At 62.0% G+C, this 56,628-nt stretch carries 54 protein-coding genes and 1 tRNA gene (2 of these 55 cut by a window edge); 31 read left to right on the forward strand and 24 right to left on the reverse strand.

The genetic code is table 11. The annotated features are described in order from the left end of the window. The 13 genes from mmsB to WNZ15_RS16480 form a co-directional block, all read left to right on the forward strand. Positions 1-314: the 3' portion of a 3-hydroxyisobutyrate dehydrogenase gene (gene mmsB, locus WNZ15_RS16420; protein ID WP_342894075.1), read on the forward strand. Its footprint begins 640 nt before the window's first position; the window shows 314 of its 954 coding nt (coding positions 641-954); the start codon falls outside the window, past its left edge; its stop codon occupies positions 312-314. 153 nt (positions 315-467) lie between these two features. Next, complete coding sequence (locus WNZ15_RS16425; protein ID WP_342894076.1) at positions 468-983, forward strand: winged helix DNA-binding protein; 516 nt, start codon at positions 468-470, stop codon at positions 981-983. 427 nt (positions 984-1,410) lie between these two features. Then, positions 1,411-2,658 (forward strand): L,D-transpeptidase family protein, encoded by a 1,248-nt coding sequence (locus WNZ15_RS16430; RefSeq protein ID WP_342894077.1) that lies wholly within the window; start codon positions 1,411-1,413, stop codon positions 2,656-2,658. 174 nt (positions 2,659-2,832) lie between these two features. Next, the gene (locus WNZ15_RS16435; protein ID WP_342894078.1) at positions 2,833-3,060 is read left to right on the forward strand and encodes a serine hydroxymethyltransferase; all 228 of its coding nucleotides are present in this window, start codon (positions 2,833-2,835) and stop codon (positions 3,058-3,060) included. Between the two features lie 265 nt (positions 3,061-3,325). Then, complete coding sequence (gene glyA, locus WNZ15_RS16440) at positions 3,326-4,627, forward strand: serine hydroxymethyltransferase (protein WP_342894370.1); 1,302 nt, start codon at positions 3,326-3,328, stop codon at positions 4,625-4,627. A gap of 28 nt (positions 4,628-4,655) precedes the next feature. Continuing rightward, positions 4,656-5,132, forward strand: a complete 477-nt coding sequence (gene nrdR, locus WNZ15_RS16445; RefSeq protein WP_342894079.1) for a transcriptional regulator NrdR — start codon at positions 4,656-4,658, stop codon at positions 5,130-5,132. A 13-nt stretch (positions 5,133-5,145) separates the two neighbouring features. Beyond that, entirely contained in the window at positions 5,146-6,270 is a 1,125-nt protein-coding gene (ribD, locus tag WNZ15_RS16450; RefSeq protein ID WP_342894080.1) for a bifunctional diaminohydroxyphosphoribosylaminopyrimidine deaminase/5-amino-6-(5-phosphoribosylamino)uracil reductase RibD, read from the forward strand. 1 nt (position 6,271) lies between these two features. Next, positions 6,272-6,883 carry a riboflavin synthase gene (locus WNZ15_RS16455; protein ID WP_342894081.1) on the forward strand — a complete coding sequence of 204 codons (612 nt, stop codon included), beginning with the start codon at positions 6,272-6,274 and terminating at the stop codon, positions 6,881-6,883. A gap of 330 nt (positions 6,884-7,213) precedes the next feature. Then, positions 7,214-7,663 (forward strand): 6,7-dimethyl-8-ribityllumazine synthase, encoded by a 450-nt coding sequence (ribH, locus tag WNZ15_RS16460; protein WP_342894082.1) that lies wholly within the window; start codon positions 7,214-7,216, stop codon positions 7,661-7,663. 6 nt (positions 7,664-7,669) lie between these two features. After that, positions 7,670-8,191: a transcription antitermination factor NusB gene (nusB, locus tag WNZ15_RS16465; RefSeq protein WP_342894083.1), complete on the forward strand. Its 522-nt coding sequence runs from the start codon at positions 7,670-7,672 to the stop codon at positions 8,189-8,191. 2 nt (positions 8,192-8,193) lie between these two features. Continuing rightward, positions 8,194-9,192 carry a thiamine-phosphate kinase gene (gene thiL / locus WNZ15_RS16470; protein ID WP_342894084.1) on the forward strand — a complete coding sequence of 333 codons (999 nt, stop codon included), beginning with the start codon at positions 8,194-8,196 and terminating at the stop codon, positions 9,190-9,192. A 120-nt stretch (positions 9,193-9,312) separates the two neighbouring features. Beyond that, positions 9,313-10,536, forward strand: a complete 1,224-nt coding sequence (locus WNZ15_RS16475) for an MFS transporter (protein ID WP_342894085.1) — start codon at positions 9,313-9,315, stop codon at positions 10,534-10,536. 217 nt (positions 10,537-10,753) lie between these two features. Beyond that, positions 10,754-12,889, forward strand: coding sequence for a sodium-translocating pyrophosphatase (locus WNZ15_RS16480; RefSeq protein ID WP_342894086.1), 2,136 nt, complete (start codon positions 10,754-10,756; stop codon positions 12,887-12,889). Between the two features lie 162 nt (positions 12,890-13,051). Here WNZ15_RS16480 and WNZ15_RS16485 read toward each other — a convergent pair whose 3' ends face one another. Then, positions 13,052-13,489, reverse strand: a complete 438-nt coding sequence (locus WNZ15_RS16485) for an outer membrane protein assembly factor BamE (RefSeq protein WP_342894087.1) — start codon at positions 13,487-13,489, stop codon at positions 13,052-13,054. A 131-nt stretch (positions 13,490-13,620) separates the two neighbouring features. Between WNZ15_RS16485 and WNZ15_RS16490 the strand changes: the two genes are divergently transcribed. From WNZ15_RS16490 to WNZ15_RS16515, 6 genes are all read left to right on the forward strand, one after another. Then, positions 13,621-14,169 carry a ubiquinol-cytochrome C chaperone family protein gene (locus WNZ15_RS16490; protein WP_342894088.1) on the forward strand — a complete coding sequence of 183 codons (549 nt, stop codon included), beginning with the start codon at positions 13,621-13,623 and terminating at the stop codon, positions 14,167-14,169. Positions 14,170-14,211: 42 nt separating this feature from the next. Further along, entirely contained in the window at positions 14,212-14,802 is a 591-nt protein-coding gene (locus WNZ15_RS16495) for a DUF177 domain-containing protein (protein WP_342894089.1), read from the forward strand. Between the two features lie 222 nt (positions 14,803-15,024). Then, complete coding sequence (gene plsX, locus WNZ15_RS16500) at positions 15,025-16,089, forward strand: phosphate acyltransferase PlsX (protein ID WP_342894090.1); 1,065 nt, start codon at positions 15,025-15,027, stop codon at positions 16,087-16,089. Then, positions 16,086-17,063, forward strand: coding sequence for a beta-ketoacyl-ACP synthase III (locus WNZ15_RS16505; RefSeq protein ID WP_342894091.1), 978 nt, complete (start codon positions 16,086-16,088; stop codon positions 17,061-17,063). The genes plsX and WNZ15_RS16505 overlap by 4 nt, the downstream gene beginning before the upstream one ends. Positions 17,064-17,207: 144 nt before the next feature. Continuing rightward, positions 17,208-17,522 carry an integration host factor subunit alpha gene (locus tag WNZ15_RS16510; protein WP_342894371.1) on the forward strand — a complete coding sequence of 105 codons (315 nt, stop codon included), beginning with the start codon at positions 17,208-17,210 and terminating at the stop codon, positions 17,520-17,522. A 9-nt stretch (positions 17,523-17,531) separates the two neighbouring features. After that, positions 17,532-18,143: a MerR family transcriptional regulator gene (locus WNZ15_RS16515; protein WP_342894092.1), complete on the forward strand. Its 612-nt coding sequence runs from the start codon at positions 17,532-17,534 to the stop codon at positions 18,141-18,143. A gap of 130 nt (positions 18,144-18,273) precedes the next feature. On the opposite strand, the gene WNZ15_RS16520 is transcribed toward WNZ15_RS16515, so the two are convergent. Both WNZ15_RS16520 and WNZ15_RS16525 read right to left on the reverse strand, forming a co-directional pair. Continuing rightward, positions 18,274-19,473 carry a glycerophosphodiester phosphodiesterase family protein gene (locus WNZ15_RS16520; protein WP_342894093.1) on the reverse strand — a complete coding sequence of 400 codons (1,200 nt, stop codon included), beginning with the start codon at positions 19,471-19,473 and terminating at the stop codon, positions 18,274-18,276. Between the two features lie 66 nt (positions 19,474-19,539). Further along, positions 19,540-20,775, reverse strand: coding sequence for a cytochrome P450 (locus WNZ15_RS16525; RefSeq protein ID WP_342894094.1), 1,236 nt, complete (start codon positions 20,773-20,775; stop codon positions 19,540-19,542). A gap of 271 nt (positions 20,776-21,046) precedes the next feature. Here WNZ15_RS16525 and WNZ15_RS16530 point away from each other — a divergent pair, with 271 nt between their 5' ends. Then, positions 21,047-21,235, forward strand: a complete 189-nt coding sequence (locus WNZ15_RS16530) for a hypothetical protein (protein ID WP_342894095.1) — start codon at positions 21,047-21,049, stop codon at positions 21,233-21,235. 529 nt (positions 21,236-21,764) lie between these two features. Here WNZ15_RS16530 and WNZ15_RS16535 read toward each other — a convergent pair. Further along, the gene (locus tag WNZ15_RS16535) at positions 21,765-22,133 is read right to left on the reverse strand and encodes a universal stress protein (RefSeq protein ID WP_342894096.1); all 369 of its coding nucleotides are present in this window, start codon (positions 22,131-22,133) and stop codon (positions 21,765-21,767) included. A 283-nt stretch (positions 22,134-22,416) separates the two neighbouring features. On the opposite strand from WNZ15_RS16535, the gene WNZ15_RS16540 reads away from it, so the two are divergent. The 5 genes from WNZ15_RS16540 to WNZ15_RS16560 all read left to right on the forward strand — a co-directional run bounded on the left by WNZ15_RS16540 (position 22,417) and on the right by WNZ15_RS16560 (position 29,603). Continuing rightward, the gene (locus WNZ15_RS16540; protein ID WP_342894097.1) at positions 22,417-22,905 is read left to right on the forward strand and encodes a universal stress protein; all 489 of its coding nucleotides are present in this window, start codon (positions 22,417-22,419) and stop codon (positions 22,903-22,905) included. A 414-nt stretch (positions 22,906-23,319) separates the two neighbouring features. Next, the gene (locus WNZ15_RS16545; RefSeq protein WP_342894372.1) at positions 23,320-24,174 is read left to right on the forward strand and encodes an ABC transporter substrate-binding protein; all 855 of its coding nucleotides are present in this window, start codon (positions 23,320-23,322) and stop codon (positions 24,172-24,174) included. An 80-nt stretch (positions 24,175-24,254) separates the two neighbouring features. After that, a complete protein-coding gene (locus tag WNZ15_RS16550) occupies positions 24,255-25,856 on the forward strand; it encodes an ABC transporter permease subunit (protein WP_342894098.1) in 1,602 nt (533 codons plus the stop codon). Positions 25,857-25,953: 97 nt separating this feature from the next. Next, a complete protein-coding gene (locus tag WNZ15_RS16555; protein WP_342894099.1) occupies positions 25,954-27,195 on the forward strand; it encodes an acetamidase/formamidase family protein in 1,242 nt (413 codons plus the stop codon). 86 nt (positions 27,196-27,281) lie between these two features. Beyond that, the gene (locus WNZ15_RS16560; protein WP_342894100.1) at positions 27,282-29,603 is read left to right on the forward strand and encodes an acetamidase/formamidase family protein; all 2,322 of its coding nucleotides are present in this window, start codon (positions 27,282-27,284) and stop codon (positions 29,601-29,603) included. Between the two features lie 196 nt (positions 29,604-29,799). Here the strand turns inward: WNZ15_RS16560 and WNZ15_RS16565 are convergent. The 5 genes from WNZ15_RS16565 to WNZ15_RS16585 form a co-directional block, all read right to left on the reverse strand. Further along, positions 29,800-29,876, reverse strand: a tRNA-Pro gene (locus tag WNZ15_RS16565). A 108-nt stretch (positions 29,877-29,984) separates the two neighbouring features. Then, entirely contained in the window at positions 29,985-31,250 is a 1,266-nt protein-coding gene (locus WNZ15_RS16570; protein ID WP_342894101.1) for an O-antigen ligase family protein, read from the reverse strand. Next, the gene (locus WNZ15_RS16575) at positions 31,247-32,854 is read right to left on the reverse strand and encodes an undecaprenyl-phosphate glucose phosphotransferase (protein WP_342894102.1); all 1,608 of its coding nucleotides are present in this window, start codon (positions 32,852-32,854) and stop codon (positions 31,247-31,249) included. The genes WNZ15_RS16570 and WNZ15_RS16575 overlap by 4 nt, the downstream gene beginning before the upstream one ends. Continuing rightward, the gene (locus WNZ15_RS16580) at positions 32,851-34,080 is read right to left on the reverse strand and encodes a glycosyltransferase family 4 protein (RefSeq protein ID WP_342894103.1); all 1,230 of its coding nucleotides are present in this window, start codon (positions 34,078-34,080) and stop codon (positions 32,851-32,853) included. The genes WNZ15_RS16575 and WNZ15_RS16580 overlap by 4 nt, the downstream gene beginning before the upstream one ends. A gap of 107 nt (positions 34,081-34,187) precedes the next feature. Beyond that, positions 34,188-34,745 (reverse strand): polysaccharide biosynthesis/export family protein, encoded by a 558-nt coding sequence (locus WNZ15_RS16585; protein ID WP_342894104.1) that lies wholly within the window; start codon positions 34,743-34,745, stop codon positions 34,188-34,190. A 197-nt stretch (positions 34,746-34,942) separates the two neighbouring features. On the opposite strand from WNZ15_RS16585, the gene WNZ15_RS16590 reads away from it, so the two are divergent. Then, positions 34,943-37,279, forward strand: coding sequence for a GNVR domain-containing protein (locus WNZ15_RS16590; RefSeq protein ID WP_342894105.1), 2,337 nt, complete (start codon positions 34,943-34,945; stop codon positions 37,277-37,279). On the opposite strand, the gene WNZ15_RS16595 is transcribed toward WNZ15_RS16590, so the two are convergent. Beyond that, the gene (locus tag WNZ15_RS16595) at positions 37,276-38,535 is read right to left on the reverse strand and encodes a GNAT family N-acetyltransferase (protein WP_342894106.1); all 1,260 of its coding nucleotides are present in this window, start codon (positions 38,533-38,535) and stop codon (positions 37,276-37,278) included. The two genes, WNZ15_RS16590 and WNZ15_RS16595, sit on opposite strands and share 4 nt — an antisense overlap. Before the next feature lie 328 nt (positions 38,536-38,863). On the opposite strand from WNZ15_RS16595, the gene WNZ15_RS16600 reads away from it, so the two are divergent. After that, the gene (locus WNZ15_RS16600; protein ID WP_342894107.1) at positions 38,864-39,862 is read left to right on the forward strand and encodes a polysaccharide deacetylase family protein; all 999 of its coding nucleotides are present in this window, start codon (positions 38,864-38,866) and stop codon (positions 39,860-39,862) included. Here WNZ15_RS16600 and WNZ15_RS16605 read toward each other — a convergent pair. Further along, positions 39,822-40,037, reverse strand: coding sequence for a DUF2842 domain-containing protein (locus WNZ15_RS16605; protein ID WP_342894108.1), 216 nt, complete (start codon positions 40,035-40,037; stop codon positions 39,822-39,824). The genes WNZ15_RS16600 and WNZ15_RS16605 overlap by 41 nt on opposite strands. A gap of 390 nt (positions 40,038-40,427) precedes the next feature. On the opposite strand from WNZ15_RS16605, the gene WNZ15_RS16610 reads away from it, so the two are divergent. Both WNZ15_RS16610 and WNZ15_RS16615 read left to right on the forward strand, forming a co-directional pair. Further along, positions 40,428-41,774, forward strand: a complete 1,347-nt coding sequence (locus WNZ15_RS16610) for a hypothetical protein (protein ID WP_342894109.1) — start codon at positions 40,428-40,430, stop codon at positions 41,772-41,774. Between the two features lie 229 nt (positions 41,775-42,003). Further along, positions 42,004-43,101 (forward strand): COX15/CtaA family protein, encoded by a 1,098-nt coding sequence (locus tag WNZ15_RS16615; RefSeq protein ID WP_342894110.1) that lies wholly within the window; start codon positions 42,004-42,006, stop codon positions 43,099-43,101. Between the two features lie 51 nt (positions 43,102-43,152). Here WNZ15_RS16615 and WNZ15_RS16620 read toward each other — a convergent pair whose 3' ends face one another. The 6 genes from WNZ15_RS16620 to WNZ15_RS16645 form a co-directional block, all read right to left on the reverse strand. Next, positions 43,153-44,433, reverse strand: coding sequence for an O-acetylhomoserine aminocarboxypropyltransferase (locus WNZ15_RS16620; RefSeq protein ID WP_342894111.1), 1,281 nt, complete (start codon positions 44,431-44,433; stop codon positions 43,153-43,155). 92 nt (positions 44,434-44,525) lie between these two features. After that, on the reverse strand, positions 44,526-44,705 hold the full coding sequence (locus WNZ15_RS16625; RefSeq protein WP_342894112.1) for a hypothetical protein: 180 nt from the start codon (positions 44,703-44,705) through the stop codon (positions 44,526-44,528). A 135-nt stretch (positions 44,706-44,840) separates the two neighbouring features. After that, positions 44,841-45,074, reverse strand: a complete 234-nt coding sequence (locus WNZ15_RS16630; protein ID WP_342894113.1) for a hypothetical protein — start codon at positions 45,072-45,074, stop codon at positions 44,841-44,843. A gap of 102 nt (positions 45,075-45,176) precedes the next feature. Beyond that, the gene (locus WNZ15_RS16635) at positions 45,177-45,698 is read right to left on the reverse strand and encodes a CoA-binding protein (RefSeq protein ID WP_342894114.1); all 522 of its coding nucleotides are present in this window, start codon (positions 45,696-45,698) and stop codon (positions 45,177-45,179) included. A gap of 142 nt (positions 45,699-45,840) precedes the next feature. Continuing rightward, positions 45,841-46,284 (reverse strand): hypothetical protein, encoded by a 444-nt coding sequence (locus tag WNZ15_RS16640; RefSeq protein ID WP_342894115.1) that lies wholly within the window; start codon positions 46,282-46,284, stop codon positions 45,841-45,843. A 58-nt stretch (positions 46,285-46,342) separates the two neighbouring features. Next, positions 46,343-47,164 (reverse strand): enoyl-CoA hydratase, encoded by an 822-nt coding sequence (locus WNZ15_RS16645; RefSeq protein ID WP_342894116.1) that lies wholly within the window; start codon positions 47,162-47,164, stop codon positions 46,343-46,345. A 158-nt stretch (positions 47,165-47,322) separates the two neighbouring features. On the opposite strand from WNZ15_RS16645, the gene WNZ15_RS16650 reads away from it, so the two are divergent. Next, positions 47,323-48,150 (forward strand): DUF1194 domain-containing protein, encoded by an 828-nt coding sequence (locus tag WNZ15_RS16650; protein WP_342894117.1) that lies wholly within the window; start codon positions 47,323-47,325, stop codon positions 48,148-48,150. 13 nt (positions 48,151-48,163) lie between these two features. Here WNZ15_RS16650 and WNZ15_RS16655 read toward each other — a convergent pair whose 3' ends face one another. From WNZ15_RS16655 to WNZ15_RS16685, 7 genes are all read right to left on the reverse strand, one after another. After that, positions 48,164-50,194: an ASKHA domain-containing protein gene (locus WNZ15_RS16655; protein ID WP_342894118.1), complete on the reverse strand. Its 2,031-nt coding sequence runs from the start codon at positions 50,192-50,194 to the stop codon at positions 48,164-48,166. A gap of 248 nt (positions 50,195-50,442) precedes the next feature. Further along, a complete protein-coding gene (locus WNZ15_RS16660) occupies positions 50,443-51,396 on the reverse strand; it encodes a methyltetrahydrofolate cobalamin methyltransferase (protein WP_342894119.1) in 954 nt (317 codons plus the stop codon). Continuing rightward, on the reverse strand, positions 51,397-52,287 hold the full coding sequence (locus WNZ15_RS16665) for a methylenetetrahydrofolate reductase (protein WP_342894120.1): 891 nt from the start codon (positions 52,285-52,287) through the stop codon (positions 51,397-51,399). It lies immediately after the preceding gene. Beyond that, complete coding sequence (locus tag WNZ15_RS16670; protein WP_342894121.1) at positions 52,280-52,582, reverse strand: virulence factor; 303 nt, start codon at positions 52,580-52,582, stop codon at positions 52,280-52,282. The genes WNZ15_RS16665 and WNZ15_RS16670 overlap by 8 nt, the downstream gene beginning before the upstream one ends. Before the next feature lie 125 nt (positions 52,583-52,707). Next, positions 52,708-53,391: a DUF1638 domain-containing protein gene (locus tag WNZ15_RS16675; RefSeq protein ID WP_342894122.1), complete on the reverse strand. Its 684-nt coding sequence runs from the start codon at positions 53,389-53,391 to the stop codon at positions 52,708-52,710. Positions 53,392-53,398: 7 nt separating this feature from the next. Continuing rightward, complete coding sequence (locus WNZ15_RS16680) at positions 53,399-54,103, reverse strand: B12-binding domain-containing protein (protein ID WP_342894123.1); 705 nt, start codon at positions 54,101-54,103, stop codon at positions 53,399-53,401. Between the two features lie 332 nt (positions 54,104-54,435). Beyond that, a complete protein-coding gene (locus WNZ15_RS16685) occupies positions 54,436-56,106 on the reverse strand; it encodes a formate--tetrahydrofolate ligase (RefSeq protein WP_342894124.1) in 1,671 nt (556 codons plus the stop codon). A 301-nt stretch (positions 56,107-56,407) separates the two neighbouring features. Between WNZ15_RS16685 and WNZ15_RS16690 the strand changes: the two genes are divergently transcribed. Then, positions 56,408-56,628, forward strand: the start of a protein-coding gene (locus WNZ15_RS16690) for an XRE family transcriptional regulator (protein ID WP_342894125.1). The gene runs 340 nt beyond the window's last position; the window shows 221 of its 561 coding nt (coding positions 1-221); the start codon lies at positions 56,408-56,410; its stop codon lies beyond the right edge, outside the window.

Raw genomic sequence — 56,628 nt, forward strand, 5'->3', positions numbered from 1 at the left:
AAAAACTCGGCCTGGATGCGCAGAAGCTGTTCGACATTTCCTCCACTGCATCCGGCCAGTGCTGGTCGCTGACATCCTATTGCCCGGTTCCGGGGCCGCTGCCGTCTTCGCCCGCAAACCGGGACTACCAGCCCGGTTTCGCCGCGGCAATGATGCTGAAGGACCTGAAGCTCGCCCAGGAGGCAGCCAATTCATCGGGCGCGGCAACGCCGCTCGGTGCGGAAGCCGCAGCGCTTTACGCGCTGTTCTGCAACACGGGTGGAGAACAGCAGGACTTCTCCGGGATCGTTAAATTCCTGCGCGGGACTTCATGAATGAAATCTTAATCAGGTGCCTCAAACACCCCTCAAAAGTTAACGGATGATTCAGCGTGTCTCTTAAGCGGATTTTAGAAACACTCGGTTAGATTGCGTATCAAGGCGGGAAAATATCCGTCGAACGACAGGTACAATTAGAGGCGCAATCACATGATCACCGCAAGTAGGGCAGTCGACGCTGTGGCACCGAGCGAAGGGGAAGAGGCGGAAATCAAGCCGCTCTACCTCGAAGCTCTGACACTTGTTGAGCGACTGCATCGTCGTCTTCTCGACGTCATCAAGGACGAATTCGACCGTATGGGCCGGTCCGATGTCAACAGCGTGCAGGCTCTGCTGCTGTTCAACATCGGCGACAGCGAGCTCACTGCAGGAGAGCTGCGCACCCGCGGCTATTACCTGGGGTCGAATGTCTCCTACAACCTGAAGAAGCTGGTCGAGACCGGCTACATTCACCACCAGCGCTCCCGCATGGACCGCAGGTCCGTCCGGGTAAGCCTGACCGACAAGGGCCAGGAAGTGGCGCAGATCGTCAACGATCTCTATGAGCGTCACATTCTGTCCGTCGAACAGGTTGGCGAAATCGGGCCGAAGGACTTCGTTGTCCTCAACAAGTCCCTGCGCCGGCTGGAGCGTTTCTGGACCGACCAGATTCTCTACCGCCTTTAAGTTTTTCGCGGTACATCCAGATGACAAGGCACCGCCCAGTGGGCGGTGCTTTCTTTTGTGCATCCGTATTTGCTCACCCGTGTTTGCTCACGCAGAATTGCTCGATACGGACAGGTCTGGGGCGGCAATTGGAGTTATTATGACCATGCGGCGCGTCTTCCTGCGGCAACCGACATCTTGTGGTCACAATGGAATGGCTCATAACGGTGTTTCGGACGCCTGAATGGTTAAAAGATCTTGCGATTTGTTAACATTCGTTCTCTAGGGTTTGACGCTGACATGCGCGACACGGCCTTCGGGACGAGGACCGCGCCGCTGGTAATTTGAGAGAATTTGCGCATCTGACGCAGCAATTTTGGGGTCGGCTATGAACCTTTTATCCGGACCGGTCGGGTTTAAGCTTCGCAAAACTGGGACTACAGGACACATGCTCAAGCGTCTTCTCGCGTTCGGCTGCGCCATGCCTCTTCTGGCAGCGGGCCCGGCTCTGGCACAATCGGCTCTGCAGTCTCTTCAGCAGAACCGCCAGAAAGTCGAATGGGTGGACAATTTCGACATTGCCACCGAAAACATCACGGAAGTGAAGTCGTCCGCGCCGACCCTGTCTCCGCAGACGGCCGACTATATCGCAGCGGCCATCAACCGGTATCAGCGCATCGTTCAGGCCGGTGGCTGGGGAACCGTTTCCACCGGCGGCAAGGCCCTGCGCATCGGCATGAAGGACCCGCGTGTTGTCGAACTGCGCCGTCGCCTGATCGCATCGGGCGACCTGGAACAGCAGGCAGGCCTGTCCAACACGTTCGATTCCTACGTCGACGCCGCGCTCCGCCGGTTCCAGCTTCGCCACGGCCTGATCCACGATGGCGTGATGGGCGAGGGCACTGTGACCGCCCTGAACATTCCCGCGAATGTCCGTCTGCGCCAGCTCGAAACCAACATGATCCGCATGCGCTCCATGTCCGGCTTTCTGGGCGACCGCTACGTCATGGTCAACATCCCGGCAGCGGAGATCGAAGCGGTCGAGAACGGCATGGTGCGCTCCCGTCACACCGCCGTTGTCGGCAAGATCGACCGGCAGACGCCGATCCTCAACAGCAAGATCTACGAGTTGAACTTCAATCCGTACTGGACCGTTCCGGTGTCGATCATCCGCAAGGATCTGATTCCGAAGATGAAGGAAGATTCCGAATATCTTGCCAAGAACAATATTCGCATCTTCGACTGGAGCGGCAACGAGCTCAACAGGCAGCAGATCGACTGGAACACGGACGAGGCGACCCAGTATCGCTTCACCCAGGATCCCGGCTCCGACAACTCGCTGGGCTCCGTGCGCATCAATTTCCACAACAAGCACCAAGTCTACCTCCACGACACGCCCTCAAAGACCCTGTTCGGTGAAGCCAACCGGTTCCATTCCTCGGGCTGTGTCAGGGTGCAGAACGTACGGGAACTGGTCACCTGGATGTTGCAGTCGACCACGCCGGACTGGACACGCAGCCGGGTCGATTCCGTTATCCGCACCGGCGAACGCGAGGACGTGAAGCTCAAGGGCTCGATCCCGCTTTACCTGACCTATGTGACGGCCTGGGCGAATGCTGACGGTGTGGTCCACTTCCGCGACGACATCTACAATCGCGACGACCTTTACGGAACGGGGGCGCAGGCGCGTCTTTGAGGACGCTTCCTGCCTGACCGTTCCGGATCAATCGAAACGGCGAACGCCAGCCTTGGAACGCCAGCCTTGATCGGGCTGGCGTTTCGTGTTTCCAAGCGGCATGATTGCGCGCAATGCCCTCAGGCACGTTCTTGTTCCTGTCGGTTGGGTTAAGGCGTTTCACGGAGAACCTACATGAGCCGCGCGCCGCAGCACGGAGAGATCTATCTCGAGTTCCGCTCGATCGGGAAGCAGGTCAAGGTGATCGCGATGGATTCCCGGACCGGTATCGAGGTGTCGGTGTTCGGTCCCGCTTCGACCGCCCAGGAGGATCTGCGCCGGCTGGCCGTCCGCAAACTGATGCGGCGCCTGGAGCAGGAACAGGCAAGGAATACCGGGAAAACCGACCCGGCCCTTTACTGATCGCTTCGAATTGACTGCTGCCTAAATGACCGCGCCGGAACGGTCGCGCCCTGCGCTGGCAAGCGGGGGGAGGCAAATGCGGCGATTTCCACGTGGCGATGGTGTCGCATTCCGGTCCGGGCGCGTCGGTATGCCTCTTGGTTCTGTCCGGACGCTGTGCTAATTCCTCGCGTCATGTCGGCCCGGCGGCTGATGACCCTCAAGGGTGTGCGGGCGCCGGCGCCAAATTCTTCGACAAGAATACAAGGATGGTGCCATGTCTTTGATGGAAAACTCCGGTCAGTCCCTGCAGTCCGGTTTCTTCACGCGCGGTCTTTCCGAAGCCGATCCGGACATTTTCGGCACCATCGAAAACGAATTGGGCCGCCAGCGGCACGAGATCGAACTGATCGCGTCGGAAAACATCGTTTCCCGCGCCGTGCTGGAAGCGCAGGGCTCGATCTTCACCAACAAATACGCCGAGGGCTATCCGGGCAAACGCTATTACGGCGGTTGTGAATTCGCGGACGTCGCGGAAACCCTTGCGATCGAACGCGCAAAAGAGTTGTTCGGCGCGGGCTTCGCGAACGTTCAGCCGAACTCCGGCAGCCAGATGAACCAGGCGGTCTTCCTGGCGCTGCTGCAGCCCGGTGACACCTTCATGGGTCTGGACCTGAATTCCGGCGGCCACCTCACGCACGGATCTCCGGTCAACATGTCCGGCAAGTGGTTCAATGTCGTTTCCTACGGTGTGCGCCAGGAGGATCACCTGCTCGATCTGGACGAGGTCGAGCGGCTTGCCAAGGAGCACAAGCCGAAGCTGATCCTGGCGGGCGGCACCGCCTATTCCCGCGTCTGGGACTGGCAGAGATTCCGCGAGATCGCCGACAGTGTCGGTGCCTACCTGATGGTCGACATGGCCCATATCGCCGGCCTCGTCGCCGGCGGTGTGCACCCGTCGCCCGTGCCCCATGCCCATGTGGTCACGTCGACGACCCACAAGTCCCTGCGCGGCCCGCGTGGTGGCTTGATCCTGACAAACGACGAGGCCCTCGCCAAGAAGTTCAATTCGGCTGTCTTCCCTGGCTTGCAGGGCGGTCCGCTGATGCATGTCATCGCGGCCAAGGCGGTTGCCTTCAAGGAAGCCCTGCAGCCGGAATTCAAGGCCTATGCCCGCTCCGTCGTCGAGAATGCCAAGGTGCTGGCGGAAACCCTCAAGGAGCAGGGGCTCGACATCGTTTCGGGGGGAACCGACAACCACCTGATGCTGGTCGACCTGCGCCCGAAGAACGCCACCGGCAAGGTCGCCGAGAAGGCGCTCGGGCGGGCCAACATCACCTGCAACAAGAACGGCATCCCGTTCGACCCGGAAAAACCGTTCGTGACCTCCGGCATTCGTCTCGGCACTCCGGCGGCGACCACGCGCGGTTTCGGCGTGGCGGAATTCCGCGAGGTCGGCCTGCTGATCACGGAAGTATTGGACGGTTTGAAGGTCTCGAACAGCGAAGAAGGCAACGCGGCAGTTGAAGCCGCGGTCAAAGCCAAGGTAGAAGCACTGACGGCCCGCTTCCCGATCTACGGGGGATAACAGGCGGCTCGCCCAGGAGCTTTGAAAGATGAGATGTCCGTTTTGCGGCGGTGATGAGACCCAGGTCAAGGACAGCCGCCCGACCGAGGACAATACCGCTATCCGCCGCCGCAGGGTTTGCAACACCTGCGGCGGCCGGTTCACCACATTCGAACGGGTGCAGCTGCGCGAGCTGATGGTGCTGAAACGCTCCGGGCGCAGGGTTCCCTTCGACCGCGAAAAACTCATGCGCTCCGTTCAGATCGCCGTTCGCAAGCGGCCGGTGGATCCTGACAAGATCGAACGCATGGTCAGCGGCATCGTCCGCCAGCTTGAAAGCTCGGGCGAAAGTGAAATCACCGCGGAAACAATCGGCAATCACGTCATGGAAGGTCTGAAGGCGATCGATGACGTCGCCTATGTCCGCTTTGCGTCAGTCTACCGGAATTTCCGTGAGGCCAAGGATTTCGAGGCGCTGCTGGACGAACTCAGCGATCCGGACGGCCAGCCGTTGAAAAACTCCTGACGAGCCGGGTTTCATGACATCCATCAGCGAAATCGACATGCGTTTCATGGCGGCGACGGAACGTCTGGCCCGGCGCGGCTTCGGGCGTGTCTGGCCGAACCCTTCGGTTGCCGCCCTGATTGTTCGCCAGAAGGACGGCCATGCGGTCGTGGCGGGGCGCGGCGTGACCTCGCGCCCGGGCATGGCCCATGCGGAAGTCAATGCCCTGGCACAGGCCGGAGCGCTGGCACGCGGGGCAACCTGCTACGTCACGCTGGAGCCCTGTTCTCACTATGGCAGGACGCCACCTTGCGCCAACGCGCTGATCGAAGCCGGGATCGGCCGGGTGGTGATCGGCATGGCGGACCCGAATCCGCGGGTGTCGGGGCGCGGGATCGCCATGCTGCGCGAGGCGGGCGTCGAGGTCGTCGCGGGGGTTCGAGAACAGGCGTTTGAAGCCCTCTACCGGGGGTTCACGCTGCGCCAGTTGCAACAACGCCCGCAGGTGTTCCTGAAACTGGCAGTCTCGAGGGACGGGTTCATAGGCCGGACAGGTGAGGGCCAGGTAAAGATCTCGGGGCCGCTGTCCATGCGCAAGATGCACGGCTTTCGCGCCGAATGTGATGCGATCCTGGTCGGCGCGGGGACAGCGCTTGCGGACGACCCGCAACTGACCTGCCGCCTGCCGGGCATGGCCGACCGGTCGCCGGTCCGGGTCATCGTCGACCGCCGCGCCCGCCTGCCGCTGGAGTCCAGTCTGGTGGGCAGTTGCGCGGACGTGCCCGTGTGGCTCATCTGCGGCAATGATGCCGATCCGGACCGGGTCGGGCAACTGGCCTCCGCCGGCGTCAATGTCATTCGGGTTCCCGCCGGCGAAGACGGCGTCCGGCCATCCGTCATTCTCAGCGCTCTGGCGACCCGGGGCATAACGCGGCTGATGGTCGAAGGCGGCGCAAGGATGGCGGCCTCGTTCCTGAAGGCGGATCTGGTCGACGAACTGTGTGTCGTGACCGGAACGCTGGTGATCGGTGCCGGTGGCATACCGGCCCTGAACGGCCTTGCCCTTGCGGATGTCCTCAAAGACCCCAGATTCGGGCGGGTCAAGGCCGGCATGTTCGGCCCTGACAAATTCATCTACCTCAGACGGCGCGGAGCCTGACATGTTCACCGGTATAGTGACCGATCTCGGCGAGATCCTTTCGAGTGACGATATTCCGGCGGGAAAACGGACCCGGATCCGTACGGCCTACGACACGGACACGTTCGACATCGGCGCTTCCATATCCTGCGGGGGCGTCTGCCACACGGTCACCGCGAAACGGAACGGTCCCGACGGAAACTGGTTCGAGATTGAATCGGCCGCTGAAACGCTCGCCCTGACCAACGTGAAGGACTGGAAAGCGGGCCAGAGGATCAATCTGGAACGCTCGCTGACCATGGGAGCGGAACTGGGCGGGCATCTGGTCCTCGGACATGTCGACGGCCTTGCGAGGGTGACGGAACGCCAGGATCATCCGGATTCGGTCCTGTTTCGCTTCGAGGCGCCGCCGGAAGCCGCTCCGTTTATTGCGAAAAAGGGATCGGTCGCGCTCGACGGCACCTCGCTGACGGTCAATGACGTCGACGGGCTCCTGTTCTCCGTTTTCCTCATTCCGCATACGCTCGAGGTCACCACATGGTCCGCCAGACAGGTGGGTGACATGATCAATCTCGAGGTGGACATGATGGCCCGCTACGCGGGGCGTCTTGCGGAATTCAGCAGGAGCGGATAGGGACGGGGCGGAGCCCTTCGCATCTGGCGCCTGTAGGCTGTCGCCATCAGGAAAGTGCAATCGCCTTGACGGGCTCGGCCAGTGGTGCCCCAGGTGTCATTGGCGCGCACCTGGGGTGGAAGACACCATTGCGCCGGGAAGCGCGCGGACCGTCTTGCCCGGGACGGGACTGTCCCGGTCAAATGAAACGCTGTTGATGAGACACGCTCAGAACCGATCTCACAAGCTCGAGCGTGTTGGCCGCCCGGAATGGCCGGTCTGCACGAATGGCACTGGACAAACCGGGGCGGACGTGGTTCCTGTCGCGGCCTTACACAGGATTTGACAGCTATGAGTGCAGCACCGAAACTGCTGATCATCGAAGCCCGCTTCTATGCGGATCTGGCAGATGCGCTGGCCGACGGCGCGATCAAGACGCTTCAGGCCGCCGGCGCGACGTTTGACCGTATCGGGGTTCCCGGCGTTCTGGAAATTCCGGCCGCCCTGTCCATGGCGCTGACCGCGATGGAAGGCGACGGCGAATTATACGACGGTTTCGTTCTGCTCGGCGTCGTGATCCGCGGCGAGACCACGCATTACGACATTGTCGCCAATGAATCGAACCGTGTGATCATGGATCTGATCGTCGATGCGGATCTGGCGGTTGGAAATGGTATCCTGACCGTTGAAAACGATGAGCAGGCATGGGCCCGCGCGAAGGCCGACGACAAGGACAAGGGCGGTGCGGCAGCCCGCGCGGCCCTCGACATGATCGCCCTGCGTACCCGTCTTGGAGTATAAGAAGTAATGACCGGCAAGGCCGACCCGGAAAACCCGGCAGGAGCGACCGTTCGTCCCGCCAACAAGCGTGGCGTGGCACGGCTTGCCGCCGTCCAGGCGCTTTACCAGATGGATGTCGGCGGGGCACCGCTCACCAGTGTGATCAGTGAATTCACCGCCTTTCGCCTCGGCAAGGAAATCGATGGCGCCCAGTATCGTGATGCCGACGAACAGTGGTTCAAGCAGATCGTCGCGGGCGTGGTCGAGGACCAGAAGTTTCTCGACCCCTATATTCACACTGCGCTTGAGAAGGACTGGCCGCTGAAGCGGATCGACAGTCTGCTGCGCGCCATTCTGCGGTCCGGTTCCTATGAGCTGCTGCGCCGCAAGGATGTCCCGCCCAAGGTGATCATTTCCGAATATATCGACGTGGCCAAGGCCTTCTTCGAGGAGGACGAGCCCGGTCTCGTCAATGGTGTGCTCGATCGTCTCGCTCATGAGTTGCGCGGACCGGAATTCGAGACCCGCAACGCGGACGGCGCCTCCTGACCATGGGGGCGGACCGGCCAGGCGAGTTTGAACTGATCAGCCGGTTCTTCGCACCCTTGGCGCAGGATCCCGGCAGTCTTGGCCTGAGCGACGATGCGGCGGTGATCACACCGGCAGCCGGCCGTGACCTGGTGCTGACCAAGGACCTGCTTGCGGCGGATACCCACTTTTTCAGCGATGACGCGCCAGAGGCAATCGCCGCAAAGGCGCTTCGGGTCAATCTCTCCGATCTGGCCGCCAAAGGCGCGCGTCCACGCGGTTATCTCCTAGGGCTCGCTCTGCCCGATGACTGGACGACCGAATGGCTGGAGCGGTTCTGCAAGGGTCTCGCTGCGGACCAGGCGGCCTATGATTTTCCGCTGCTTGGCGGCGACACGATCCGCTCCGGCAATGGCCTTCAGGTTTCCATCACCGCAATCGGTGAAGTGACCAGGGGCAAGGCCGTCCGCCGCTCCGGTGCGCGGCCCTCGGACCTCATCTTCGTGACCGGAACGATCGGGGATGCGGCCGCCGGTCTTCAGGCGCGGCTCGATCCGGATTTCCGCAGGCGTCATGGCGTGAGCGCGGAACAGCAAGCCTTCATTCTGGACCGCTACCTGCTGCCGAGGCCGAGAACCCGGATCGCCGGTCTGCTCACCGAATGCGCCAGCGCGGCGCTGGACGTGTCCGACGGACTTGTCGCCGATTGTGGTCATCTGGCCGCGGCATCGGCGGTGGATGTCACGCTCGATCTCGGCAAGCTGCCCCTGTCTGATGCGCTGCGGCATCTGCGGGACAAGGCGCCGCCGGTCTTCAGCCGCTGTCTCAACGGCGGCGACGACTATGAGGTGCTGGTCAGCATCCCGGAGGAAAGAGCTGCCGCATTCGCACAGGACGCGGCGCGTCTCGGCTGCCCGATCACGCAGATCGGGCATGTCACGAGGGGAAACGGACAGGTCGTGCTGACGCGGGACGGGCAGGAACTGGCCGCGCAGGAAGACGACGGCTTCCGGCATTTCTGATTGTACCCTATACCGTCTTGAGTTTGCAGCAGGAGGCTCTGTTCCAGCGCCCGCTGCTGCCCATCACCCATGCGTTCCCTCCAGGCCGAACGCGCCGATAGCCGAGATCGAGATTTGCCGATGACCGCCCATCCGATGGACACCTTCGTTGACGACAAGATGGCCAGGCGCAATGCGCTTCTGCTCGCGTTTGCCCAGGCCCTTGGCGGGGCGTCTGCCTCCATCGTCATCGCGACGGGGCCTCTGGTTGGCTACATGATGCTGGATGAGGACAAGGCACTTGCGACGTTGCCAGTCTCAACCATGGTCCTCGGAACCGCCTTCGGCACCATCCCGGCGGGAATGATCATGCGCCGGTTCGGCCGCCGCGCCGGCTTCACCGGCGCCTCGCTGCTGGGCGCGGCGTCGGGTGTGCTCGCGTCCTTCGCTGTCTTTCAGGATCTCTTCTGGCTGTTCGCGCTTGCCTGCTGCCTGGGTGGCTTCGCCGGCGCGTTCGTGCAGCAATACCGGTTCGCCGCCGCGGACACGGCCAGCGACGCGTTCAAGCCGAAGGCCATTTCCTGGGTTCTGGCCGGTGGGGTGCTCGCGGGCGTGGTCGGGCCGCAGACGGTCATCTGGACCAAGGATCTGTTCGTGCCGATCCTGTTTGCAGGGACCTATCTGGCGCAGGCGGTCCTGGCGCTGATTGCATTCTGCCTGCTCATGTTCATCAAGATCCCCAGGCCGCCCCGCATCAGCCACGCCCAGGCGGGCGGACGGCCGCTGCGCGAGATCATGGCCCAGCGCCGGTTTATTGTCGCGGCCGCCTGCGGCATCTGTTCCTATGCTCTGATGAGCCTCGTGATGACGGCGACGCCGCTGGCCATGATCGGATGCGGCTTTTCGGAGACCGATGCCGCCCTCGGCATTCAGTGGCACGTCCTGGCCATGTTCGGACCAAGTTTCTTTACCGGCAACCTGATCGCCCGCTTCGGCAAGGAGCGCATCGTCTCGATCGGGCTCGCCCTTCTGGCAGGGTGTTCGATTGTCGCCCTAATGGGGGTCGAGCTTGCCCATTTCTGGACCGCGCTGGTCCTCCTCGGACTTGGCTGGAATTTCGGCTTCATCGGGGCGACCGCGATGCTGACCGATGCCTATCGGCCCGAGGAGCGGAACATGGTGCAGGCCGTCAACGACTTTCTGGTGTTCGGGTTCGTCGCGACCGCCTCGTTTTCCTCCGGCGCGCTGCTGAACACCTTCGGCTGGGCAACGATCAACATGCTGGTTTTTCCCTTTGTGGTCCTGAGCCTCGGATTGCTGGCATGGCTCGTTCTGGCAGAAAGAAAAGCAGGTACAATCAGTTAAAGTGTCTGTTGAATTCCATTTCGTCAGCGCAGCATATTTACTGCACTGCATCAAAAAATACCGCAGCGGAACTATGAAATTAAACAATGTGAGAGCTTGACGAAGCGCTCCGAATTGCTGCTATCGTGTGCTTCCTTCACGCCGGGGAATTGGGGTGGAGGCCAGTCAGGCGGAAAAACGACAAGAAAATCAGTCCGCCACACCTTTGGGAGGAAGCATGATCGAGCTTGTCGTCATCATTTGTGGCCTACTGTCTCTCGCCTATGGCGCGTGGGCCATCCAGTCCGTCATGGCGGCGGACGCCGGAAACGCGCGCATGCAGGAGATTGCCGAGGCAATCCAGGAAGGCGCCCGCGCCTATCTCAACCGTCAGTACACAACCATCGCCATCGTCGGCGCCGTTGTTTTCGTGATTGCCTGGCTGCTGCTGGGCGGGCCTGCGGCCATCGGCTTCGCGATCGGCGCGATCCTTTCGGGGGCCGCCGGCTATATCGGCATGATGGTTTCCGTCCGGGCCAATGTCCGCACCGCCCAGGCGGCCAGCCAAAGCCTTGGCGCAGGACTGGAAATCGCGTTCAAGTCGGGCGCGGTCACGGGCCTTCTGGTTGCCGGACTGGCGCTTCTCGGCGTGGCTGTCTACTACACGCTCCTGACCCGTATGATGGGCTTCGCCCCCACGGACCGGACGGTGATTGACGCGTTGGTTGCCCTGGGCTTCGGTGCCTCGCTCATTTCCATCTTCGCCCGCCTCGGCGGCGGTATCTTCACCAAGGGGGCCGATGTCGGCGGCGATCTCGTCGGCAAGGTGGAAGCCGGCATTCCGGAGGACGATCCGCGCAACCCGGCCACCATTGCCGACAACGTGGGCGACAATGTCGGCGACTGCGCCGGCATGGCGGCCGACCTGTTCGAAACCTATGCGGTGACGGTGGTCGCGACCATGGTTCTGGCGTCGATCTTCTTTACCGGATCGCAGGCCATCGACCTGATGATGCTGCCGCTCCTGATCGGGGCAAGCTGTGTGGTCACGTCCATTATCGGCACGTTCTTCGTCAAGCTGGGCAGCAACAACTCGATCATGGGCGCGCTCTACAAGGGCTTCATCGCAACGTCGGTCCTGTCCGCGGTCGCGCTGGGTGTGATCATATTCGGCTGGATCGGTGCCGATACCCAGTTCACCACATCCGGCAACGTCACGTTCACCGGCTTCGACCTGTTCGTCTGCGGCCTGGTTGGACTGGTGGTTACCGGTCTGATCATCTGGGTGACGGAGTATTACACCGGGACGGAATACCGTCCGGTGAGATCCATTGCCCAGGCTTCCGTGACCGGTCACGGCACCAACGTGATCCAGGGTCTGGCCGTGTCCCTGGAGGCAACGGCCCTGCCGGCGATCATCATCATCACCGGGATCCTGGTCACCCATGCCTTTGCCGGCCTGTTCGGCATTGCCATCGCCGTCACCACGATGCTGGCGCTGGCGGGCATGGTGGTCGCGCTCGATGCCTTCGGCCCGGTGACGGACAACGCCGGCGGCATTGCCGAAATGGCCGACCTGCCGGCCGAGGTGCGCAGCACCACGGACGCGCTGGACGCGGTCGGCAACACCACCAAGGCCGTGACCAAGGGCTACGCCATCGGTTCCGCGGGCCTTGGTGCCCTGGTGCTTTTCGCCGCCTACACGGAGGATCTGAAACACTTCTCCAGTACGGCGACGGAAGGCTCGATCTTCTTCGGCATCAATGTGGAGACCCTGTTCTCGCTGTCCAACCCCTACGTGGTGGCGGGCCTGCTGTTCGGCGGTCTTCTTCCCTATCTGTTCGGCGGCATCTCCATGACCGCGGTCGGCCGGGCCGCCGGGGCGGTGGTGGAGGAAGTCCGCCGCCAGTTCAAGGAGAAGCCCGGTATCATGGAGGGCACCGAGCGGCCGGATTACGGCCGGGCGGTGGACATGCTGACGAAGGCCGCGATTCGCGAGATGATCGTGCCGTCGCTGCTGCCGGTCCTGTCGCCGATCTTCGTGTTCTACGTGGTGCGCGCTGTCGCCACTCCGGCGGATGCGTTCGCGGCGCTCGGGGCGATGTTGCTCGGTGTGATCGTCACGGGACTGTTCGTGGCCATCTCCATGACCGCGGGCGGTGGTGCCTGGGACAACGCCAAGAAGTCCTTCGAGGACGGCTTCACCGACAAGGACGGTGTTGTTCACCATAAAGGCAGCGAGGCCCACAAGGCCTCGGTCACCGGTGACACGGTCGGAGATCCCTACAAGGACACGGCCGGTCCGGCGGTGAACCCGATGATCAAGATCACCAACATCGTCGCCCTGCTGCTGCTGGCGATCCTGGCGCATTGACGCGGACCAAAGGACCGGACCCGATCGACTGAGATCGGGCCGGTGCTCCGAAGCGACCCGGTAAAAAGAAACACCCCCGGACCATCAGGACCGGGGGTGTTTCAATTTGAGGTGCCGGCGCTGTGATGCAGTCTGCCGGGCACCGTATTGCGGGGATGGCTGTTAAAGGCCGAGGCTCGGGCTTGCCGCGCCTTTCAGGATCTGCGTCAGGAAACCGTAATCCGCACCGCCCGTCCGGGTCTTGCGGCTGACGATGTCCACGATCTTGCCGTCCTGCAGGGAATAGTTGCCCATGTCCTTGACGAACCCGTCATCGTCGAAATAGACCGCAACGACCCGTTGCTCGACGATGCTGGGTGCCATGAAGGCCGTGGTCGCCGTCTTCTGGGAGATGTAGTAATAGGCATCGCCCGCAAGGCTCGATGTCGTTGAGGGCGAGCCGAGGACCAGTTCCACCTGTTCCCGGCTGGAGCCCACCTGCACCTGGTTCAACATGTCACTGGTAATGACATGGCCATGAGTATAGGTAGAGGTAAAACAGCCGCCGAGCGGTAGCGTGACCAGAAGCGGAAGGATCAGGGCGCTTGCCTTGAAGTTCATCTAAGAATTCCCGTTACGCCAGACCGGACTGACTGCTTTTGCCGGACTGACTGCTTTTGAATGTCATTGCTTCGCAGAGTCACTATCGTGGGATAGGGCGCAAGGCAACACCTGACTTTGAAGGAGACGCCATGTTCTTTGGCCTGTTCCGCCGCCGGTCCCGCGATGCCGAGCACAAGATTTATTGTGAAATCGTGGCTCAAGCGCGGCAGCCTGTCTTTTACACGGACTTTCTTGTGCCCGACACCATCGATGGCAGGTTCGACCTGATCGTGCTCCATGCCGTGCTCTTTTTCCGCAGAATGCGCGGGGAGGGCGCGGAAGTCTCGGAGTTTTCGCAGGCCGTGTTCGATATCTTCTTCAATGACATGGACGGGTCCCTTCGTGAACTGGGCGTCAGCGACACGCGTGTTCCAAAGAAGGTCAAGGTCATGGGCGAAGCCTTTTATGGCCGCGCGGATGCCTACATTCCGGCAATCGAGGCCGGTGACGCCGCGCAACTCGCGGACGCCCTGGGACGCAACATCTACCCCGACACGCCCGAACCGGTCGCACAGATGCGCCTGGCGCACTATATGCTGAGCGCGGCGGCCAGACTGGGTGCACAATCGGTCGAGACCCTCATGGCAGGGCCGGTCGCCTGGCCCGACCCGGAGCTTTTCAAGGCGTTGGAAGTCTGATCTAGAATTGGCCGCAAAACGGCCCCAAGGACAACAAGAGCAATGACAGCAGACACGTTCCCCTATTCCTACAAGATCAATGCGGTCTCGGTCGTCGACAAGGATGGTCAGGTCACGGTCGCGCCCGATGCGGACGGTCGCAAGGCGATCGCCGACGCCTTCAATCTTGTCGGCGTCGACGATCTCGTGACCGATTTCCTCCTGAAGCCCTACAGGAAGGCCGGTCTCAGGGTTGTCGGACCGGTGACGGCCGACATCCGGCAGACCTGTGTCGTGACGCTCGAACCCTTCGAAAGCCGCCTGGAGATAGCTGTCGACCGGACGTTCGAACCGCATTCAAGCCGGCCGCGCAAGATCAGGGATCTCAATGACGACGGAGAGATCGAGATCGATCTGGAAACGCTCGATCCGCCTGATGTCATTCTCGACGGCGTTCTGGATCTGGGGGCGGTCATCTGCGAAGAACTGGCCCTTGCGCTCGACCCCTTTCCGCGCAAGCCGGGAGTGGCGTTCGAGGAAAGCGCTGGTGTCAGCGGCGGCACCCAGGGGGAGGCGGCCGAAACGCCGGAAGACAAGCCCTCGCCATTTGCCGCGCTGCAGGCCCTCAAGGAAAAACCCGTCAAAGGGAAATGAGATGTGCTGCGGGCCGTTTATCCCCGACACACGGGGCCGGGGAGCGGGTTTTCAACGTCAGAACCGTGTCCGTTCAGGAAAACGGTTGTCAGCCCTGCCAAAAGCGTTATGTTCGCGCCCGTTCTTGGCACTCCAGCCTGGGCTTGTGCTGAGCGGGCAGCACAATTTTGGAGGCTCCGATCGGTGCTGTTCCTGGTAGTCAAACCACAAAAGACATTCTAGATGGCGAAAACCATTCCGATTTCTCTGGATGCCATGGGCGGCGACAACGGGGCTGAGGTCGTCATTCCCGGGGCGGAAATCGCGCTTGTCCGCCATCCGGATATCCGCTTTCTTCTGTTCGGCAACGAGAACGTCATCAAGCCTCTTCTGGAGCAGTATCCGCGCGTCCGCGATGCCTCGACCTTCCATCATTGCGAAGTCTCCATTGCGATGGATACCAAGCCAAGCCAGGCCTTGCGCCAGGGCCGCTGGCGTTCGAGCATGTGGCGCTCGATCGAGGCGGTGAAGACGGGGGATGCATCCGTCGCCGTCTCGGCCGGCAACACCGGCGCGATGATGGCCATGTCGAAATTCTGCCTGCGCACCATGGCCAATATTGACCGGCCTGCCATCGCCGCCATCTGGCCGACCATGCGCGGCGAATCCGTCGTTCTGGACGTGGGCGCCACAATCGGCGCGGATGCGCAGCAACTGATCGATTTCGCCATTCTCGGTGGCGCCATGGCGCGCGCCCTGTTCGGCGTTCAGCGCCCGAGCGTCGGCCTGCTCAATATCGGTGTCGAGGAAGTCAAGGGACTGGAAGAGGTCCGCACGGCCGGCCGGCTTCTGCGCGAAACGCCGCTGCGCTCGCTTCGCTATGCCGGATTCGTGGAAGGCGACGACCTGGGCAAGGGCACGGTTGATGTGGTCGTGACCGAAGGTTTCGCCGGCAACATCGCCCTGAAGACCGCAGAGGGGACAGCCAAGCAGATCGGCAGTTACTTGCGTTCCGCGATGAATCGCACCTTTATGTCGAAAATCGGCTATCTCTTCGCCAAGGGGGCCTTCGATCTGCTGCGCGAGAAAATGGATCCGCGCAAGGTCAATGGCGGCGTGTTCCTGGGACTGAACGGCATTGTCATCAAGAGCCATGGCGGCACCGATGCCGAAGGCTATGCCTCGGCCATCGATCTTGCCTACGACATGGTCAAGAACGAACTGACCCACAAGATCGCCCAGGATCTTGTTCATTACCATCGTGGCCGCTTCGCTGAAGCCCCGCCGACATCGGAAGGTGATTTGTGAGCGTAATCCGTTCAACAGTGACTGGCTGCGGGAGCTATCTTCCGGAAAAAATCCTGACCAACGAAGACCTGGCGAAATCGGTCGACACGACCGACGAATGGATCGTCCAGCGCACCGGCATCACGCAGCGCCACGTCGCTGCCGACGGCGAGGTGACGTCCGATCTGGCTCTGGAGGCCGCTCGCAGGGCACTGGAAAGTGCCGGCCGGGACGCTCAGGACATCGACACGATCATTCTGGCAACGGCGACGCCCGACAACACCTTTCCGGCAACGGCGGTGACGGTGCAGTCGCGGCTGGGCATCTATCACGGTGCCGCCTTTGACGTGCATGCCGTGTGCTCGGGCTTCGTCTATGCACTGACTACAGCCGACGCCTATATCCGGGCCGGCCTGTCCAGGCGCTGCCTCGTGATCGGTGCGGAAACCTTTTCGCGTATTCTTGACTGGACCGATCGGACCACCTGCGTCCTGTTCGGCGACGGCGCCGGAGCCGTGGTGGTGGAAGCATCCGAAGGCGACGGCACCAATGCGGACCGGGGGGTGCTGACGTCGCACCTGCGCTCCGACGGCCGCCACAAGGACAAGCTCTATGTGGATGGCGGACCGTCCACGACGCAGACCGTCGGTCACCTGCGCATGGAAGGCCGCGAGGTCTTCAAGCATGCGGTCGGCATGATCACGGATGTCATCGAGGACGCCTACAAGGCCACGGGCCTGACATCGGACGACCTCGACTGGTTCATTCCGCACCAGGCGAACAAGCGCATCATCGATGCGAGCGCCAGGAAACTCGGCATCGCTCCGGAAAAGGTCGTGACCACGGTTCAGTGGCACGGCAACACCTCCGCAGCCTCCATTCCCCTGGCTCTGGATGTGGCCGTCAGGGACGGGCGCGTCAAGAGGAACGACCTCCTGATGCTCGAGGCCATGGGCGGAGGGTTTACCTGGGGCTCGATGCTTCTGCGCTGGTAAGGTTCCTTTCCGCCGGTGCACCACAATTCGTATGACGGCATCTAGTTCCGGTTGACCGACCCGCCTCAAGGCCGTACCGTGTGGTATTGCATTGGAGTTCTCTTGCAAAATCAGCCAGATCGCTGGCGTCCTCGAGGAGGGGTTATGGGCAATCGGACTATTACCCGGGCGGACCTGTGTGAAGCCGTCTATCAGAAGGTGGGCCTCTCGCGTACGGAATCGTCCGAATTGGTCGAACGTGTACTTTCTGAAATTTCCGACTGTCTTGTGACCGGAGAATCGGTAAAATTGTCAAGCTTCGGTTCATTTGTGGTCCGCTCCAAGGGGGAGCGTATCGGCCGCAATCCGAAGACCGGCGAGGAAGTGCCTATTTCACCGCGCCGGGTGATGGTGTTCAAGCCATCCAACGTTTTAAAGCAGCGGATCAATGATGCGCTGACGGGTCAGACCAGCAAATAACAAGACCGGATGAGCTCGCAGGACAAAAGCCCCGACGCCTTTCGCACCATAAGCGAAGTCGCTGAAGACCTGGACCTGCCGCAGCATGTTCTGCGCTTCTGGGAAACCAGATTTTCCCAGATCAAACCGCTCAAGCGGGGCGGAGGACGACGCTATTACCGGCCCGATGACGTCGAATTGCTCAAGGGAATTCGCCATCTTCTCTATGGCGAGGGCTACACCATCAAGGGCGTCCAGCGCATCCTGAAAGAGCAGGGGCCGCGCTTCGTCATGCAGATCCGGCACGAACCCGTCCCTTCGGTGCCGGCCGTCGCTTCCCGGACAGACCCTTCCGAAATGACTTCTGTTGCAGGCACGCGCGAGCAGGCCGCCGCGGCGCATCCGGTGTCGAACGGCCAGCAGGAAACGCTTCCGAGTGGTGTGCTGGCGGAGGAGACACTGGACGCGGCGGAACATGCCCAGCCAGGCAGTTTCAATATCCTCGGCCGGTTGCGCGGCGAAAAGCCGGCGCCGAACGGACCCGCGGCAGCGTCCACCGTCACGAAGGAAGATATCCGCCGCCTTCAGGCCACCCTGTTTGAATTGCTTGAGTGCAAGCGCGCACTTGATCAGGCACGCTGAAGCGGCATGCAGCCTTTGGCCGGACCCATTGTTCCGGTCATGTGTAGCAAGTCCCGGAACACATCACGGTTTTGGCCCTGGGTTTTGGCACAGCATCCGCGCAGCATCTTCAATGCCGGACCGGTGCATGTCACTCCAGACCCATGCAGGACGCATAGAAACTCGTCGTCGCCGGCCAGTCCGAGAATATGCCCCGGACACCGACGTCGCGGGCCAGAACGTCAACGACCTCCAGCATCCTGCCGTCGCCATCGATGGCCTCACTGATGCTCTGATAGTACCAGCCACCGCCGGATGTCAGCGGACCCGACCGCTCCAGCGTCCAGGTAATGATTTCGAGATCGGCGGCCTTTGCGGCGCGCGCATAGGCTGACGGAACGATCCGGCCGTCTTCAAGGGTGAGCAGAACGAACAGGGGCGGGGCGATATAGTTGACGCCCATCGTCTTCAGCTCTTCCATCGACGGGGAGAATGTCTCCGGGTCGGCCGGGTCCAGGTCGCGGCGTGCGTCGAGGAACACAGCCTGTCTGCCGAATTCCGGTTCGTTCCCGATCCAGTAAAGCACATCGTCGAGGCTGAAGGACTGCGGGTAGACGTCTTCCGGCGGAACGCCGGCGGCCTTGTAATCGTCGATCAGGGCCTGGGCATAATCGGCTTGAGAATAGCCCTCGAACGGCATCGCGACCTTCGGCGCTTTCAGTTCCGGCATGAACTTCACACCGAGCTTCCTGAACAGAGCAATCGACTCCGCATGGGTCATCAGCGTGCCCGTTCCGGCATAAAGCTCGGTACGCCACGGCGCGGTGCCGTGGAGATAGGCCTGTGCGGACTGAGCGGACGTGTCGGCGCCATCCATCTTGCCGCGCAATGACCTGAATTCCTTCAGGCTCAGGTCCGAGGTCCGGCACTCGGCGGAGGCCGGGGTGTCGCCCTTGGCCGGAGTAAAGCCCTGCGTGCATTTGCCGACCAGATCCGTCACCAGGATATCGGTCGTCGTGTGCAGGTCGTTCTGGGAATGCCTGCAGACCAGTTCCTTGTCCCTGGTGAAGGTGACGTCGCATTCCACGATGCCTGCGCCCATCAGGCTGGCCGCACGGTAGCCTTCCTCCGTGTGCTCGGGAAATTGCAGCGGCGCGCCCCGGTGGCTGATGGAAAACAGCGTGGGTCTGACCGGTTGGCCGATACAGGCCGCGAGCCGGTCCTTCAGCGGCCCGTCTTCCATCTGGCTGACCAGCCAGGCGGGCCGTGGGCCGGGATCGGCCGCTTGCGCAAAGCCTGCACAAACAGGTGCCAGGGCAAGGAAGGACGCGAATGCCAGGGTGAGGCGCATGATGATATCCGGACTGGAGAGACTTGAGACAGGAATACCGGTGCGCCGGGACCACGGCAAGCATGTTCAGGAGGCCTGCCAGCGAATTCGAAGCGCCTGCGGCCCACGGACCGAAAGTCCGCGTTTGTAGCGCACCTCCGGTTCCGCCAGCTCGATGGACCTGAACCGTTTCAGCAGCGTCGTGAAGATGATGTCCATGTCGAGCCGGGCAAGATGGTTGCCGAGGCAGAAATGGGCGCCGCGGCCGAAGGCAATGTGCCGGTTGGGCGTCCGGCCGGCATCGAAACGGTCGGCGCCGGGAAACTGCGCGGGGTCCCGGTTGGCGGCTCCGTAAAGAACGCCGAACTTGGTGCCGCGCTCGAAGGATTGCCCGCCGATCTCGACATTCTCGGTGCAGTAGCGGTGGAAAAAGGGCAGGGGCGCCTCGAAGCGGAACATCTCCTGCACCGCCGTCTTCATCAGGCCGGGGTCGTCGCGCAGGCGTTGCATCTCCCCTGGAAACATCAACAAGGCATGCAGGCCGCTGCCGAGCACGTCGATGGTCGAACCGTGTCCCGCCATCAGGATCAGCATGGCGGTGGAGATGAACTCGTCGTGGCTCATCTGACCTGTCCGTTCCGCCTCGATCATCAGCGACAGCAGGTCATCGCGCGGATCCACCGCGCGCGCCGCTTTCAGCTCCAGAAGATAGTGATAGAACTCGGTCGTGTTCTGCTCGGCCAGCGCCTTGCGCGCATCGGAGCGGTCGATGTCGAAATACTGGACGATGTTTTCCGACCAGACCCGCAGTTTCGGGCAGTCCTCGTCCGGCACCCCAAGCACACGGCCGATGATGTGACCGGGCACGTGGGCCGCCAGGTCCCCGGTGAAATCGATCTCCGTTCGCTCGGCCAGGCGATCGAACAGGCCGTCGACATAGGCCTGGATGCCGTCCCGGAGCCTGCCGACCATCACCGGCGTGAACAGCCTGAACACCTGCTTGCGCAACCGGTCATGGACCGGGCCGTCGCTGTCCAGCAGGGAGAATTGCACGAACCGGGAATGGTGCGGCATGTCGTTCCAGTTCTGGGCCCGTTTCTGAGCTGCGATCTCGTCCGCGTCGGCAATCTGGTCCATGGAGCGCACCATGCTGTCGTGCAGGACAATCTCCGACACATCGTCGTACCGGGCGGCCAGCCAGACATCGAATTCCTCGAACCATGTCAGCCCCTCCCGGTCACGCAGCGCTGCGTAATAGCGATAGGGGTCCTTGGCGAAGTCGTCTGAAAGCGGGGTGAAGGAAAGGTCTGTGGACGGGCTCATGAGGGACTCTTGGGGCGGTGCATCATCGGATAAACTTGTGATTCTTGGCAGGGTCAAGGATTTGACCTGCCGGTTGCAAGGCAAAAATCGGTTCCCGGCAACCGGTGTCTGCAATTATTCAAGGTTCCCCCGGCTTTGAGGACAGGGCCTGGGGATAGTGAGGAAATGGCAGAACTGACGATATCGCGCGGCGCGTGAAAACCTGACTGTTTCTGAAGGCGGTGCCGACTGTGCCCCGCTGGATGCGTGCCCCGAAGGACATGAGACCGCAATGCGTGTGCCGAAGGCATTTTCTGAAGAGTATCAGGTTTTTCTGTGCGAGACCGGATTCGACAATCCGGATCCGCAGGCGTTGCTGATGGAACTCGCCTCGCTCTCCATGGAAGTCTATCTGAAGGAAATTGCCTTCCTGTCGGATTTCGTCGGCCGGGTCCAGCGGGCGAAGCGCGAGGCAGCCTGAACGCCTCGGCGGACAGGGCGGCTGTCTCCGCAGTCCACTCTGCCACGCGGCCTTCTTCACCAAGACCCTCGATGTCTCGACGACCCGGGTCACACAGGTGCGCTGGTATCTGCATGTTGACGCCGATCAAAGCACCGGCGGTCTGGACGTGATCCCAACTCCACAACGAGCGACCCGGTTTGTGGAGACGAGAAATGGCGCAAGATACGAAAGATACGGGAAAAAGCCTGAAGAGCAACGACATGTCGAAGCAGGACCGGAAACATCAGGAAGACCTGCTCGACGAAGCCCTCGATGAATCGTTTCCAGCCAGCGATCCCCGGCAATGGTGGAGCCGACACCACATGCAAAGCCGAAAGACGCCTAGGGTTTTCCGGTCCCGGAACACAAAACAGCCGCCCGCCTGCTCGTCACGTCCTCCTTCCCGCCATTGGCGGTGAGGCCGCTAGAACAGCGGGGCCTTCCAGGTATCGGCGACCCCTCCAGCGCGGGGCGGCATAAAAACACGGCATCCCGCACGCCCGGCCTGTCAGCGCGACAGCAGCAGGGGAACGTCGCTGTTCTCGAGCATTTCCGACGTCGTGCCCCCCAGGATGTTCTGGCGGAGCCTGGAATGCCCGTAGGCGCCCATGACGATCAGGTCGCTCTTGAGATCCCGGGCCGTCCCGAGCAAAACCTCCGAAACCGGCTTTCCTTCGGAGGCGACGGTTCTGACGGTAAGCTTCAGTCCATGCCGGGACAGGATCAGTGCCATGTCGCTGCCCGGTTCCTGGCCGTGATCCTCCTCGCCGACCACCGGATCCACGACAAGGAGATCGATCTCCTGTGCCTTTTTCAGAAACGGCAGGGCATCGCTCACCGCACGGGCGGCTTCCCGGCGGGCGTTCCAGGCGATCATGATTCGCTGGCCGGTCGTCTCCGGGGCCGAAGCCTTGGGAACATAAAGGACGGGACGGCCGGAATCGAACAGGACGCGCAGTGCCGCCCGAAGGACTTCCAGGCTGGGCTTTGCCGGCGACCCTGGTCGACCGTCGGGCACAGCTCGGCGGATCGGGCGCTTGCTCAACCAGCGCCAACCGGCGTAAATTCCAGCCGGACTCAAGTCGCCGCTGGATATCGGTCGGTGGCAGGTCAATTGTCCCTCGTGTTATCCGTCAATTTCCAAGGTCACTCGACACAACATGCAGAAAATCCTGTTGCCGGTGGACGGTTCCATCCACTCGATGAAAGCCCTCAAGATTGCTTCGGATCTGACCGCGAAGTATCAGGGACGCCTGTATATTCTTCACTCCTTGCTGCGGGGCAAGGATGCCAGTGGCCTGATGGCGCTGGATATTTCCAGTCAGTTTGAAAAACCGTTGCAACAAGTCCTGAACAAGGCGATGTCCGCGAACATGGGTCCGGCTCCCGACAAGGTTCTGTACAAGATCGGCCAGATAATTCTCGATCACTTCGGGGACAAGGCCAGAGCCCAGGGAGTGGCGTTTGAATTGTTGCCGATCGTGAGCGGAAAGCCTGCGGATGAGATTCTCAAGATGCAGGAAGAGATCGAAGCCGGCACCATTGTCATGGGCGCCCGCGGTGTCACCCCGTCCGACAGCTCCACTTTCGGCAGTATTTCCCAGGAGGTGTTCAGTCGTGCCCAATGTACCTGCATATCGGTAAAATAGACCGGAGCCCTGTGGTCCTGTCACGGCTTGATTCCGCCCCGAGTTCTCATTTAAGCGGCCCTGGCTTCAAATGCCAATGGGCTTTGGACCTGTCACGGTTTGATGCTGTCCCAAGATCTCAAGGTTAAAGTGAATATCGAGTAGAGCTAAAAAACAATCATATGGCCATTTATTATGCATGAAATGTGTAATATTTGATCATTTATAGTAATTTCCTCAGTTTTCCGACAATATATTACAATAAAAAGTGCGGCTGCCGACAACGCAGATATTCAGAACTGTCTTTAAGCTCCGGTTGTCAATTCCAGACAACAGCTTTTCACCCAGCTAACGGAGCGATAAATGAAGATTACCGGGACAACACGCACACATTCGCTGGCCAGATCGAGTGCAGGCGCCTTCTTCGCGGTGACCATGATCGCAACCGCTTTCGCCGGTTCGATTCTGACCGCAACGGCTTCGGCGCAGGCCGAAACCGCGATCCCTGCCGCCTGCGCGGATCTGCAGGCCAAATATCCGGACCTGAAGGGTAAGACCCTGGTCAATGCGGTAAACCCGCATACACCAGGCTATGAGTCGATTGATCCGAACGATCCGACCAAATACATCGGCTTCGACATCGACCTGGGCGAAGCCATCGGCGATTGCCTCGGTTTCGATCTGACCTACAAGGCGGTCACCTTCGCGGCCCTGCTCACCACGCTGCAGGCCGGTCAGGCCGATATCGTGATCTCGGACATCTACGCCACGGTCGATCGGGCGAAGGCTGCCGACTTCATTACTTATCTGAAGGTCTTCGACGGCGTTCTGGTCGCCAAGGGCAACCCGAAGGGCATCGACGGTATCAACACCACCATGTGCGGCGCGATCGCAGCCGAAAACACCGGCTATGTGGAAGTGCCGCTCATCGAGGCGCTTGCGGCGGAATGCGAGAAACTCGGCAAGCCGGCTCCGGAAATCCAGCTTTACGAAAACAACGCCAACTGCATCCAGGCGATCCTGTCGGGACGCGCGGACACCTATGTGAACGACGTGAACACCGTTGACGGTGCCGTGAAGGCCTATCCGGACCAGCTTGAAAAGGCGACGGCGGTCACCCTGCCTTACTCCGTCGGCATCGCCGTTCCACGCAACGATGTCGAATTCCGCGATGCGGTGATGGCGGCCCTGACAGAAATCCAGAAATCCGGTCTCCAGGTCGAACTGATGAAGAAGTGGAACCTGCCGGAAGATCAGCTGGAAACGCCGAAGCTGGTGCTTGCCGAATAGGGTTCCAACTTCGCGAAAGAGCGGTCCGGGCGCAGCCTTTCCGGACCGCTCCGACAATCCGGAAACAGGCGCAGGCTTTTATGGATCTCTTCCTTCACTACCTCACCCAACCCTATCTGATGACCGGGATCGTCTACACGGTCCTGATCACTTTTTTCGGCTTGATCGGCGGCGGCTTCCTGGGGATCGCCCTGGCCGCGATGCAATTGAGCCGATTTCGGGCACTTTCCGTTTTCGCGCGTATTTATGCGGTGATCTTCCGGGGGACGCCGCTGATCCTTCAGATGATCTTCTGCTACAATGCGCTGCCGATGATTGGCATCAAGCTGACGGCTCTGGAAGCGGCAAGTCTTGCGCTGGCGCTCAACGAGGCGCCCTTCATCGCCGAGATCATCCGCGCGAACATCATTGCCGTGGAGCGCGGGCAGGCAAGCGCCGGCCAGGCTCTCGGCATGACGCCGATAGTTACCATGATCCGCATCGTCGCGCCCCAGGCGTTCCGCACCATGGTGCCCGCGCTCGGCAACGAGGCCGTCAGCGCGCTCAAGAACTCTTCACTCGCCTCGGTCGTCTCCGTTCAGGAACTGACCCTGCGCAGCACGCAGCTTGCTTCGGCGACCTTCGATTTCTTCTCGATCTTCTTCGCCTCCGGGCTGATGTATCTGGTTCTCGCGGGCAGCATCGCGATCATCCAGATTATCGTGGAGATCATGCTGGATCTGGATCACCCGGACCCAAAGGCGCGGTTCGCGCGGCTTCTGCCCTGGTATCGCGCACCGCTTCCAGTGGAGGCGGAGCCCGCCGGGGGCGCGGACACCGCAGCAGTGCCGCTGCCGCCCGCCTCGGGCAAGGCGATGGCGCCTCTCGACAGGCGCAAGCGTGCGCAGGCAATTTCGGCCAATCGGCCAGCTGTCGAAATCGAAAACCTGATCAAGAGCTACGACGGTCGCAAGGTGCTGGACGGTCTCGACCTGACCGTTCGCCTTGGCGAGGTCGTGGCGCTTCTCGGACCGAGCGGATCGGGCAAGAGCACGCTGCTGCGCTGCATCAACCGTCTGGAGTCCTGGGACAGCGGGACGATCCGCGTGCTCGGGCGTCAGCTTGGCGTCGACGAAAACGGACTGAAGCTCACACCGGCGGCCATCGCCAACGCCCGTGCCGCCGTCGGTGTGGGCATGGTGTTCCAGAACTTCAATCTCTTCGGTCATCTCAGTGCCCGCGAGAACATCGCCGGTCCCCTGCGCTGGGTGCAGAAAGCTTCGCCCAGGGAAGCCGGGCGCAGGGCGGACGAGCTTCTGGAACGGGTCGGACTGACCCACCGGGCGGATGCGCTGCCGCGGCACATGTCCGGCGGCCAGCAGCAGCGGGTGGCAATCGCCCGGGCGCTCGCGCCCAATCCGGCGGTGCTGCTGCTCGACGAGCCGACGTCGGCGCTTGACCCGGAACTCGTCAGCGAAGTGCTGGAGGTCATCCGGCGGTTGGCCGTCGAGGACGGGCTCACAATGCTCATTTCGACACACCAGATCAGCTTTGCGAAGGACGTTGCCGACCGGGCGATCTTCCTCGCGGACGGGGCGATCGTCGAACAGGGCCCCGCCGAAAAGATGCTCAGCGAGCCTTCCAATAGCCGCACCCGCCAGTTCCTGCAGATCATGAAGGAAGACCCGGAACTCGTTGGCTGAGACCAGAGCCGCCTGGTCGGCGGCGTCGACAGCACACCAGTCAGGCCGCGTCCGCGAAGCCTGTAAGAAAAACATACCCTGACGATCGGAGACCCTGATGACCCATCATACTCTACCTGCTACCGCTGACACCGTTCACTGGGGCTATTTCAGCAAAACACTCGAACCGCAACTGACCATCAAGTCCGGCGACCGGGTCACGATCGAAACGATCACCCATCATGCCAATGACGATCACGCCCGCATGATCGCAGGGGATACGGCGGCCGAAGAGATCTTTCTCTGGACTGCCGAGGAAAAGACGATCAAGCGCCGCGGGGCAGGCCCGGAAGACGGACCGTATCAGCACGGCTCCGGCGAAGGTCTCGGCGTCCATCTCCTCACCGGTCCTGTCGCGATCGAGGGCGCTGAACCCGGGGACGTGCTCGAGGTGCGCATCATAGATGCCTATCCACGTGCTAGCGCCAGCACGGCGTACAAGGGACGGTTCTTCGGTTCCAACCCGTCGGCCAACTGGGGGTTCCAGTACAACGACTACCTGGAGGAGCCAAAGCCGCGCGAGGTGGTGACGATCTATGAACTGGACATGAGCGAGCCGCCCACGGTCTCCGCGCTCTACTCCTATCTCTGGACGCCGCAGACGGATCCGGACGGTATCGTTCATCCGACCATCGATTATCCCGGCGTCAGGGTCGACCACAACACGATCACGAAGAAGGAAGGCATCCTCTCCGGTGTAAAAGTCCCGGCCAGGCTTCATTTCGGCACCATGGGTGTCGCCCCGGCGGAAGCCGATTTCGTCAGCACCATTCCACCGAGCTATACGGGCGGCAACATGGACGACTGGCGGATCGCGAAGGGCGCACGGATGTTCTATCCGGTTGCGGTGCAGGGCGCGCTCTTCTCGGTCGGCGATGCGCATGCCTCCCAGGGTGACAGCGAGCTCAGCGGCACGGCCATCGAGATTTCGTTGACCGGCGAATTCGAATTCATTCTTCACAAGAAGGCGGATCTGCCGGGTACCGTGATGGAAGGGCTCGATCACCCGCTTCTGGAAAATGACGACATCTGGTCCGTGTACGGTTTCAGCGTCACCAATTACCTTGCCGAACTCGGCCCTGATTCTCAGTCCGAAATTCTCAAGAGCTCGAGCCTGGACAACGCCATGCGCGATGCGTTCCGGAAATTGCGCCGGTTTCTGATGACGGTACATGGCCTTACCGAGGACGAGGCGATCTCTCTCATGTCGGTGGCGGCGGACTTCGGCATCACCCAAGTGGTCGATGCGAACTGGGGTGTTCACGGGAGCCTCCGGAAAAGCGTCTTTAAGTGCTATTGAGAAAGGGGCTGTTATTCCTTCCTTCGCAGGTGCAATATAAAATGGCTGGTTCCTCAGAGGTGCCGGCCGGCACCTTGGATCAGGGAATGAATATCAGGCAGTTCATCAGCGAATCCTATCCGCTCGATACGCGAGGCCATGCCTGGCAGGACGTGCTTGCCGCCCTCAGTCTTGGCTCGGACTCGCCAGAAGCGGACTTCGATCATTTCGCAGCTGCGCTCATTCTCGGGCAGGCGGACGGCGTGCTGCTCGGCAAGCTGACCGCAGCCGCGCAAATCCTGAAACCGATGTCGCGCAAGGGCCGGTTGCCTCTCGTCCTGATGTCGCTCGATGAAACTTTCGAAGTGACGGCGGAAACGGGCGGTTTTACGGTCGGGCCGGGTGAGGGCGTGATGCTTCCGGCCGACAGGGCCTGGGAAGTTGTCCTTGATCAGAACACAAACCTTGCCGTCTTCTCTCTTTCGGAGGCCGCGCTGCACGGCCAGCGTTTCGGCCTGTCTCCGCTTGTCTCACCGATGCCGGTCACCGCAAGAGGGGTCGGCAACGTTTTTCTTCAGTCTCTGCGGGCCGCGGCATCGGAACTCGAAAGGCTGAGCGACCTTGAATGGCAATCCGTTGAACAGGTGATTGCCGATCTGTACCTGACGGTTGTCATCTCGGCGTCCTCGTCGGCAGCCGATACAAGTGTGAATTCCAGCCAGGCCGCATTGTTCAGCAGGCTGACGCTCGCCATCGAACGCAGGTTCGCGGAGCCGGAACTCTCCGCCAGCAAGATCGCCCGGCAGGAAGGTATTTCCGAGCGCTATCTGCAGAAGCTTTTCGAGCAGAACGGCGAGAGCTTTACCCACTATCTCAGGGAGCGCCGGTTGCAGCATGCGCGCATGGCACTGGTCGCGCCGGACGAGTCGCGCATTCCCATTTCCGAGGTGGCCTACAACTGCGGCTTTACCGATGCAGCGAATTTCAACCGGCTCTTCAAGGAGCGTTTCGGCTTTCCGCCCGGTGCCTTCCGGACCAATCACCTGAAGAGCCTGTTGGAAATCTCCAATACAGAGCAGCGCGGCTGGCCGGTGAAGGCACTGACCGACCGCAAGACCAGGAAGCGCAGTGCCGTCGGCGGAGCACAGTTTGACGACATCGAGCTTGCCGAAATGCCGGACACAGACGGAACGCATCATGTCCTGCCGGCAAATTCGAAGACGGTGCACTGGGGTTATTTCGGCCGGTCGGTGCGCCCGGTCCTGGAAATCTCTTCCGGAGACACTGTCGAGGTGGAAACGCTGACCCAGCACTCCTCCGACGATCCAGAGCTCTTCATCAAGGGCGATGCTGCCGCTGAAGACGTCTTTTTCTGGAATGCGGAAAAGAAGAACGTTGACCGGCGCGGCGCCGGGCCGATCGATGCCTCGGTCTACGGCCGCGGGGCAGGAGAGGGTTTCGGCGTGCATGTCTGCACAGGGCCGATCTATGTGAACGGAGCCGAGCCGGGCGACGTACTGGAAGTGCGTATCGACGACATGGTGCCGCGTCCGAGCGGCAATCCCGATTTCGAGGGACGCTATTTCGGCAGTTCCGTCGCTGCCTGGTGGGGGTATCAGTACGGCGAATTGCTGCAGGAGCCAAAGCCCCGGGAAAACGTTTTTGTCTATGAAATCTTTCCCGATGGCGATGGCGGCGGTTTTGCCAGGGCGCATTACGCCTATCGCTGGACACCGCAGAAGGATCCTTTCGGTGTCATCCACAAGACCTATGACTACCCGGGTGTGCCGGTAGATCCGGCTACGATCGAAAGGCTGTCGCCAGTGCTTTCCGGAGTTCGCATTCCGCTTCGGCCCCATTTCGGGGTCATTGCGGTCGCGCCGCGTGAGGCCGATCTGGTCGACAGCGTGCCGCCGGCCTATTTCGGCGGCAACATCGACAACTGGCGCCTCGGCAAGGGAGCATCGGTCTATCTGCCGGTCTCCGTGCCGGGCGCCCTGCTTTCCATCGGCGATCCCCATGCCTCGCAAGGGGACGGGGAGGTTGCCGGCACGGCCATCGAATGCTCCATGACCGGTCGGCTGACGGTGATCCTGCACAAGAAGGGCGGGATTTTTTCCGACCTCACCTATCCGTTGATCGAAACACCCGAAGAGTGGGTGCTGACCGGTTTTAGTCATCCGAACTATCTTGCCGAATTCGGCGTCAAGGGACAGGGCGAGGTCTATGCCAAGTCCTCGCTCGACCTTGCCATGAAGGATGCCTTCCGCAAGACCCGCCGGTTCCTGATGAGCACCCACGGGCTTATGGAAGATGAGGCCATTATGGTGATGAGCGCGGGGGTCGACTTCGGCGTCACCCAGGTCGTCGACGGCAACTGGGGCGTTCACGCAATCATCCGCAAATCCATCTTTTTTGACCGGGGCTGAAGACCGGGGCCTGATTGTTCAGGCGCGGTTTCTAAAAATTTTCCAAACATGAATTCGGCGCTACAGCTTCCTGCCGCCAGGATCGACCCTGCGGCGCCTGTCGCGTGACAGCCGCAGTGTGAAATCAAGGTTTCATGGTGCAGGAAGAAAAATGTGCAGGAAGAATAAAACTGACGATTGTCTCAATCGTCCAGAATGGTCGGGCAGGCCGGATTTGAACCGACGACCCCTTCACCCCCAGTGAAGTGCGCTACCAGGCTGCGCTACTGCCCGAACGGACCCTACCTAACTTGTTCGCAAGGCGAGTGCAAGCGACTTGTTGAGGGCCGGTCCGGCTATGAAGGGACTGCTTTCAGAGGCGGTTCGCTGGTGCCGGATTGCTCAAGCGCGCAAGGGGTCGTTGTGCTGTCCCGTTGTGCGGCTCCGGCCGAGCTTTTCCGCGGCAATCAGGCCCCAGGCAAGGCCATAGAGCATGTACATGTGCCGCCAGTGGTCCGTATCGATGACAACCGACAGGACCAGGTGCGCGGCGAAGACTGCAAAGATGCATTGCGTGAACCCGGTCCACGGGCGGGCGCGGAACAGAAGCGGCACCATCGCGCACAGGGTCCACACCGCCATCAGGATGTAGACGGTGCCGCCGAGCCAGCCATAGGTCGTGAACCCTTTCAGGTAGACATTGTGCTCGTCTTCCGGGAAGAACTTGTTGAATTCAAGCGGTCCGAGACCGAGAGGATACTCCATCACCAGTTCGAAGCCGAGCGCGTAGCGGGCGAACCGTCCGAGCCGGGCGCCGTCATACTCCTGCACCAGCCTGGCGCGCTGCTCGAACATGTCGGCCACCGTGTCGATCGACAGGGCGGCGGCGACAAGTGCGAAGACGGCGAGAACGCCGAAAATTCCCAGAAACACCAGCCGTGCCTTGCGCGCGCCGCTGTGCTCGCCAACAAGCGCGAGGAAATAGACCAGCAGGACCGAGGCGAACAGGGCGCCCCAGGCCCCCCTCGAAAAGCTCAGGAAGATCGCCAGGAGCAGAATGGCCAGCGGCACCAGCAGATGCAGGTTTCTGAGCACGCTGTCGGTCAGCAGTTTCCGGATCAGCAGAACGGTCGGCAACACGAGAAACGGACCGAACACGTTCGGGTCCTGAAACGTGCCGCGGGCCCGGTCGTACAGGGTGAAATATTCCGCGCCCGGAAACAGCTTGAAATATCCGGCAATGCCGATGGCGGCCACCAGAACGGCACTGACCGTGTAGCCGTTCTGTATGACGCGGCACCTCGTCGGGTCGTCCGCGATGATTGCGGCGTAGAAGATGGCGGTGACCGCCAGAAAGCCGGAGATGGCGATGTACATGATCGCATCGCCCATCTCCCGCGCCATCGGAACAGAGGCGACACCGCCGGCGACGTAGAGCATCAGGCAGATGATCAGGGGACCGAATTCACGGCGCAGTCTCAGCCCGCAGGCAAGCCAGACAACCGTGAGCAGCGCCATGTAGAGTTCATAGGGCGCGGGCTCCTCGATCACGAACCCCGACAGAAAGACCGCAATCCACAGGCCGCCATTGCCCAGGCTTCTTGCCGGCAGGCCGAAGTGCGGGCGCGCGGCCGGCGCGCCGCCGAAAGGGGCGGCCGCGAGGCTCAATAGGCGTTCTCCGTGTTGAGCAGGCAGAGCGGCGTCAGCAGCAGGATCCTCAGGTCGAACAGGATCGACCAGTTCTCGATGTAGTAGACGTCGCACTCGACCCGTTTCTGGATCTTTTCAGGCGTGTCGACTTCGCCGCGCCAGCCGTTGATCTGGGCCCAGCCGGTCACGCCCGGCTTGACCTTGTGGCGCGCGAAATAGCCGTCGACCACATCGTCCCAGGTTTTGTCGTCGGTGTGAGCGTTGACCGCATGCGGGCGCGGCCCGACCAGCGACAGGCTGCCCCCCAGAACGTTGAAGAGCTGTGGCAATTCGTCGATCGATGTCTTGCGGATGAACCGGCCGACCCGTGTGACACGGGAGTCGCCTTTGGTCACCACCTTGCGTGCATCCGGATCCGCCATCTCCGTGTACATCGAGCGGAACTTGAGGACCTCGATGATCTCGTTGTTGAAGCCGTACCGCTTCTGGCGGAACAGGACCGGGCCCTTGCTGTCAAGCCTGATCGCGGCAGCCGTCGCGATCATGACCGGGAACAGGGCGACGATCGCCGCCGATGCGAACACCAGATCGAAGATCCGCTTCGCGACCATGTCCCAGTCGGCGATCGGTTTTTCGACGACGTCGACAAACGGCACCGTGCCGATGAAACTCGCACCCCGGTTGCGGAACCGGACCTTGTCGGTATGGGCGGACAGGCGGATGTCCACCGGCAGGATCCAGAGTTTCTGCAAGAGTTCCAGGACCCGCTTCTCGGCACGCAGCGGAATGCACACGATCAGCATGTCGATCCGTGCCAGGCGGGCGAATTCGACCAGAGCGCTGATGTTGCCCAGCTTCGGATAGCCCGCGACAACCGGAGGCGACCGGTCGTTGGACCGGTCGTCGAAAATGCCGCAGATCCGGATGTCGTTGTCCGCCTGCGCTTCAAGGTCGTGGATCAGTTCCTGGGCGGCAGTGCCGCCGCCGACGATGATCGCGCGCCGCTCAAGCCGCCCGGAACTCATCCAGTGACGCACCCGCCGGTAGACGACGATCCGCGACAGGCAGAAGCCGGTCAGGGCGAGAGCGTACCACGCTCCGATCCAGGCATCGGACAGGGCAGACCCTATTCCGGTGGTCGAGCGGAGCACGGCGAACATGGCGAAAACCAGCGTCCAGCCGGCCGCGACCCGTCCGAGTTGTGAAATACCCTGACGCATGACAGGGACCTGATAGACGTCCGCTGCCTGAAAGAAGGCGAGTGCGAACAGGATGGCGGCTGCCGTCGCGAAAAGATTCGAGACGCCGAATCCGGCCGCCTCGGGGCTGGTGAAGGCAGCCGCCAGCGCGGTGCCCGCAATCAGCACGATATCCGTCAGGCGGACCGCGCCGGCCAGAACGGGTATGGAAATGCCCTTGCCGCCGAGACCGCGTGCGATTTCGGTCGCTTCGGCGGTCAGGCCGGACCCCGCCGCTGACAGCAACTCGATATTCGCCGGTCCGGACACGCCGTGAACGGTGTGACGGTAGTGTTTTTCCAGTCTATGGACCAGGCCGGACCCGCCTGCAGTGGGGGGCGGGTCAACAGGGTCGGTCGGCTTGAAAGCGGGATCGCTCATCATCGGTTGCTCGATCTTGCATAAACCGCCTGGGCGCGTGACGCGGCGGACGCGCTGTCCGTGGCTACAGGCACCGCGCCGTCGGCCGGCAGGATGCCCTTGATGTCCTGGTACAAGGTGGTGATCCGGTCGTTCATCAGATCGACGGAGAAGGTCTCGGCCAGGCAGCCGCGCAGTTCCCCGGCCTCTTTGGTCATTTTCGCCGGGTCTTCGATGGCCGCTTCCATGGCGGTGGTCAGCTTGCCGATGTGCCCGGGGTCGACCAGCCTGTGGGCATAGCGGCCGAAGATCTCGGGGATGCCGCCGACGCGGGTCGCGATCAGCGGGCGCTCTGCGGCGACCGTCTCCAGAATGATGTAGGGCATGGCCTCCGCACGCGACGGGATAACAACCGTTTTCGCGAGCTTGAAGGCTTCACGGGCGGGCAGGGCGCCGTGAAAGGTCACCGCGCGCTCAAGGCCGAGCCTGGTGACCATGTTGCGGTAACGGTCCTCTTCCGGACCTTCGCCGACGATATGCGCCTTGGGTGCCTCGCCGTTTTTCAGGCGGATGTTGTAGAGGGCCTCGATGAAGAGATCGGGCCCCTTCAGGTCGCGGAGCATGCCGATATAGAGAAAATCGGCCGCATTGTCCGGGACCTCGACGGGGGCGAATTCCTCGGGAAGAAGTCCGTTATAGACAATGCGCGATTTCGCCCGGGGCAGGCCGATCTTGCTTTCATAGGCGGACGCTTCGTAGTCGGAGACGAACACCAGGCCGTCCGTAAGGCGGCCCATCAGCCGTTCGAGCGCGTGGTAGACCCGTCCTTCGAGGCGATTGGGATCGTAATGCAGACTGCCGCCGTGCGGGCAGTAAACGCGGGCGATCTTCTGGCCGCGCATGGCAAGAAAGCTGCCGATCAGGCGGACATAGGCACCGCCCTTGGCGCCATGCCCATGCAGAACGTCGGCTTTCAGGTCCCGGATATGCCTGTAGAGGGACAGGGTCGCGGACATGTCCTTGATCGTCAGCTGACGTTGCATCGGGAACCGCGCGAGGCCGAGCGCGAGCTTCGGCCTGAGCTCTTCCAGAAGCTGGTTGTCAAAAGCACTGCCCGTGCTGCTGTCGCAAATCAGTCCGACATCATGTCCCGCTGCCGCCTGGCTGGTTGCCAGATCGCGGATATGGCGGAAAATTCCGCCGATAGGCGAGCGAACACAATGCACGATCCTCATGGGAGTCGTTGTCATGGCGCAGTATCCCTGTTACCGCCCCCGGGTTTCTTTTCGAACCGGTTGGGCCTTGATACTGCACCCTAGCAAAGGGAGGTGAGTCTGCGGTTAATCCGGCGCGCCTCTTAAAAATAGCGTTCGCGGACGTAAATCGTGTCTCCCGGCCGCAGAGGGTCCGAAATGGGCACACGACCGTTTAGAACTTCACCGTTGAGCTGACGCGTGATGTCGACGTCCGTCTGCTGGGCGCGAGAGCTGAATCCGCCGGCGGTGGCGATGGCATTCTGGACAGTCATGCCGGCGACGTAACTGTACTGGCCTGCATTTTGCACTTCGCCCATCACGAACACCGGACGATAGGTGTCGACCTCTACGGAGACGTCCGGATCACGGATGTAGCCTTGGCGCAGCTTGGCGCCGATTTCCCCGGCCAGACCCTGTTGGGTCTTGCCGCGCGCGGCAACGCTTCCGACCAGAGGGAAGGAAATATATCCAGCCTGATCAATCACATAAGTGTTGGACAGGTCGTCCTGGCCAAACACGATAATGCGCAGTTTGTCGCTGGAATCCAGACGGTAAGGCTGCGTCAGCGTTTCGTGAAATGCTGTCGGCGGTTGTCTGTACCCACTGCAAGCAGCAAGGCCCAGGCAAAGGCCCAGAACAGCAAGCGCTCTCGTTCGCATCAATGACTCTCCTACAATTCCCGGACAGCATCGCGCCTTATGGTTAATCGACGGTGAAGAGTGTTTTTGACCGTTCGCAGGACCTGTCAAAACTGCGCATGAGTTAATTAACAGATGCATCGGATCAATTGAATCCGGCTTAACTGATCGCTTACCATAATTGGACATAGTTTGCCGGTACCTTGGAGTTACAGACAATGAATGCTGCGCGGCAGACACATTCCGACGACGATATGGCACTGGACCTGGCGGGCCTGCTGCGGGCGATGGCCCGGGCGCTTGGCTGGCTGCTGCCCCTGACGCTGTTCGTCGCTGCCGCAGTGTTTCTGGGTCTGCAGCTGGTGGCGCCGAAGTACCAGGGCGAGTCCCGTGTCCTGATCGAGAGCACCGACAATTTCTCCGGCGCGTCCCGCGGCCAGGAAGAGGAGAGGGCGCTTCTCGACAGCGAAGGCGTGGCCAGCCAGGTTCAGTTGCTGATGTCCGCGGATCTGGCCCGGCGCGTCGCCACCAAGCTCAATCTGGCGGCGATTCCCGAATTTGACGCCAGGGGCGGCGGCAATCCGGTCTCCTGGCTGTTTTCTGCCATCGGTCTGAAGGGCGATGAGGCCGGAAACAGCGAAGAGGAACGTGTTCTCAAGCATTTCTACAAGAACCTGAAGGTCTTCCGTCTGGAAGGGTCCCGCGTGATCGCGGTGGATTACCTTTCGGAAAGCCCGGTTCTGGCCGCCAGGGTGGCCAACACGATTGTCGACGAGTATCTCGCGGTCCAGTCGAGCGCGAAACGGGAGACGACCGAACTTGCTTCCGCCGCGCTCGAGCCGCAGATCATTGAATTGCGCAAGGAAGTGCAGGCGGCCCGCAAGGCCGTGTCCGATTTCAGGGCCCGGGCGGATCTTCTGATCGGGGCGGGCAACATTCCGCTCAACCAGCAGCAACTGGCGGAAATCAGCACGGCCTATTCGGCGGCCGAGGCCGCCAAGGCCGAAGCGCAGGCCAAGGCGGACCTTATTCGGGAATTGCTCAATTCCGGCGCATCGCTCGACACCGCCAGCGACGTTCTGAGCTCAACGCTGATCCAGCGCCTCAGGGAGCGTCAGGTCGAACTCCAGTCGAACATTGCCGAACTGTCCATCACGCTGCTGCCCGGTCACCCGCAACTGAAATCCCTGCAATCGCAGCTTCGCGACTATGACAGGCAGATCCGGGCCGAGGCCCGCAAGGTGCTGCAGGGGTTGGAGAACGATGCCAAGGTCGCCGATCAGCGCGCCAGTGCAATGGGCGCGCGCTTGGAGGAACTGAAGACGGCCGCTGCCAAATCCAATGCCGACCAGGCACGACTTACCGAACTGGAACGGGAGGCGAATGCCAAGGCGGCGCAGCTCGATCAGCTTCTGTTGAGCTTCCAGGAAGCCGATTCCAGGCTGCGGGCCCAGGTGCTGCCCGCCGATGCGCGGATCATCTCGCGCGCGAGTGTCCCCGCTGAACCGGCATCTCCGAAGATCATCGCCAGCACCGTTATCGCGGCGCTGGTCACACTCATCCTGGGCTGCGCCTTCGTGCTGATGCGTGAGTTTCTCAGCGGCAATGCCCTTTATGCGATGCGCGAATCGCCGGTCGAAAGCAACCGGCCGGCCGCCGATGCGCCGCCTCGCCGTCAGGGGGCGACAACCGACGGCACGGGCGGTTGGGGGCAAGGCTATGGCCAGCCGGTGTCAAGCTACCGGATGGAACCCGGCAACTGGGCCGGCGCACCTGCCTCATACACCCGGGCCGGCGAAAACGATTCGGAGCCGAAAGACGTACCCGTTGCCCGGTCGCGGCGAGGGGCGCGGGCACAGCCGCAGTCCGGGCTCGATGCCGATGCCGGACGCACCGCGAGCAGCAAGGGAGAGGCAGCCCGCCCGGAAAACGCCGGAACGGCCGGTGTCGTGCCGCCGCGTGCAGGCGCCCGCGATGTGCCGCTGGAGCCGACCTCTGCCGACGATGTCGATGTCAGTGGCCGCGTTGTCGTATTGAGCGTGGACGACGACGGGCTGTCCCACGATCTCGCCTTCGACCTGGTGCGCAGGGAAGCCCGACGCGGCAAGTCGGCACTGATCATGGAAGTCTTTCCCGAAAAGTCCGATGCAAAAGCAGCCGAAGGGTTCTCCGACATTGTCGCCGGCAACGCTGCCTTCGCCAAGGTCGTCTACCGGGATGCCGGCTCGAAGGCGCACATTATCGAAGCAGGCCGTGTGGCCATAACGGATGCGATGGTCGATTCGGACAGGTTCAAACTGGCTCTGGAAGCGATCAGGTCGACGTATGACGTCGTCGTCGTCGACCTCGGGGCCATCGACGGCACGCTGGCGAGCGCCCGCATGCTGAGTTTCGCCGATCGTGTCCTGATTGCCGCCAGCGCGCCCGACCAGAGCCACGAACTCCAAAGCGCCGCCAACCTGCTTGCCCACAATACCGGAGCAAGGGTCGAGGTCGTCAGTTCAGCCGGCACGGGACCGGGGCCACGCCGGAATGGCGACGGGCATGCGGCCTAGGAACGCGGTTGACCCGCGGCCCCGTCGTGAGCGGCTTTCCATTTTCGGAACCGGCGCACAAGTGACCACATCAGTCTGGAGCTGCGCACCGCGGTCCTGGCTCTTGTGAGGGCCGACACCAGCTGTTCTTTCAAGGCCCCTTTCCAGGTGATTGCAAGCAGGCTGTCGGCAAGGGCGACAGGCTCAGCCCACTCCTTCTTGTAGCGTTCTTCCCCCAGACCGAGATCCAGGACCTCCAGATGCGGTGCTGAACAGGCATACCGGATGATTTCCTTGATCAGGACGATGCCGGGACTGTTCTGGAGCATGTCGTCATGGGCAATGCTGGTGCTGTAGGAATGGAGCACGCCGGCGTGTTCCACGCACAGATAGGTCGACCGGATGGCACCGCTGGCTTCCAGATACCAAAGCTCCAGCAATCGGCTGTCGGGGTGCGTTTCGCCGGCGGACAGGCCGACAAGGCGCTCGATGAAATCCCGCCCTCCGGTCCCGGAAAAGACGTTTGGTACTCCGGCGGCCACCGTCCGCCTGGAACGCTGCTCCAGAAACGCGTGAACACCACGCTCCAGCTCTTCCGGAGTTTCGGCCCTGACCACGCGGAAACCGTCGGCGGCTTCCAGGCGTCGTTGCTTGCGCAGCAGGTTCCGGCGCGAGGACTTGCTGTGGGTCTGTTCGAACAGCGTGTCGAAGTCCGGCGGCAGCGAACACGTGAACACCGGACTGGGACTGGGCAGGGCCTTTTCCAGTATCAGCGGGTGCTGCCGCCCGAGCCAGGTTTGCGGAACATTCTGCAGGGCCAGGAGATCGGCTCCGGTCTGGGTGCAGATCTCGGCGAGAATCGACCGGACCCCCTCTGGGGTGACCCGGTCGTAAAACGCGGCATCCCAGTACCCGGTGTTCTGATTGCCGTTCTGATGGCCCAGGAACGAAAGTGTTTTCACACCCGTGCGCGACACGATCCCCATCGGTAGAACGAAGACGGTCTTTTGGCCGATCCGGCCGACGGCGATGGCGGGGACAATCTCATGGTCCCTGCCGAGCGTTGCGTGCCACGCCTCGAGCCAGCGAAGGGACTGGTAGGGATTGCTGTGCCGCGTGTCCTTCAACTGCTGCCAGTCGGATCCGGCATCCTCGAAGCGATCAAACACCGTCACCTTCACGCCGGCGGCCTCCGCCGCGGCACCGTCGCATTGAGCTGTATCGAGGTCAGGTTGATTGGCTTCTTGAAAACCGGTCGAACCTTTTTGAGCTTGCATTCGAAGGCGTTCCCGCACACTGGGTATTGTCAGAACTTGTCTTGGTCGATGTAGCAGGAATTGTTAAATAAACCGTGCCTTACTGTCATTTCAACCTAGATCATCGGAGGCTCAGCCGGAAACGGATGTGCGACCGGAAGTTGATAAATCCTGGAATGATGGAGCATCTCATGTGCGGTCGCCCGAACGCACACGAAATGCTCTAGAGTGAGCGTCACAGCCTATGGGCAATCGGCAAAAAGCAATATCGAGAGCATTCGGCGTCCTGCGGAAATCGGGGCTGAGCTCGCTTCTGGCACCCGTTACACGCGGTTGCGGGGCCGTGTTCATGCTGCACAATGTCCGGCCTGCCTGTTCGGGACCCTTCCGGCCGAACTGTCATCTTGAGGTGACGCCGGAGTTCTTGCGCCAGGCGGTGGAGCGTATCCGCGCGAACGGCTACCACATCATTGCCCTCGACGAGGCGATCGATCTTCTGAAATCCGGATACGGCAAGCCCGAACGCTATGCCGTCCTGACCTTCGATGACGGATACCGGGACAATCTGGAGATTGCCTATCCGGTGCTGAAGGCCCTGTCGGCGCCATTCACGGTTTATGTCGCCAGCGGACTGGTCGACCGGACGAGTGAACTCTGGTGGCTTGCTCTGGAGCGGATCATAGCCCGGAACGACGAGGTCACCTTCCTGCAGAACGGCACGGCGAGCGGCGTTCCCTGCCGGAGCGTCGATGAGAAAAACGCGTGTTTTGACCACCTGGCACATTATTTGATGCATGACGTCAGCGAACAGGACCAGCGAGCCATCATCCGGTCGCTGGCAGAACAATACGGTCTGGACCTCAAGAAGCTGGCCGATGAACAGATGATGAGCTGGGCCGAGGTCAGGCAACTGGCCTCGGATCCGCTTGTGACCATCGGTGCCCACACTCACAATCACATGGCCCTGGCGCGCCTGCGGGCCGATGCGGCCCGGGCCGATGTCTTGAAGGGCATGGAACGCCTGGAAACGGAACTCGGCCGGCGGCCGAAGCACTTTGCCTATCCTTATGGCAAATCCAACGCGGCCGGCCCCCGTGATGCGGCCATTCTGCGTGAAATCGGATTTGCCTCGTCCGTCACGACCCAGCCGGGCGTGCTGCATTCGTCGAACGCGCGCGATACCATGATGCTGCCGCGCGTCTCCCTGAACGGCTGTTTTCAGGACCCGTCGGTGGTTGATCAGTATCTCACCGGCGCGCCTTTCGCCCTCTACGGCATTGCTCGCTGGGCTGCGATGCGCTTTGGCGTCAGGACCGGCGTTTCCCGCTTTTCTCCATCCACCAGATGATAGCGCCGGCCGGAATGACCCACAGCAGTCCGGCGATCGCGAAGTAGGTGAAGCGCACCAGGGTGGAAGACTGCTGAAGGGTCAGGTCGCCGATCACCATGGCGGTGAGCGCATAGACGACCACAAAAACGACCAGCAGCACCATGCCGATGAATTTTCTGAAGGAAGGGACCATTGCAAGGGGGTTCCGTTGATCTCGTCGTGATGGCCGTGTCCTTGTGATCGCTATCACAGACAGTGCGCGGTGTTGCCTTTTATATGGCTCTCACGGTGCTGGCCATGCCCGGTGGCGGTTATAACCTGGTTCCTTTTCTCGCGGCAACCGAACAGACCCGCTGGTCTGCCGCAAGTAATGATTGATCGCACGCGACAGCTTTTTGATTTCGCAAGGCCGGCACGCCGGTCCGTCCTGCACCGCAGGCCAGGCAAATACGGGTCGCGCAGATACCGGGTCACCGTGAAAACAGTCAGGCTGCGCCCGCTGGCGAACAAACCACCGGTACCAAGCACCCGTTTCATTGATTGAACGGGACCAACCGCGCTCATCGATATGCAAGGTGTCAAAATGATCAATTCTTCAATCGGAATAGTGGGATCCGTGGGCCGATGGGGCAAGAACGGCAAGCCCGATGTGGTCGCGATACAGACACGGCTCAACGAATTGATGGGGGCCTCGCGGCCGAACCTCGTGCCGGATGGAATCAGCGGTCGCAAGACCCGCGGAATGATCGCGGATTTCCAGGTCAGCGTCGTCGGCTTTCGTTCGCCCGATTCACGGGTTGACCCGGTCGGGCGCACCATCATTGCCCTGAACGATCCGGCTTCCGCGTCCGTCTGGCAGCGGATGAGCATCCCGGATGTCCCGAATGAGGATGACCCTCATGACAAACCGTCCGGCAAACCGGAGGACGATCCGAAACCGGCGAGACGCCCGACGATGGTTCCGCGCGCTCTGACCGACAAGGAAATCGCAGCGACCAGACCGGGCGGTTTCCTGCGATGGATCGATCCGCCTTCGCCGGGCGGGGTCGCCGTCGCCAAGGCCGGAGATGTCTGGCTGGCACCGGAAGGCAAGCGTCAGATCATCCATGCGCTGGAATATGAAACCCTGCAGGATGGCAAGTTGAAGCCCAGCGGGATCATCACCTACCAGCAGCTTACTTCGGACACCGCCACCGCGAAGGAAGGCGTGATCTACCGGCAAAACCGGGAGGGTTTCGTCACCGACATTCTCTATGCGGGCGTTGCACATGCGGGCAAGAACCTGCAGTCCACCAAGGTGCTGATCGAGGCGGAGATGGAGTTTCTCCTTGCCATCGCCTCCGCCAATCCCGTGGTCTTCGCGGCCGATGCCGGTTTGAAGGTGGCGGAGTGGACGGCGAAGAACAAGGACAGCTTTCCGAAGTGGGCCAACGCGATCAAACTTGTGCTGGCGGCACGGACGATTTTGAAAACCTACACGCCAACCTTGTGGGACAAGATTGTCGATGCGGCGCTTTTTGCCGCCTGGAAGGGGTCGAAGGCGGCAGTGGCCATGTTCGGTGCCGATGTTGCCCGCAACATTCCCGAAGGCATGGTCAGCGATCCCAAGAAAATCATCAAACTCGCCGGCTCGCTGCTGGGGGCTATCGGGAAATCAGGGTTCAATGCCCGGATGACGGCGCTGAGAATGGTCTGGGCGATTTTGTCGACAGTCGCGGTCAAGGCGCTGACCGCAGTGCCGGCGGCGATCAAGATCACTGCCGTGGAAAAGAAGAAGGCTGCACTCGATCTGGTGGCATCCCTCAAGGCTGCAGGTGTGGCACTGTCTGAAAAAGATGCCGAAACCATCGTGGAAGAAGTCGCCAGGAACGCGGACAAGGTCGAAGAGGCGCTGAAAAAACTCAAGGCGGGATATGAGGCGATCCGTTGAATTGAGTATGGGTGTCATCGCCGGGTGAGCGACCCCGGCTGGTGCCCAAATGGTGACAGGCGCGTTTTGCGATCGTCTTTGCATTCCATGGCTCTGCCGGTGGCGACCGCCGGATGATGAGCGGATTGTCGCAAATGCGAAGCCTGCCCTTGCCGTTTGGCATTTGTCTCTATATCTCCGCTTTCCGAACCTTGAAACAAGATGCGGGCAGTGCGGCCAGAGAGGGACGATGACGGCAGGGACAAGCGGACACGGCGGAGACACCCATGTGTCGCCCGTCAGGCTGGCACGCATCAGGCAAAGCCGGGCATGGATCCGCTGGTGGCTCTACGCTGTCTGCCTGCTGATCCTGGCGATGGTCGTGGTCGGCGGCGCGACGCGGCTGACCGAATCCGGTCTGTCGATCACGGAGTGGAAGCCGATCCATGGTGCCATTCCGCCGCTCAGCGAGGCGGAGTGGGAAGAAGAGCTCGAGAAATACCGCCAAATCCCGGAATACCAGCTCCTCAACAAGGGCATGAGCCTTGAGGAATTCAAGTTCATCTTCTGGTGGGAATGGGGACATCGTCTTCTTGGCCGCTTCATCGGACTGGCCTTCTTCGTGCCGATGGTCGCTTTCTGGGCTGCCGGACGTATCGAACCCTGGCTGAAGCCGCGTCTTCTGGTTGCGCTGGCGCTTGGCGGGCTGCAGGGCTTCGTCGGCTGGTGGATGGTGGCGTCCGGCCTGGTCGACAGGGTCGACGTCAGCCAGTACCGGCTCGCCGTCCATCTGACGCTCGCGTTGATCATCTTCGCCTACCTGTTCCGCATCGCCCGAAGGCTGGCGCCGTTGCCGGAGACCGATCCGTTCGAGCAGGACCGCCTGGAGGGGATCGGCAAGCTGGTCCTGGGGCTGGTGTTCGTGCAGATTTTCCTGGGCGGTCTGGTCGCCGGTCTCAATGCCGGACTGACCTTCAACACCTGGCCGCTCATGGACGGTCAGTTCGTCCCCAAGGGACTTCTGGTCATGGAGCCTGTCTGGGCCAACTTTTTCGAAAACGTGATGACGGTGCAGTTCCAGCACCGCGTGACAGCGTACGGACTGATGATCGCCGGCTTTGTCCTGGCCTTCGGCACCTTCCGGGTCAGCCAGCGCAAGGAGTTGCGGCGCGCAGGGGGCCATATCGCCGGCTTCATCCTGCTGCAGGCCGTCCTCGGCATCCTGACGCTGATCTGGCAGGTGCCGCTGTCGGTCGCATTGCTTCATCAGGGCTTCGCGGTGATCGTGCTGGCCGCCGCGGTGGACTATCAGGCGGTATTGAAAGGCGCATACCCGATCCGGGCCTGACATTCGAAAACCCGCCTTCGGGCGGGCTTTCGACACTCATTTTACGGGATGTCAGCCGGACAAGGCCTGATCCAGATCGGCGATGATGTCGTCGACATCCTCCAGACCGACCGAGACACGGACCACTTCGGGACCGGCTCCGGCGGCTGTTTTCTGCTCGTCCGTCAACTGTCGGTGGGTGGTGGAAGCCGGGTGGATGATCAGGCTGCGCGTGTCGCCGATATTGGCCAGATGCGAGAACAGGTCCACCTTGCTGACCAGCGAGACGCCGGCCTCATAACCGCCTTCGAGGCCGAAGGTGAAGACACAGCCGGCTCCCTTCGGCATGTATTTCTGCTGAAGGGAATGGTGTTTGTCCTCTGGCAGCGCCGCATAGGACACCCAGCTGACCTTGTCATGGCCGGACAGATGCAGGGCGACCTTCTTGGCGTTGTCGGAATGCCGTTGCATGCGCAGCGGCAGGGTCTCGATGCCTGTCAGGATCATGAAGGAGTTGAAGGGGGAAATCGCGGGACCGAGATCGCGCAGGCCGAGCACCCGGCAGGCGATGGCGAAGGCGAAGTTGCCGAAGGTCTCGTGCAGCACGACGCCCTGGTATTCCGGGCGCGGCTCTGACAACAGCGGATAATTGCCGCTTGCGGACCAGTCGAAGCTGCCGCCGTCGACAATGATGCCCCCCATGGAGTTGCCGTGGCCGCCCATGAATTTGGTCAGCGAGTGCAGGACGATATCGGCGCCGTGTTCGAACGGCCGGCACAGGTAAGGCGTCGCCATGGTGTTGTCGACGACAAGCGGAATGCCCCTGGCCTTGGCGACGGCGGCAATGGCCTCGATGTCGACGACGATGCCGCCCGGGTTGGCAAGGCTCTCGATGAAGATTGCGCGGGTGTTGTCGTCGATCGCGGCTTCAAAACTGGAAATATCTGCAGGATCGGCCCATTTGACGCCCCAGCCGAAGCTCTTGAAGGAATGATTGAGCTGGTTGATCGAACCGCCGTAGAGCTTGTTCGCGGCGACGATATTGTCGCCAGGCTGCATCATGGAATGGAAGCACAACAGCTGCGCGGAATGCCCGGACGCCGTAGCCAGCGCGGCCGTGCCGCCTTCAAGCGCCGCGACACGCTCTTCCAGAACGGCTGTGGTCGGGTTGGTGATACGGGTATAGATGTTGCCGAACGCCTGCAGGCCGAACAGGGAGGCGGCGTGGTCGACGTCGTCGAAAACGAAGGACGTTGTCTGATAGATCGGCGTTGCGCGGGCACCGGTCGACGGATCGGGCGCTGCACCGGCATGAATGGCAAGAGTTGAAAAACCCGGAATGTTTTCGCTCATTTATGAGCCTCCCTGTTGAATTGGCGGCCAGTTTGACCGATGGGGCAGGGCAGGTCAAAGAACGATTTTTCATATTCGGGCGGCTGGAGGGATTATGTCTTTTCCCGTGTCGGGACGGCATTCGCGCGGCCTGCGCGCCGGGTCTCGCAAGACACGCTGTGCTGTGCGGGCAAGCCGCTTCTGGCCCGCAAGTAGACGCCGAACAGAAGAGCTGTTGCCAGGAACAGGGGACTCCAGGCGAGAAAGGCGGTGTCGCCAAGTGCTGTCAGCATGGGGTCTCCAACCGTGTCTTCAACGAATTCACGGGTCAAAGGTTAACGGCAGGCGATGGAGAAAATTCAAACAGGATCGATCGCATTCGGGACGAATTGGAAACAAAATCTCGTAAATTGAATTTAAAATTTTCATCAATCCGCCATGTCCTCCGCATTTGCGGGGCGGCAGCGGGAATCAGCGCCGTTCGGGGGACCGGCCGGGCAGGTTCCGTTGGTCGCCTGTCCTGTCCAGCGCTCGTCGCGCTCTGAAAAGGGCGAGCCGGGCCCGGTGCGGTGAAAGAAGGCAAGCAGCATCAGGGAGACAAGACCGGCCATTGCCAGCAACACCCATTCGATGGCGGTAAACAGTGTCGGGTCCTGGGTCATTTCATCCACTTCGCACAGACAGTTTGGCTCGGCGTACCGGTCAGGAAAACGCGAAAGCCAATCTGCTGCGAGAGCATTGCGCGAAGCTGGTGCGGGGCCGGATCAGCTCTCCGACAGGCCGCGGCGCTGGAACCCTGTCTTCAGCTTGGGCCGCTTGGAGGAAAGCGTTCTGGAATTGACGCCCGCCCAGCCGATTTCACCGGACAGCCGCCCGTATTCGATCTTCGGACACCGGTCCATCACCACCTTGATGCCGGCGGCCTCCGCCCGTGCGGCCGCGGCGTCGTGGCGCACGGTCAGCTGCATCCAGATCACCCTGGGCAACTGGCCGCTCGCGATCACCTGATCGACAACCTGGCCGGCGGCCTCGGAATTGCGGAAGATGTCGATCATGTCCGGTGTGCCGGGAAGGTCCCCGAGCGACGGGTAGGCCGTTTGCCCGAGGATCTCCTTGCCCGCCTGGCCCGGATTGACCGGCCAGACGTCGTAGCCCTTGGCCAGAAGGTACTTCAGCACGAAATAGGACGGCCGCACGGCATTGGCGCTGGCGCCCACCATCGCGACGGTTTTGACCTCGTCCAGAATGCCCTTGATATAGGCGTCGGAATAGCTGTCGTGGTTCATGTGCAGGAGATCCTTCGATAAGCCGCGCTATCCAATGCGAATTCCCGCTGGTCCGCAAGGGGGGGCGAGGCAATAACGGGTCGTCCAAACGAGACGGCACGTCCGGGTGGTCTGCCGGTTCGGCCGGTTCGCTTGGTCCGTCCTATCTGTCGGGCCCGAACCGGCTTGCCTGCGCCTCCCGCAGCTCCTTGCGGATCACCAGTTTCAGTCCCGACCACACGGCATCGACGGCGCAGACCTTGACGTCCACCAGTCCCATCGGCAGGCAGATGTCCCTGACGACGTCTTCGGTGACAGTCGTCGGAACCTTGCTGGATTTTTTCGGCCAGGACACCCAGATCATGCCATCGGGTGCCAGCAGCTCCCGCAAGGTGGCAAGCAGGCTGGCAAGTTCCGGCCGGTCCGACACGAAGACATGGGCGCAGGTCAGGCCGGGCGATGGTGTGGCGACGAGCCGGAGACCGGGTTGCTGCGCGTCCAGAAGACCCGCGATATCGTCCGGCATCGCGTGCCGCCAGCAGTCCATGCCGGGTTTCAGGCCGATCTTGGCCGCCAACGGACGTCCGGAATAGCCTGCCTGTGTCATCCGGCTGGTCCCGGTAACAACCACCGGGAAACGGGAGACACCCCATTCCCGAAGAGTCTCAACTGTCCGTCCACTCCGGCTTGCGTTTCTGCAGGAACGCCGAAATACCTTCCTCCGCGTCCCGCGCCATCATGTTGTCGACCATGGTCTGGGCCGCGAAGTCATAGGCGTCCGACAGCGGCATTTCCAGTTGGCGGTAGAAGGCTTCCTTGCCGGTCTTCAGGGTCATGGCGGATTTCGAGGCGATGGCCTCGGCATATTTCTGGACAACCTGCTCCAGGTAGTCCCGCGGCACGATCCGGTTGATCAGGCCGAAGTCCTTGGCCGTCGAGGCGTCGATGCTTTCGCCGGTCAGCAGCATTTCCATCGCCTGCTTCGGCGCGACATTTCGCGACAGCGCAACCATTGGCGTGGAACAGAACAGGCCAATATTGACCCCCGGCGTGCAGAAGGTCGCCGTGTCCGTGGCAATGGCAAGGTCGCACGAGGCGACAAGCTGGCAACCGGCGGCCGTTGCCACGCCGGTGACCACGGCGATCACCGGCTTGTGCAGGCGCACGATCTGCTGCATCAGGTCCGAGCACTGCCGCATGATACGCTCATAGGTCGCGCGCCCGCCATCGGCCTCGGCCCGCGCCGCGGTCAGTTCCTTGAGGTCATGGCCCGCGCAGAACACCTTGCCTTCCGCCCCGATCAGAACGACGCGCACGTCCGGGTTTGCGGCTGCCTCTTCCAGTTCCCCGGAAAGTGCCGCCATCATCTGCGTGGACAGCGCATTCATCCGGTCCGGACGCTGCATCACAATCCGGTAGACCCCCTCGTGAAGAAGGGTGGCCAGCATCGGTTTCTGGATCTCGTCATTGGCGGCGGTGTCGGACATGGAGCACTCCCTGAACTGTCTGCTTTTGCGTCTTTATAGCGGATGGGCAAGCACCCGCGATAGGGAAAGCGGACACTGCGGCAACCGATCACAGATGGTTTACCGGGTGCTGCAAACAGGCCGATGGCAGTCCGGGAGGATTGGGTTATCCTCGCCTCATGTGGAGACACTCCTGGTTCCGGACCCTTATCGGCGCGGTTTCGTTGCTCCTGGCGCCCGTTCCGCCCGCCGTCGCGCAGGAGCAGGTGGATGTTGCCCTTGTGCTCGCAGTCGACGTCTCCCGGTCGATGTCGACGGAAGAATTGCAGATCCAGCGCCGTGGCTATGCGGCGGCGATTTCCAGTCCCGAGGTGATCCGCGCCATCGGAATGGGGGTCAACGGCCGTATCGCGCTGATGATGTTCGAATGGGCCAATGAAAACCACGCGCGGGAAATCGTGCCCTGGTCGATCATCGAGACGCAGCCCGATGCGCGCGCCTTTGCCGACAGGATTCTGGCGGACACGACCTTCGGCCAGCGCCGCACGTCCATTTCCGGGGCCATCCGGCATGCCTCCGCGTTGCTGGCGGATGTGCCCTACAAGGCGTCCCGCCTTGTCATCGATATCTCGGGGGACGGTCCCAACAACCAGGGAACGCCGGTCACGCTGGAGCGTGACGCGGCGCTCGCGCGCGGTCATGTCATCAACGGCCTGCCGCTCATGACCAGGGGCGGCGTCGGTTTCCAGTTCAACATTCCCGATCTTGACGACTACTACCGCCACTGCGTCACCGGCGGGCCAGCCAGCTTTGTCCTGCCGGTGGTCGAGTGGGCGCAGTTTCCCGACGCGGTGCGACGCAAGTTGATCCTGGAAATCGGCGGGTGGATACCGGTCGGACCGGCCCCGGTCATTCCGGCCCAGATCACTTTCGGGCCGCCTTACGACTGTATGGTCGGAGAAAAGATCTGGCAGCGCCTGCGCCGGCAGTATTTCTGGGATCCCTGACGGCCCCGAATGCCTATCCGCGCCTGCGGCGTCTCCGTCCGCCGCCGCCGGCATCGGCCGCCTCAACGGCCTTGCGCTCCGGCAGCGCGACCGCGGCCCGGAGACTGGGGAACGGGTCGACCTTGTTGGGCAGGGCCATGGCGTTGACGAAATGTTCCTGGAACTTCGGCTCCAGCGCGGTCTCGATTTTCTCGATGTCCCGCACGGTCTGCTCGATCTCCCGCCGGAAACCCCGGTTGAGAAGCGCCATGCGGGCCCCGGTCCCGGCGGCATTGCCGACACCCGAGACGCCATCGAGCGGACAGTCGGGAATGAGGCCCAGGACCATCGCGTATTTCGGATCGATATAGCTTCCGAAAGCGCCTGCAAGGCGGATCCTGTCAAGCTTGTCGGTGCCGAGCTTGTCCTGCAGCAGCCTGATGCCGGCATAAAGCGCGCCCTTGGCGAGCTGGATTGCCCGGATGTCCGTCTGCAGGATGGAGATTTCGACGGGATCGCTTGCGATCAGATAGGAAAACGTCCGGCCACTGGGCTGGACCCGAGCGGTTCTCGCGGCCATCGCACCGGCGATGACACCGTCCTCGGTGATCAGGCCGGCAAGAAACATCTCTGCCACGGCCTCGATGATGCCGGACCCGCAGATGCCGGTGACGCCGACGCTGTCGATCTTCTCCGCGAAGCCGTCCTCGTGCGACCATTCGTCGACACCGATCACCTTGAAGCGCGGCTCGAGCGTGTCCTTGTCGATGCGAAGGCGCTCGATGGCGCCCGGTGCAGCGCGCTGGCCGGATGAGATCTCCGCGCCCTCGAAGGCAGGGCCGGTCGGCGAGGAGGCCGCCAGTAGCCGCTCCGAGCTGCCGAGCACGATTTCCGCGTTGGTGCCGACATCCACAAGCAAGGTGATCTCGTCCAGCTTGTAGGGGCTTTCGGCAAGGGTGGCGGCCGCCGCATCGGCGCCGACATGGCCGGCGATGCAGGGCAGCATGTAGACCCGGGCACCGGGATTGAGCTCAAGCTCGAGATCGCGCGCGTTGAGCACCATGGCATCGGACGCGGCCAGCGCGAACGGCGCCCCGCCCAGTTCCACCGGGTCGATGCCCAGGAACAGGTGATGCATCACCGGATTGCCGACAAATGTCGCGTCGAGCACGTCGGCGCGTTCGGCACCGACATCGCTGACCAGCTTGCCGATCAGGGAATTGACGGCCTCGCGCACCGCTCTGGTGAGATCCGGCAATCTGGACGGGTTCATCTGTACGTAGGACACCCGCGACATCAGGTCCTCGCCGAAACGGATCTGCGGGTTGGACGTGCCGGCGGAAGACACGGTGCGGCCGTTTTCAAGGTCGCACAGATGGGCGGCAATGGTGGTGGATCCGATATCGACGGCAATGCCGTATACGGTTTCCTTCCTGCCGGGCCACAGCGCGACAAGGGTCGGTGGCGCCCCTTCATCCTGATGGAGGGCTGCGGTGACCGTCCAGTTTCCCTCACGAAGCAGCGCCTGAACGCGCGGCAGCAGCACCGGATCGACATTCAGGCCGGCGTGGCCGGTCTTGTCGGCCAGGGCTTCACGCAGGCGGTCGATGTCGCCGCGCGGCGTTTCCATGTCCGGCTCGGCGATGGTGATGCTCACAAGCGAAACGGCACTGTCGGGCTCGATATGTCTGGCCTCGGCGCGCTTGCGCACCACCTGCCGGTTGGTCTGGGCGTCCGTCGGGACATCGACCACCAGGTCGCCCAGGATCTTCGCCTGGCAGGACAGCCTTCGTCCGGCGGCAAGACTGCGCAAGGTGGCATAGCGGGTTTCCGCCTCGGTTGCCGCCTCCAGATGATCCGCCGAGCTGGTCAGGTTCTCCTTGGCGAAGCTGCCCTCGGAGACCGAAATCTGGCAGCGTCCGCAAATACCCCGCCCGCCGCACACCGATTCCACGTAGACACCGAGAGACCGCGCCGCGTCGAGCAGGGGCATCCCCACCGGAAAAGTTCCACGGCGGCCGCTGGGTTGAAAGACGACTTTGGCGAGTTTGGCGGTTTCTGTCATGTCTGCGTAGGTTCTGCTGGTTCAGAGTTGTGCTGTTTGTCTTCTCAGGGGTTACCCCCACCCCTAACCCCTCCCCACAAGGGGGAGGGGGATGCGGCCAATGTTTATTTCAACCTCAACAGTCTTTCCGCGTATTCGGAATACAATGGAAGCACTGCCTCTCAACGCGCAAAACCCCTGCCTCCTGTGGGGAAGGGGATTGGGGTGGGGGCACTTCTTCCACTGCGACAGCTCATCGAGCAGGCGGCCTATCCCGCAGCGCGCCTTGCCGCCCGTCCGCCCCGGCGGCGGCCGCCGGACGAGGCACCGCCATCGGCGGGCGCGGCGGACGCTGGCGCGGAAGGCTGGTGATCCCGGTAGGTCATGATCCAGTTCGCGCAGTTCGGATCCGTGCCGTTGAGCACATTGGCGGCGCGCACGGCTTCCATTTCCTGCGGACGGCACGGGTTCATGATCGCAGAGGTCATGCCGGCACCGATCACCATCGGGATGAAGCCGGCATTGATGCCGTGGCGGTGCGGCAGGCCGAAGGAGACGTTCGACAGGCCGCAGGTGGTGTTGACCTTGAGTTCCTCGCGCAGGCGCCGGAGCAGCCGGAACACCTGCTGACCGGCCGTGCCCATGGCACCGATCGGCATGACGAGAGGATCCACGACGATGTCATGGGCGGGAATGCCGTAGTCGGCGGCATGCCGGACGATCTTCCTGGCGACCTCGAAACGGACATCCGGGTCCTCGGATATGCCGGACTCGTCATTGGAAATGGCAACCACGGGCACATTGTATTTCTTGATGAGGGGCAGGATGGCTTCCAGCTTCTCCTCTTCACCGGTCACCGAATTGACCAGCGGGCGTCCCTTGGCGACCTCCAGACCGGCCTGGATGGCAGCGGTAACGGATGAATCGATGGACAAGGGAACGTCGACAAGCTCTTGAACCATCTCAAGAGTTTTCACCAGCAGCGGCGGTTCCGTCTCGTTCGGATTGACCGCGGTCACCCCCGCATTGACATCCAGCATGGTGGCGCCGGCCGCGACCTGGGCGAGAGCGTCGGCCTTGACCGTCTCGAAATTGCCCGCTGCCATTTCCGCGGCGAGCTTCTTGCGTCCGGTCGGGTTGATCCGCTCGCCAATGACGCAGAACGGCTGATCGAAACCGATAACGATTTCCCGGGTGGCGGAAGCGACAATTGTGCGGGTCATTCAGGCGCTCTCATTGGCGGTCAGGGTGGACGGGGATTGAAAGGACCAGCTGCCGCGGCCGTGCAGCCAGGTTGCGGTCTTTTCGATCCCGCCGAACGGGTAGACGTGGATCTGGGCGAGCTGGCTGGCCGGCTGGCTGACGACACGGGTCTCCAGCGGATCGACCATCGTGTCCGGGTCGTAGCCCGCCAGCATCGAAACCACGGCGCCGCCGCGTTTCTTCAGGAAGTTCAGTGAGTTCTCGACGCCGGCGAAGGCTGCGTATTTCAACAGGGTCGTCATCTTGGCCGGGCCGGCGACGCCGACATGGACCGGGAACAGGTTGCCCCAGTCGCGTAATTCGTCCAGCCACAGGCTGACCCGGTGCGGATCGAAGCCGAATTGTGTCACGATCCTGAACTCGGCGTCGCTCGCCGCCGCCAGCTCGTGCTTGCGCGACAGAAACGAACGGATCACGTCGGGTCTGATGTCGGGAGCCCCTTCCGGGTGCCCGGCCACGGCGATCCTGGCGATGCCGAGCCTGTCGAACAATCCGGTTTCCAGGAGGGCGACCGACGAGGTGAGGGGGCCGGATTTTTCCGCTTCCCCGGCGATGGCCAGAACCTCGCTGACGCCGGCTTCCCCGGTCAGGCGCTTGATGCGGCGCTCGAATGCCTGGAGGGACGGATAGCGGCGGGCGGCCATGTGCGGCACGGCGATGAGCTTGTTGTCCTGCAGGATGCGGGCGGCGTCGACGATCATGTCTTCCGGCGCGTTGCCGAGATCGGTGACATAGACCTGGGTTCCCGCCGGAATATGGGCGAGCAGCGCGGTCTTCTCGATGACCTGTTTCGGCGACATTTCTGTGGAGGCGGGGAGCCGTCCGGTATCCAGCAGGCGCTGTTCAGTCATGCTCCGTACCTCCACTGTCCAAAAGCAATTTCAGCCGGTCCTTCGGATAGGCGGAAACCAGATCGTCCAGACCCATGTCCGCCTCCATTTCCAGATCGTCGGAAACCTCGACCGGGTCGGTGCGGCGCCACTCGGCCATATAGGCGTCGCTGTCCCTGGCGCCGATGCGCATGGCGCAGGCGTCAATCGCTTCCATGAACATGGCGGGCAGTTCCCGGCGGGCGGACTTGCGTCCCTTCTTCACCAGCACCTGCGCCGGGATGTCTCGCCAGTAAACGAAGATTTTCTGAGCCATTTCATTCCCGATGATGAAGCCGTGACCGTTCATCCATCATTGCCGGAAGCCGGCCTTTTGCTTTCGCCTGATAGCGGCATCCCGACGTGAAAAACCGACTTCCGGCTGGCGAATGCCAGGCACTGTCAGGTCGCCGGTTCCTGTGCCAGGAATGGCGCCAGCAATCCGTAGCCGGTCTGCTTCATCTCGAATGCGAGCCCGAGCCGGTCCGCAGCCTTCCGGGCGGCATCCGCCAGGTCGGGGTCGTCGGTCTGGGCGATATAGAGCACGCGCGTGTAGTGGCCGAAATACATGTCCCTGAGATGGGGGTGCCAGTCGAGGCCGAGCGGTTCGATCACCATGGTCTGGAAGTGGCGTGCCAGAAAATCGGTGAGATAGAAGGTGCCGAGCTGATCCTCCTCCATCCGGTCGAAGTCATCGATACCGGAAAAGAAGGCATAACAATGGGCCCCTTCGAGGCGCCTCGCGCCGGTTTCCTCCAGCACCCTGTCCAGCAGTCCGCCGGTGCCGCAATCGCCATAGGCCACCAGGATGTCCGCATAGGCATCACGGTTCATCTCGATGGTGCGGCGGACCTCGCCGGGGATCTTGTCGGGAGAGTTGTGCAACTGGGCGGGCAGGCAGGTCAGATCGATATGGTCGAGCCCGGATTGCCTGCGGATCGCGATGATTTCGCGCGCCAGGGCACCGCAGGCAATGACCAGCACGCGCCCGGTCTTGTCGTCCGCGCTCCAGTCTTGCGCGGTTCCCTCGGCCTCGACCGGAAAAAGAGGCTCACCAGCCTGCATGTCGGCCGCCTCCCGGAACATGTCCGGATCAGCTCCGGTTTGCCAGTTGGTTGTGCCGGCGGGCGATCAGGTCCTTCGCCATTTCGACCGCCACGGCCGCGTCGCGGCAATAGCCGTCGGCGCCGACCGCCTCGCCGAATTCCTCGTTCAGCGGCGCACCGCCGACGAGCACGATATAATCGTCCCGGATGCCCTTGGCCTTCATCTCGTCGATGACGACCTTCATGTAGGGCATGGTGGTGGTCAAAAGCGCGGACATGCCGAGGATGTCGGGCTGATGCTCCTCGATCGCGGCCAGATAGTTCTCGACCGGATTGTTGATGCCGATGTCGATTACCTCGAAGCCGGCGCCTTCCATCATCATCGACACCAGGTTCTTGCCGATGTCGTGGATGTCGCCCTTGACGGTACCGATGACCATCTTGCCGACCTTCGGCGCGCCGGTCTCCGCCAGCAGCGGCCGCAGGATGCTCATGCCGGCCTTCATGGCATTGGCCGACAGCAGCACTTCGGGAACGAACAGGATGCCGTCCCGGAAATCGACGCCGACGATACGCATGCCTTCGACGAGGGCTTTCGTCAGGACGTCGTACGGCACCCAGCCGCGCCCCAGCAGGATGTTGACGGCTTCCAGGATCTCGTCCTGAAGACCGTCGTAAAGGTCGTCGTGCATCTGCTCGACAAGTTCGTCGTCGGACAGGGAGGCGAGATCGATATCGTCTTCGTCGGACATGAGCGGCTCCAGATCGGCGCAAGGACCTTCAACTTGAGAAAAAACCTTATGCCTCAAGCCGCTTTGCCCGATATCTCCAAAGCGACACGGCCAGTCGTTCACGCGACAGGGAACGTGGCGGGGGCATAGGCCACGCCTCGCGGTCGTTACCTCAAGTCTTGATTCGGTTGCGCCCGGATTGCCGGCTGTGCTCCTCGCTCTCGCACGTCATCCCGGCCAAGCGAATCGCGAGGCGGGACCGGGGAGTCAGAGGCCTGTGAAGCAGCAACTTTTGTCAGGTCAGATATGCCGCGGCTCTCCGGTGCCGGATCGCTGGGTCCGGTCCGCACAGATCAGAACAACCCCTCGATCTGCCCCTGGTCATCCAGCCGGATGTGATTGGCCGACGGCACGCGCGGCAGGCCGGGCATGGTCATGATCTCGCCGCAGATCACGACGATGAAGCCGGCGCCGGCGGACAGGCGGACCTCGCGCACCGGCAGGCTATGGCCGGTCGGCGCGCCGCGGCGCTGAGGGTCGGTGGTGAAGGAATACTGGGTCTTGGCCATGCAGACCGGCAAATGGCCGAACCCGTCTTCTTCCCAGCGGTGGAGCTGGTCGCGCACGGACTTGTCGGCCAGCACCTCGTCGGCCCGGTAGATCCGCTTGGCGACGGCTTCGATCTTCGAAAACAGGGACAGGCTGTCGTCATAGAGCGGGGCGAACTGGGCCACGCCGCTGTCTGCAAGTTCGGCGACGTGGGCGGCAAGTTCTTGCGTGCCCGCCGAGCCGTCGGCCCAGTGAGTTGCCAGGACGGCCTCGACACCGAGTTCGGTGCAATAGGCTTTCACGGCCTGGACTTCGGCCTCGGTGTCGGCGGTGAAATGGTTGATGGCGACGACGGCGGGCACGCCGAACTGCTTGATGTTCTCGATGTGGCGGCCGAGATTGGCGCAGCCCTTGACGACGGCGTCCACATTTTCCGAGCCGAGATCGTCCTTCGCGACGCCGCCGTTCATCTTCAGCGCCTTGATGGTGGCGACGATGACGACGGCATCCGGGTGAAGACCGGCCTTGCGGCACTTGATGTCGAAAAACTTCTCCGCCCCGAGATCCGCGCCGAAGCCGGCTTCGGTGACGACATAGTCGGCAAGCTTCAATGCGGCCTGCGTTGCGACCACCGAGTTGCAGCCATGGGCGATATTGGCGAACGGGCCGCCATGGATGAAGGCCGGGTTGTTTTCCAGGGTCTGCACCAGGTTCGGCTGCATGGCCTCTTTCAACAGCACGGTCATGGCACCGTCGGCTTCCAGGTCGCGGGCGGTGATCGCCGTGCGGTCGCGCCGGTAGGCAACGATGATGCGGCCGAGCCGCTCCTGCAGGTCCCTCAGGTCGGTCGCCAGGCACAGGATCGCCATGATCTCGGAGGCAACGGTGATGTCGAAACCACCTTCGCGCGGGAACCCGTTTGTGACGCCGCCGAGGGAGCAGACGATTTCGCGCAGGGCCCGGTCATTCATGTCGAGGACGCGGCGCCAGGTCACCCGGCGCAGGTCGATGCCGAGGTCGTTGCCCCAGTAGATGTGGTTCTCGATCAGCGCCGCCAGCAGATTGTGCGCCGAGGTGATGGCGTGGAAATCGCCGGTGAAGTGCAGGTTGATGTCTTCCATCGGCACGACCTGGGCATGGCCGCCACCGGCCGCGCCGCCCTTCATGCCGAAGCAGGGGCCCAGCGACGGCTCCCGCAGGCAGATCATCGTGTTCTTGCCGATCCGGTTGAGACCGTCGCCGAGACCGACCGTGGTCGTGGTCTTGCCTTCCCCGGCCGGGGTCGGATTGATCGCCGTCACCAGGATCAGCTTCCCGGTCTTGCGCCCGTTCAGGGCCTCGATGTAATCCGCGGAAATCTTCGCCTTGGTGCGGCCGTAGGGCAGCAGGGCGTCTTCGGGAATATCGAGCCGGGCGCCGATCTCCTGGATCGGTTTCATGCTGGCTGCGCGGGCAATTTCGATATCGCTGGCCATGGGGCGTCTCTCCGGGAGGGGGGGTTTTTAGGACGCGCTCTCATGGCGCGATGTACGTTCTCAGAACGCTAAGAGAGCGGGCGGTGCAGCAATTGTTCCGAATGCGACAGGATGCGCCCCGGAAGCGACGGTTTGGGCTTCACCCCATCAGATAGCATGAAACGCCTTGTGATGAAGTGCCACTTGCCGCCGGATTCTTTCAGAAGGGGCTGTCTGTCCGCCGCAAAAGCATCAATGCGGCACGATCCAGAAGATACAGATACCGATTGCATAATCCGGCAGAACGGTTTTTGATTCCGTCATGACAGATTCCGATATTCTCTCCCGACTTCCCGAACGACTGAAAAAGGCCCGCCGCGCGCAGGGTCTCTCGCTGGAAGCCGTTGAAAAGCTCTCCGGTGTGTCCCGCTCCATGGTCAGCCAGATTGAGCGGGCGGAATCCAACCCGACCGTGGCGACCCTGCTGAACCTCACCCGCGCGTTGAATGTCGATTTTGCCGGGCTTCTGGGCGAAGAGGCTGC

This window comes from Roseibium sp. AS2 (assembly GCF_038900065.1).
GTDB lineage: Bacteria > Pseudomonadota > Alphaproteobacteria > Rhizobiales > Stappiaceae > Roseibium.

Bases quoted from the DNA above. Each gene is read 5' to 3' on its own strand.
- WNZ15_RS16425 (WP_342894076.1), top strand. From the start codon at position 468: ATGATCACCGCAAGTAGGGCAGTCGACGCTGTGGCACCGAGCGAAGGG.
- WNZ15_RS16430 (WP_342894077.1), top strand. From the start codon at position 1,411: ATGCTCAAGCGTCTTCTCGCGTTCGGCTGCGCCATGCCTCTTCTGGCA.
- WNZ15_RS16435 (WP_342894078.1), top strand. From the start codon at position 2,833: ATGAGCCGCGCGCCGCAGCACGGAGAGATCTATCTCGAGTTCCGCTCG.
- glyA (WP_342894370.1), top strand. From the start codon at position 3,326: ATGGAAAACTCCGGTCAGTCCCTGCAGTCCGGTTTCTTCACGCGCGGT.
- nrdR (WP_342894079.1), top strand. From the start codon at position 4,656: ATGAGATGTCCGTTTTGCGGCGGTGATGAGACCCAGGTCAAGGACAGC.
- ribD (WP_342894080.1), top strand. From the start codon at position 5,146: ATGACATCCATCAGCGAAATCGACATGCGTTTCATGGCGGCGACGGAA.
- WNZ15_RS16455 (WP_342894081.1), top strand. From the start codon at position 6,272: ATGTTCACCGGTATAGTGACCGATCTCGGCGAGATCCTTTCGAGTGAC.
- ribH (WP_342894082.1), top strand. From the start codon at position 7,214: ATGAGTGCAGCACCGAAACTGCTGATCATCGAAGCCCGCTTCTATGCG.
- nusB (WP_342894083.1), top strand. From the start codon at position 7,670: ATGACCGGCAAGGCCGACCCGGAAAACCCGGCAGGAGCGACCGTTCGT.
- thiL (WP_342894084.1), top strand. From the start codon at position 8,194: ATGGGGGCGGACCGGCCAGGCGAGTTTGAACTGATCAGCCGGTTCTTC.
- WNZ15_RS16475 (WP_342894085.1), top strand. From the start codon at position 9,313: ATGACCGCCCATCCGATGGACACCTTCGTTGACGACAAGATGGCCAGG.
- WNZ15_RS16480 (WP_342894086.1), top strand. From the start codon at position 10,754: ATGATCGAGCTTGTCGTCATCATTTGTGGCCTACTGTCTCTCGCCTAT.
- WNZ15_RS16485 (WP_342894087.1), bottom strand. From the start codon at position 13,489: ATGAACTTCAAGGCAAGCGCCCTGATCCTTCCGCTTCTGGTCACGCTA.
- WNZ15_RS16490 (WP_342894088.1), top strand. From the start codon at position 13,621: ATGTTCTTTGGCCTGTTCCGCCGCCGGTCCCGCGATGCCGAGCACAAG.
- WNZ15_RS16495 (WP_342894089.1), top strand. From the start codon at position 14,212: ATGACAGCAGACACGTTCCCCTATTCCTACAAGATCAATGCGGTCTCG.
- plsX (WP_342894090.1), top strand. From the start codon at position 15,025: ATGGCGAAAACCATTCCGATTTCTCTGGATGCCATGGGCGGCGACAAC.
- WNZ15_RS16510 (WP_342894371.1), top strand. From the start codon at position 17,208: ATGGGCAATCGGACTATTACCCGGGCGGACCTGTGTGAAGCCGTCTAT.
- WNZ15_RS16515 (WP_342894092.1), top strand. From the start codon at position 17,532: ATGAGCTCGCAGGACAAAAGCCCCGACGCCTTTCGCACCATAAGCGAA.
- WNZ15_RS16520 (WP_342894093.1), bottom strand. From the start codon at position 19,473: ATGCGCCTCACCCTGGCATTCGCGTCCTTCCTTGCCCTGGCACCTGTT.
- WNZ15_RS16525 (WP_342894094.1), bottom strand. From the start codon at position 20,775: ATGAGCCCGTCCACAGACCTTTCCTTCACCCCGCTTTCAGACGACTTC.
- WNZ15_RS16530 (WP_342894095.1), top strand. From the start codon at position 21,047: ATGCGTGTGCCGAAGGCATTTTCTGAAGAGTATCAGGTTTTTCTGTGC.
- WNZ15_RS16535 (WP_342894096.1), bottom strand. From the start codon at position 22,133: ATGATCGCCTGGAACGCCCGCCGGGAAGCCGCCCGTGCGGTGAGCGAT.
- WNZ15_RS16540 (WP_342894097.1), top strand. From the start codon at position 22,417: ATGCAGAAAATCCTGTTGCCGGTGGACGGTTCCATCCACTCGATGAAA.
- WNZ15_RS16545 (WP_342894372.1), top strand. From the start codon at position 23,320: ATGATCGCAACCGCTTTCGCCGGTTCGATTCTGACCGCAACGGCTTCG.
- WNZ15_RS16550 (WP_342894098.1), top strand. From the start codon at position 24,255: ATGGATCTCTTCCTTCACTACCTCACCCAACCCTATCTGATGACCGGG.
- WNZ15_RS16555 (WP_342894099.1), top strand. From the start codon at position 25,954: ATGACCCATCATACTCTACCTGCTACCGCTGACACCGTTCACTGGGGC.
- WNZ15_RS16560 (WP_342894100.1), top strand. From the start codon at position 27,282: ATGAATATCAGGCAGTTCATCAGCGAATCCTATCCGCTCGATACGCGA.
- WNZ15_RS16575 (WP_342894102.1), bottom strand. From the start codon at position 32,854: ATGATGAGCGATCCCGCTTTCAAGCCGACCGACCCTGTTGACCCGCCC.
- WNZ15_RS16580 (WP_342894103.1), bottom strand. From the start codon at position 34,080: ATGACAACGACTCCCATGAGGATCGTGCATTGTGTTCGCTCGCCTATC.
- WNZ15_RS16585 (WP_342894104.1), bottom strand. From the start codon at position 34,745: ATGCGAACGAGAGCGCTTGCTGTTCTGGGCCTTTGCCTGGGCCTTGCT.
- WNZ15_RS16590 (WP_342894105.1), top strand. From the start codon at position 34,943: ATGAATGCTGCGCGGCAGACACATTCCGACGACGATATGGCACTGGAC.
- WNZ15_RS16595 (WP_342894106.1), bottom strand. From the start codon at position 38,535: ATGCAAGCTCAAAAAGGTTCGACCGGTTTTCAAGAAGCCAATCAACCT.
- WNZ15_RS16600 (WP_342894107.1), top strand. From the start codon at position 38,864: ATGCTGCACAATGTCCGGCCTGCCTGTTCGGGACCCTTCCGGCCGAAC.
- WNZ15_RS16605 (WP_342894108.1), bottom strand. From the start codon at position 40,037: ATGGTCCCTTCCTTCAGAAAATTCATCGGCATGGTGCTGCTGGTCGTT.
- WNZ15_RS16610 (WP_342894109.1), top strand. From the start codon at position 40,428: ATGATCAATTCTTCAATCGGAATAGTGGGATCCGTGGGCCGATGGGGC.
- WNZ15_RS16615 (WP_342894110.1), top strand. From the start codon at position 42,004: ATGACGGCAGGGACAAGCGGACACGGCGGAGACACCCATGTGTCGCCC.
- WNZ15_RS16620 (WP_342894111.1), bottom strand. From the start codon at position 44,433: ATGAGCGAAAACATTCCGGGTTTTTCAACTCTTGCCATTCATGCCGGT.
- WNZ15_RS16625 (WP_342894112.1), bottom strand. From the start codon at position 44,705: ATGCTGACAGCACTTGGCGACACCGCCTTTCTCGCCTGGAGTCCCCTG.
- WNZ15_RS16630 (WP_342894113.1), bottom strand. From the start codon at position 45,074: ATGACCCAGGACCCGACACTGTTTACCGCCATCGAATGGGTGTTGCTG.
- WNZ15_RS16635 (WP_342894114.1), bottom strand. From the start codon at position 45,698: ATGAACCACGACAGCTATTCCGACGCCTATATCAAGGGCATTCTGGAC.
- WNZ15_RS16640 (WP_342894115.1), bottom strand. From the start codon at position 46,284: ATGACACAGGCAGGCTATTCCGGACGTCCGTTGGCGGCCAAGATCGGC.
- WNZ15_RS16645 (WP_342894116.1), bottom strand. From the start codon at position 47,164: ATGTCCGACACCGCCGCCAATGACGAGATCCAGAAACCGATGCTGGCC.
- WNZ15_RS16650 (WP_342894117.1), top strand. From the start codon at position 47,323: ATGTGGAGACACTCCTGGTTCCGGACCCTTATCGGCGCGGTTTCGTTG.
- WNZ15_RS16655 (WP_342894118.1), bottom strand. From the start codon at position 50,194: ATGACAGAAACCGCCAAACTCGCCAAAGTCGTCTTTCAACCCAGCGGC.
- WNZ15_RS16660 (WP_342894119.1), bottom strand. From the start codon at position 51,396: ATGACCCGCACAATTGTCGCTTCCGCCACCCGGGAAATCGTTATCGGT.
- WNZ15_RS16665 (WP_342894120.1), bottom strand. From the start codon at position 52,287: ATGACTGAACAGCGCCTGCTGGATACCGGACGGCTCCCCGCCTCCACA.
- WNZ15_RS16670 (WP_342894121.1), bottom strand. From the start codon at position 52,582: ATGGCTCAGAAAATCTTCGTTTACTGGCGAGACATCCCGGCGCAGGTG.
- WNZ15_RS16675 (WP_342894122.1), bottom strand. From the start codon at position 53,391: ATGTTCCGGGAGGCGGCCGACATGCAGGCTGGTGAGCCTCTTTTTCCG.
- WNZ15_RS16680 (WP_342894123.1), bottom strand. From the start codon at position 54,103: ATGTCCGACGAAGACGATATCGATCTCGCCTCCCTGTCCGACGACGAA.
- WNZ15_RS16685 (WP_342894124.1), bottom strand. From the start codon at position 56,106: ATGGCCAGCGATATCGAAATTGCCCGCGCAGCCAGCATGAAACCGATC.